We start from the raw sequence: 56,144 nt of genomic DNA, 5'->3' as shown, positions 1-56,144 counted from the left end.
CCGGGAGCGGGCCAGTGAGCTCAGTCAAGAAATCGGTACTCGGCCTGTTCGTCGCAACGCTCTGCTCCGTGCTGGCCTACGTGCTCATCGTCAACGGCATCCGCAACCCGATCGCGGGTGACACCGCGCAGTACACAGCGACATTCGACGACGTTTCCGGCCTTCGGCCGGGCTCGGACGTCCGCAGGTACGGCGTTCAAGTGGGCAAGGTGAAAACCATCAAGGTCGTCCGGTCGGGTGACACCAATCTCGCTCACGTTGAACTCGAGCTGGCCAAGAGCGAGAAGGTGACCACGGCGACCCACCTCGCGGTGAAATTCCAGAACCTGGCCGGCGTCCGATTCATCGACATCAGCGACGAGAACACGTCGAACCCCGAACCCATCTCCCGGATCCCGGTGGGGCAGACAACGGGATCGTTTGACATCACGGTGATCTTCCAGGGGCTGGCCCCGGTGTTCCGAACGCTTGATCCCGCCGACGTGAACGATCTGACCGACAAGCTGACCGTGTTTCTCAACGGGGATGGCACGGGCACCGCCGATCTCATGAGCAGCCTCACCGCCATCGCCGACAAGGCCGCGAACAAGCAGGGAGTCCTCAAGGCGCTGGTACAGAACTTGTCGGTCACCGCCCAAAAAGCACAAGGCAAGACGGAGAAGCTCTTTCAAGTCCTGACAAACATCAGCAACATGGTGGTGAGCCTGAGCTCGATACAGGACAAGTTCATCGAACTCGCCCAGTACGGACCCAATTTCGCCATTGCGGCCAACCGGATGACATCGCTGTTCCGCGGGGACGAGAAGACCGACTTCAACGCCAAATTCGATGTACTGCACGCCAACCTGTATCGGGTGCCGGAGTTCTTCGAGCGCCTCCCCGGTTTCTACAACGGGCTCAAGCCCACCATGGATGACCCCGGCAGCGATTTCGGCTGCCTCAACGGCACCATGGCGGTTCCTCCGATGCTCAAGGTATTCATGAGTGGTCAGCAGGTGACGCTATGCCGGCGGTAAGAGCACGGATCGGACGTCTCTTCGCCGGGCAGGATCGACGCCACAAGATCATCGGAGTGTTGGTCTGTCTACTGATCGCCGCGGTGGTGGTGGTGTTGGGGGCGAACCATGTATGGCAACTCGGACACCGCGCGGTCACCTTCGCCATCACCGACGGTGCCGCGATCAAGCCCGGAGACGAGGTGAAGGTGGCCGGATGGCCCGTGGGCACAATTGATTCCGTACGGTTGGTCAACGACAACGTCACTGTTCAGGCGTCGGTCGACAACGACGTCTACCTCGGTGATCAAACATCGGTCGAAGTTCGCATGATCACGGCAGCCGGTGGCTACTACGTCGACCTCATCTCGGCCGGCAACAAGGCATTGGGAGACAACGAGATACCCGCCTCGCGTACCCGCCCGCCGTATCGCCTGCCCGAGCTCCTCGGTTCCGGAACCGACAAGGTCAAGGACATCGACGTCAGCCAGTTGGGTCCGAGTCTGGACCGGTTGTCCACCATGATGGACGCCAGCCCGAATGGCATCACGACCATGGTCGACGCGATGAAAAAGGTGTCCGACATCGTCACGCACCAGAAGAGTCAACTGCAAACAATGTTGGACGTCGGCCAGGAACTCACCCGCACTGCCGCCAAGAATCAGGAACACATGAACGAGGTGCTGCACAAGGCGGCGATCCTCATCACCATCGTCGACAATGTGAAAGTCCAGCTTCAGCAGGCATTGCCGCCGCTACTCAAGGCGGTCAAGACGGTGATGGGCGTGGCGAACTTCTACGATTCGCACCGCGACTGGCTGCTCGACATCTTGCAACGGACCACCAATGCGCTAAATGTGGTCAACACCGACTTTCCTCGAATGATTTGGAACTTAGGTAATTTCGTGAACGACATTCGCAGTATGATCTCCCCCAAGGGGCCTCAGCCCATCGAGGATCATCTGCTCGCATCAGATTTCTGTGTCCCGATGCCGGGTCGCTCATGCTGACCCCGATCACGGCGCGACGTGTCGCCAGAACGGCACTCGTGATGGTGCTCTCCGCCACGCTACTTGCGACCTCGTCTGCCTGCGGACTGCTCGACCGATCAGCGAAGACCACGGGGTTCTGCGCCGTACTCTCCGACGCGAGCGGCTTGTACCGGGGTAACGCCGTCACCCGAAAGGGCGTGCGCATCGGGAAGATTGACGGAGTCGTGTCCGACACCATGTCGGTGCGAGTCAACTTCTCGATCGACTCGGATGCCGCTGTCCCGGAAATGGTCACCGCGGTCAGCCGCGCGCCGTCCATCCTCGCCGACCGCAGCCTCGAGCTGATCAACGGTGACCCGGTCGCGGGCCGGCTCGCGCCCGGAACATGCATCCCCTTGGAGCGAACGGCGGTGGCCAAGACCATCTCCGAGAACGCGTCAGCGATGACGGGACTGCTGGGCCAGCTCACCAGCGAGGGGCGCGGCGAGAACCTGAACCGCGCTCTCGGATCGTTGAGCACCCAGTTGAAGGGCAACGGAGCCGTCATTCGCGACAGTATGACGAACATCGTCGGCGCGATGGATGCCCAACCCCCTTCCCTGGATTACCTGCTCAAAAACGCCTCGGATTCCCTCTCGACACTCAACGCCAATTCCGATGACATGAACACGGTGCTCGAGCACGCGGTGTCAGCGATGTCGCTGTCCGCCCGGACACTCATGCCCACGTTGTACGGAATCCTTGGGCCACAGGTCAATACGCTTACACGGATGGCGTACGACATGGCGACCGAGTACCGCGGCGAGCTGTGGGCCTCAATGGATACCGCCGCCTACACGGTCCGGCTGCTTTCCGAACATACCGGCGTTTTCACGACATACGCCGGAACGCTGCCCAATATCGCGGACGGCGTCCGCGGGTTCTACTACCGGCTGCGGGCGCGCCCGGAACCGGTGAAGTCCAACCGGGTCAACGCGGGCCCGCAAGACAACGGCATGGTGTGCTCGCGCATCGCCCCCGTCGGCGAGGACCGTTGCGGGTACTTCTACGGGGTGCCCGAGGAGATCAACACCATCGACGTCCTCGTCAAAGTACTCAAGGAAGGTAACCCGCCGTGAGAAGGCCCATCGCCACGTTGACGATCCTTGCCGCCGTGACACTTTCGGGTTGCTCGATAAATCCGGCAAGAATCAGGATGCCGGACACCTCGACAGACAGTTTCTCGGCAACCATCCAGTTCGCAAACGCCCTCAACCTGCCGACCGGCGCCAAGGTCACGTTCGAAGGCGTAGACGTCGGCACGGTTCGTGATATCGGGCTGGGCAACGGTGTCGCGAACGTAAGGGTCAGACTGAAATCCGACGCCCAGGTGCCCGACAACGCGAACGCGGCCATCATCCAAGAGACCGTGCTCGGGGATCCGTACATTCGGCTCACCCGCGCACGCGAAACCAGCGACACCGCTCCCCCACTCGCCGATGGTGGGTTGATCACCGCCGACCACACACTGCCCGCGACATCTGTGGAAGACATGCTGACCACGGTGTCCTCGTTCATCGGCGGCGGATCAATCCAACAGGTACAGGGGTCCCTGGAGCGCATCAAGGAAACCCTCCCGAAGTCGGTGGAAGAGTCCCGCAGGGCGGCCTCGATCCTGACATCCAATCTCAAGGGTGTGGCCGCCAACAGCGATCAGATCGACCGCAGCCTGGACAGCTTGAGCCAGGTGGGCGAAATAGCCCGGAACCATGAGGAAGACATCCAGACCGTGCTGACCGAAGAGGGTGTCACGTACTGGGAACGTATCGACAAATCCGCGGACCTGATCATCCGCATCATCCCCGGCATGGGCGATATCGTGAAAAACGGATACTGGCTGATCCCGGTGATGGATTCCGCGTCGAACGCGTTGGAGCAGTTCGGTGCGTCCGGTGTCGATCCGGTCCAATTCGGCTGGCAAGTCAACGGATTCACCAACCAGGCATTACTTCCGTTCATGGCCGATCCCAGGGTCGATATCACCGGGGTGACGAAGCCCGACGGCACGACCGCGGAGACCCAATACGCACGAAAGGCGCTGGGATTAGGCCAATGAGACGCACCGTTATCTCCCTCACGGCTCTTCTTGCCATCCTCGTGGGATCCCTTGCGGCCTACTGGCAGCAGGGAATCACCGTATTCAGCACCACCCGGAATCGCACGGAGGCAACACTCGTCGTCCGCGACGCGAACGGACTGGTACCTCGCTCCCGCGTACTACTGCGTGGAGTTCCGATCGGCGAGGTGGCCGCCGTGCAGGCCGCCGCGAACAGCGTGTCCGTGCGATTCTGGTATCCGGATACCATCCGGATACCACTCGACAGTGCATTCCAGATCGACAGCCTGTCCGTACTCGGCGAGGCATATCTGTCCATCAAGCCAAAGAGTGACAGCGGCCCGGCACTTGCCGACAACCAACAGATCATCGCCGACGACAAGACGGTCGCCGGCACATTCGGTGAGCAGATCGTCGCGGCGACAAGGCTATTGACAGATCTTGAGCCCACGCGGATCAATAGTGTGATCGAGGAGCTGAACACCGCGTTGTCGGATGCCTCGGTAGTCCCGCTCATCGCCAACGCGAGCACCAAGTTGCGCGATGACATCGCGAATAACAAAGACGCACTGCGCAATATCCTCAGCCAAACCCAGGCGCTGCTACACAACACCGGGACCGTCGAGGCGGTGCTGCCGACCATGGCGGCGCCGACATTTGATTTGGGGCAGCAGATTCAGATCATGGTAGAGACCATCATCGCGCTGTTGTACGCCGGCGACTATCCGGAGTACATCGCGAACGGCACCAAGCCGCTGATCAACCGGCTGATCAAATTCTCCGACGACACCAACCTCAACATGTACAACTTCACCAACCCGCTGCTGCCGCCGATGCAGGCGACGGCGAGTGCCTTTGCCACCCTCGATGTGAGCCGACTCCTCGACGCGTCGATGTCGACCGCCGAGGCTCCCGGCGCATTCACGGTTCATGTGACTCCGGCGCCGTAAGAAGAAAGTCCGAAAACCGAGAGCGCCGAAAAGCCTTAGCCGCGGAATGTGTAGGACGGAACGAGTCCCCACAGGACGATTGTGATGAGCATATCGAGCAGAATAATTACCACGAGACTGGCCCGCACTGCCCGGCCGCTCGCAACACCTATGCCCGAAGGACCACCGTCGGAGAAGAAACCGTAATAGCAATGAATAATCGTGACTACCGCGGTGAATATCAGCACCTTGATGGTGGCGAAAACAATATCTCGGGGATCGACGAACTGAATGAAATAGTGGTTGTAGGTGCCGACGGACTGCCCCTTGGCCACCGTGACGAGCACCCGGCTGACGATGAAGCTCAGCAACAATGTCACCAAGAAGGCCGGAACAACGCAGAGCATTCCGCCGATCAGCCGTGTTCCCACCACAAACGGAATCGAACGGATGCCAAGCGCCTCGAGCGCATCCAGCTCCTCCGATGACCGCATGGCACCGACCTCCGCCGTCATGCGGCAACCGGCTTGCGCCGCAAACGCCACCCCGGCGGCGATGGGCGCCATCTCGCGCACACTCGCCAGGCCGCCAACGGCACCGGTAAGCGCACCGAACCCCACGGTGTCCAGTCCGGCGTAGGTCTCGATCGCCATCACCGCACCGATCGCGAACCCCAGCAACAGCATGGTGGACACCACGCCACCGCGGACCAGCACACCACGCCCCCACGCCAAGTTGTGGAGCACGCTCAAGGTTTGCTTGCCATAGACCCGGAGCGTCGCGGGCAGGTACCACAACGACTGTCCGACGAAAATGACGAAGCGCCCCAGGTTGGTGAGCCAGTCTTCGATCGGCCGCACCACAGTCCGCTCCACGAACGACGGTGCGGGGTCCGGGGAATGAGCTGAGTCCGTGCCCACCACTGACGCCATCATGCCGAGGGTCCAGCGGCGAATATGTTCTGGACCTTTGTCAATGCCAAAACCGTGAACACACTTGCCACAATGCTCAGTACCACCGCCGCGTTCACCGACTCGGCCACTTCACGCGGGCCACCACGTGTCTCCATGCCCCGAAGACTGCTGATGATGACTACCAGCAACCCGCTCACCAACACCTTCACCAGCGCGAAGATCAAATCGGTGGTGGTCGCGTAGGTTCCGAACGACGACCAGAAACTGCCCGGGCTTACGTTGCCAAAGGTGACCGCGACCATGTACGCAGAGCCGATTCCGGCGAGGATGACGGTCGCCAGAATCATCGGCGCGACGATGAACATCGCGAGCAGTCGCGGGACCACCAGGCGCTGGACGGGGTCGATACCCAGCACACGCATCGCGTCAATTTCCTCACGCACCGACCGAGTGCCCAGATCGGATGCGATGGCCGACGCCGCGGCACCGCCCATCAGTAATGCGGCACAAATGGGTGCACCCTGGCGCAGGATGCCAATGCCGGCCGCGGCTCCTGTCATGGATTGCGCACCGACGTCGTTGAGCAGACCTCCGATTTGGAGATTGACGATCACACCAAAGGGGATCGCCATCAGCAGTGCCGGAAAGGCCGTAACCGTGTACAAGAACCACGCCTGCTGGATCACGTCGCGCGCCGGCAAACGCCACCGCACCACATCGGTGACGAGATGACGCAGCGCCGATGCCGCAAGCGTCGCCGTCCGCCCCAATGTTGAGAAACTCGATCCAAAGGTTCGTGTCGACTCATGATCGGTACTCGTGGAATCGGCTTTCACGGACCGACTCTAAGCTACCCGAACACATCGGACAACCTTGACGACCAGATTATTCCTATTCAAGTAATAAACAAAAGAAATACCAAAATTTGGGAGCCGAGGATGATTATTCAGTAGCTGGCAGTCGACGTAAGTGGCGGCTACAGTCATCACAAATGCGCGTCGCTTCGGAGGTCACCGTGAAAGCATCTGGACGTTTGGCGACCGGAATTGTCTGCGTAACCCTGATGACGACTGGCATCGCCTATGCGCCGGAGGCGCGTGCCTATGACTCCTGGTGCGATCTGATCGAGACACATGCTCCCGGCATCGCCGTAGCGTCAGAAAGGATGCGTGGCGCGTACACACCTCGCGACGTCGACAGACTGGTCGACTACTACGGGAAGGTGATCCCGCAGCTCAATACCGTTGGCTATGCGACATTCTGGTACCCCAACGTCTGGGGCAGTCCAGACATTCGTCCGCAGACCCGGGATCTGATGGCAGCGATGTTCGACCTCCAGAGCACGGTGATGGACGGCCGGCCGGCGGCGAGCCAGGTGCAGACAGTCGACGATTCGATCGCGGTGCTCCATGGCGAATGCGCAGGCAAACGCGGCCTTCCCCCACGCGATAGCTGAAATAAACCTTCCGCGTTCATAAAGAAGCCAGAGGAGCTGCTGTGGCACGTTCGATAGCAATGAGGCTGGGAGGAATCGGGATCGCCATTGCGATCCTTCTCCCCGCGCTGGCGGCCCGAGCTTGGGCCGACGAGGCCGAGCACACCGTCCGCTATGTGGTGACCGCCGATGGCGACCGCGAGGTCACCATTCATTACCGGATCGCTTCTCCTACAGAAAACTGGGCCGGGACGCACTACGAGAACTTCTGGATCGGTCCCGACAACCCCTGGGAGGCGACCACCACCCTGGACGACCCGTACGGGGACGCGGCCTATGTCTCGGTGCGAAACATCTGGTGGAATCCCAACTTTCGCTGCGAACTATGGGTCGACGGCAAGCTCGCCATGAAGGGCGAGGGGTATTGCAGTCTCAAGGGCAAGCAGCCCCGCGGATAGCCGCTCCCCCGACTCATCCCGGATTCCTGATGCTCTCGTAGATCCGCGGGAGCCCATCGGCGCGATATCCGGCGTCGATCTGCTGCTGAATCAGACTCTGCACCATGGCTATTGGTTGAGCACCGATATCCAACGCGGCCGTCGCCTCGATCATCTTGGCCAGGTCGGAGAACTCAAGACTCTGCTGCCCGGGCGCCGCGTAGTCGCCGCCATCCACCACCGCGGCATATTCGGCGAATCCGGCCGTCATCGCCGACAACCAGGCAGCGGATCTCTCCGCGAACTCGCGTGCAGACACCCCCGCAGTACTCACCATGGCGGCGCCCTGAAAGAAGCCAGCGAACATGACGTACATCCCAGCCAACAGCGCCAGGTCGTACAGGGACGCCAGACCCGCGTCGGGACCGAAATATGAACTGGTTCCCCAGGTATCGAAGATCTCGCGGTAACGCTCAAAGGCTTCGCGCGAGCCGCTGTACAGGATTTCAGATCCCGGGCCGCCGATCATGGCCGGCACGGCCATGATTCCGCCGTCTAGGTACTCGATGCCCGCGGCCGCCGCCCACTGCCCCAACTCACGGGCCTCGTCTTGGTTGGTGGTGGTGAGGTTGACCACCGCACGGCCTCGCAGCTGGGACACCACGGGGTCCAGGGTTTGGTGGACGGACGCGTGATCGAAGAGGCACACCACGATGACCGGTGACGCCGCCACGGCTTCCTCGACGGTGTTGGCGACGGTTGCGCCCGCCAGTTCACCCGTCCTGCCCGGCGTACGGTTCCACACGGTGACCGAAGTGCTCGTCTTCGCGACGGCGGCGGCAAGCGTCCGCCCCATCTCGCCGAGGCCGAGGAACGTCACTGATGTTGTCAAGGTCATCGGCCCATCGTGGGCGCGAGGCCGCGCGCCGGCAAGTACGCACCTTCACGTGCCCTACGCACTCCGAGGTAAGCATCCTGGTAGACCGAACGGTTCGAGAGTCGTTGTGACACAGATCTACTGGCGCGTGTAGGTCGGCCCCTCCGGCAACAGTTGCTTATCGACGAGCTTGTGCCAGCGCCGTTGCCGATAACGAAAGATCGCCGCCGCACCTCTGACGGCCAGCGCGGTCAGGGGCCCCGCGTCGATGTCGATCGAATCGCTGTAGCGACTATGCCCCTGCCCGGCCGGTTCCACGTGCAGGGTGTGATTCCAGGTGCGCAGGATTCCGCCGCGCTCATTGGTGCGCACGGTGCGGGTGTCCTCGTTGACCTCAATCACGTGAATGGTGTGGCGGTACAACGGAATCAGATGGAGCCCCCACAGCCACGCGGTACCGTGCTCGCCCACCCGCATGGGCTCGGTGCGCCCTGACAGCGCGGGAATGCCGAACAGGCCGCGACACAGGTACAGGAAGGTGCCGGCATATTGCATGGCACTCCACACCCGCTCGGCGTCGGTGGGTAGTTCAGTTTCCAGGTAGACGGTTTTCATCCACACTCCCTTCCATATTGCCTGGTCAACCACTATTATGAGTAATTACTCGCATTATCGGTACTCGCTTTTGAGGAAGGCGCCAGCATCATGTCCAGCACCCGGCTACAGCCACGCAAGCAGCCGCGACAGGACCGCGCGGAAGCGACCCGGCGAAGCATCCTGGATGCCGCTGCTCACGTTTTTGCGGACTTCGGTTATGCCGCCGGGACCACCAATCGCATCGCCGAGCAGGCAGGCATTTCGATCGGGTCGCTGTATCAGTACTTCCCCAACAAGGATTCGATCCTCGTCGAGCTCATGAACGCGCACACCAGGGAAGGATTTGCGGTCATTCAGCGGCATCTCGCCGCGGGGCTACCGGATTCGATCGAAGACACCCTGCGCATCTTCGTCAGAGCCGTCATCGACAACCACCGTGACAACCCCAGGCTGCACAGAGTGCTGTTCGAGGAGGCGCCACGCCCACCGGAGTTCCTGGCGATGCTGCACCAGTCGGAGAATGCCGTTGTGGCGGCGGCCGAAGCGCTGCTGGCCACGCACCCCGATGTCCGGGTAGCCGAAACAGCCACGGCGGCAAGGATGGTCGTCGCGACCATCGAGTCATTGGTACACCGCCTGATCGCAGGTCCGCGTCCCATCGACCCGCGATCGTTCGAAGACGAGCTGGTCGGCATGCTGACGCGATACCTGACCGGGTGAGGATCAGTGCAGATGGTCGGCGATCTGCCCCTGCTCGCCGAACAAGACGGTGTTCCACTTCTCGACGAGCGCGGTGTTATCTACCTCGTCAGGATGAAAATCCTTGCGGCTGTAAGACAGTAGTCGACGAAAGACCTCACCCGAGAAGAAGGGCGATCGGAACAATCGGGCAACGCTCCGGAAGAAGATCCTGGGGTTGTAGAAATCCGGGTCCCGGACCAACGACATGAACGACGCGCACGCGGCAAGGCTGAAGAACCCGAATGTGGTGAACAACATTACGAGTACCCGCATGCGATCGGTGCCGCCAACAGCCGTGTAGACATCGAACGCCACCGCCCGATGCTCGGATTCCTCCAAGGCATGCCATAGGAGCATGGACCGCACCTCGCCCTGCCCCAGCATCTGTTGAGCACCTTCGTCGGACAGGAGCGTCTCGGCGAGGATGGCGGTGTAATGCTCAAGCGCCGCGGTCATCGCAAGGCAGTACTTGGCCGACGAGTAGCGGGTGCGCGCTTCCAGTCCCCGACGGGTCGCTCGATCGATGAACGCGGCCGGATAACCCATCTCTTGCAGGCGCTCGTTGAGCTCGCGATGCTCACGACTGTGCGTGGCCTCCTGGCCGATGAAGCCGGCGACCTGCTTTTTGAGCTCCGGATCGGTGATCTGGTCGGCGACCGCACGCACCGATCGGATCATGAACGCCTCCCCCTCGGGGAACGCCGCCGACAGCACCGACACCACGTGACTCATAGCCAAGTCGTCCTGCACATAGTGGCGCCCCATGGAACCGGCCGGATAGCGAAATGTGATCCGTCTGGTCCTGATGTCCCGTTCCACCATCACTCACCTAGTGCAGATGGCCGGTCAGCTGTCCGTTCTCCCCGAAGAGCTCGGCATGCCATTTTTCGATGAGTTCGGTGTTGTCGGAATCGTTGGGGTGGAATCCCGGGCGGTTGTATTCACCGATACGGCGCCGCACCTCGCGGCTCAGGAACGGCAAGTGCCGCAACGCCACAATGCTTTTCACCAACCGGACGGGGTTGTAGGCGGCCCTGTCACGCAACAGTGAGATCAACGTCTCGAAGAATGTGGTGTAGATGAACGCGATGGTTGTGCGTCGCATCACCCAGATACGCAACCGCTCGCTGCCGCCGACGGCGCGGTAGACGTCGAACGTGACGCAGCGATGCTCGGCCTCCTCGAAGGCGTGCCAGAGCAGCATGGACCGCACCTCGCTCTCACCGAGCATGTCCAGGGCACGCTGATCGGTCAGCAGGGTCTCGGCGAGTACGGCGGTGTAATGCTCCAGTGCGGCGGTGACGGCCAGCGTGTAGATCGGCGGATAGTTCCGGGTCTGGAAGTTGAAGATCCGGCGAGCGAGGCGCTCGACGAAGGCGGTGGGATAACCCATCTCCTGTAGGCGCTCGTTGAGTTCACGATGCTCACGCCCGTGGGTCATCTCCTGGCCGATAAAGCCGGCGACCTGCTTCTTCAGCTCGGGATCGGTGATCTGGTCGGAATAGCGCCGGACCGAGCGGATGAAGAATTCTTCACCCTCAGGGAACACCGCCGACAGCATCGCCATCATGTGGCTTGATACCAGGTCACCCTGCACGAAATGACGTTCCAGCGAACCCGGCTGATAGCGAAACTTGATACGGCGGGTCTTGATAGGCCTGTCCATACTCAGCTTCCCACTACCCCGCAATGACTGATCTCGGTTGGCCTTCCACTGAACACTGCCAACGTGGCTCAGGGTACCGCAAGCCGGTGGCGTCCCGATGACTCATGGCTTGACATATACCTATATAGGTATATGTTCTGTTCATGGCCCGCACCCCCACGACAGCAGACGCATTCAATGCGATCGCCGAGGCGAGCCGACGTGACCTCCTCAGCGCCATCGGCACCGGCGAGGTCACGGTGAACGACCTGGTGTCACAAACCCGAATGGGTCAACCCCAGGTGTCAAAACACCTGGGGGTGCTCCGCGCCGTCGACTTGGTACGGGTGCGCTCACACGGGCGAAATCGCTTCTATCGCGTGAACGGCGCGGCCCTGCGTCCCGTCCATGACTGGGTCGCCGCATTCGAACGCACCTGGAACGAGCGCCTCGACCGGCTCGACGCACTTCTCACCGAACTCAAGGAGGAACAACCATGAGCACCCGCTATGGCAGTGCCACAGTCGAATTACCCTCAGATACAACGATTCTCATCACCCGAGCATTCGACGCGCCCGCCGCGCTGATCTTTCGGACGCTCACCGAACCGGAGCTGGTCAAGCGCTGGTGGGGATTCGAAGACGCCCAGTGGCAGGTCTGCGAGATCGATCTGCGGGTCGGCGGGACCTGGCGGTACGTGGTGCGCCAGCCGTGTGAATCCGAGCCGGACATGGAAGTCGCCTTCCACGGCGAGTATCGCGAGATCGACGTGCCGTGCCTGCTGGTGAGCACCGAGGTGTTCGAGGGAATCCCCGACGCCGAGGCACTTGTCTCCACCACCCTGGACGAACGTGATGGCGTCACCACGATGCGCGTCCTGGTGCAGCACAGCTGCAAGGAACATCGCGACGGACACGTCGCCTCCGGTATGGAGGTCGGCATGCAGGTGAGCTACAACCGCATCGAAGACCTGCTGGGCGAGCTCACCTAGCCCACGGCGGTGAAATAGTGCGCCCGCGGTGCGCGTTGCAGCCACGGTGACCAACCAATTCACGTTCGAATACATCGCCAAGAACCCGCAATGGGTCGATGAGCAGATCGACGTCTACGAATCCAGCGGCGGTGTCGAGGGCACCACGTTGGAGGGCATCCCCGTGGTGATCCTCTACACGGTCGGCGCGAAGTCGGGACAGATCCGCAAGGCGCCGCTCATGCGCGTCGAACACGAGGGCATCTACCTGGCGGTCGGCTCGATCGGCGGCGCTCCGAAGAACCCCGCATGGGTCGCGAACCTGCGCGCCAACCCCGTCTTCGAGCTGCGCGACGGTGAAAACGTGCAGACCGTCCGCGCCCAGGAAATCGCGGACGACACCGAGCGTGCGACCTGGTGGGAACGTGCCGTGGCGGCCTTCCCGCCCTACGCGGAGTACACGACCCGCACCACACGGGTGTTCCCGCTGTTCACGCTCACTCCGGTGAGTTAGCGGCCGCCTTCTTGCGTTCGATATCGGCCAGCGCCTCGGCCAGCTGCGCACGCTGCGCGGCCGAGGCGTCCCAGGCCACCTTCCGGTTCTTGACGACCCTGGCCGGCGCGCCGACCGCGATCGAGTAGTCCGGGATGACGCCCTTCACCACGGCGTGCGCGCCGAGCACACAGCCGCGCCCCACGATGGTGTCGCGCAGGATCGTCACCTTGGTGGCGATCCAGGTGTCCGGCCCGATGCGCACCGGAGACTTGATGATGCCCTGGTCCTTGATCGGGTACGTGATGTCTTCCATCCGGTGGTCGAAGTCGCAGACATAGCACCAATCGGCCATCAGGGCCGAGTCGCCGAACTCGATGTCGATGTAGGCGTTGACGACGTTGTCCTTACCGAAGACCACCTTGTCACCCAGGCGCAAGGAACCCTCGTGGGCGCGCAGCGAGTTCCCGTCGCCGATATGCACCCAGCGGCCGATCTCCATCCGCGCCAACTCGGGCGTGCAATGGATCTCGACGTTCTTGCCGAGGAACAGCATGCCGCGCGTGACGATGTGCGGATTGGCGAGCTTGAACTTGAGCAGTCGCCAGTAACGCACCAGGTACCACGGTGTGTACGCCTTGTTCGCGATCACCCATCGCACCGAGGCCTTGGTGAGAAATTTGGCTTGCAACGGGTCCCGTAGGCGCTGTCCGCGCCACCGCTTGTGCAGGGGAGCGCCCCACATCGTCGTCATGGCCGCACAGCCTACGGGACGCGGCGGAGGGCACACGCTACCCTGCGATGGGCCGGACCGCCCCCTAAGGAAGGAGTGCCTCACCGTGCTTTCCCGGGCACGAGTACTCGCGAGCATTGCCCTCGCGGCGCTCCTCACCGTCAGCGGCTGTTCCGGCGACGATTCCTGGATCAACATCAAGGCGGCACCCGGATGGTCTGCCACCTACGCCGACGCGCACAACAGCAGCTACACACCCACCGAGGGCGCCCGCGAGCTGACCCTGGAGTGGAGCCGGAACACCAAGGGCCAGATACGCAGTGCCGCCGCGATCGGCATCGACAATTTCATCGCGGTCAGCGCCGACACCCCGTCCGGCTGCACGCTGATGGAGTGGGAGAACAACAGGGCCGCGCGCCAGCGCTGGTGTACCCGGATGATCACCGGGAGCCCATGGTCGGGCCCCCTCGCCGATGGCTACAACAACCTCTACATGGGCCAGCCCGGTGCCGTGGTCTCGTTCCCGCCCACCCAGTGGATCCGTTGGCGCAAACCCGTTATCGGCGCCCCCACCACGCCCAAGATCGTCGAGCCCGGCCGGCTACTGATCGTCACGCACCTCGGCCAGATACTGATCTTCGACGCCCAGCGCGGCGACGTCGTGGGTACGCCGATGGATCTGCTCGAAGGGGTCGACCCGGCCGATCCACGTCGCGGTCTCGAGGATTGCGAAGCGGCGCGGCCCAAGTGCCCGGTGTCGGCCTCCCCGGCCTACGACCCGGACACCGGCACCATCGTCACCTCTCTGTGGCAGCCGGACAAACCGGTGCCGGTGCTGTTGGGAATCACCTACGACGCCGACGGCAGAATCACCCTGAAACACAAGTGGGCCAGCAAGATCATCGACGAGGGCGTGATCGGCTCTCCCGTCATGTCCCATGACGGCGAAACGGTCTACATCAACGACCGCAAGGGCTCGCTACACGCGATGCACACCTTCGATGGCAGCCAGAAATGGTCGGTTCCCTTGGGATTCAACGCAACGACGCCCCCCTCGGTTGCTCCCGACGGAACCATCATCGCCGGAACCGGCGACAAGGCCACCCTGGTGGGCATCAAGGACTCGGGCAGCAAGGGCGAGATTGCCTGGCGTCGTGACGATCTCGTTCCGCTCTCGACGTCGAGTCAGGCAGCCGGAAACGTAGGCTATGCCGTGGTCAAGGACGGAGACAAGGGCTTGGCCCTGGTGGTGTTCAACACCCCGGACGGAGCCACCATCAATCGTTATCCACTGCCGGACGCCGCAGGCTTCCCGGTGGGGATTTCCATCGGACCGGACCAACGCGTCATCGTCACGCTGAGCGAGGGTCTGGTGTACGGATTCCGCCCGGGGACCTAGCCTCGCAAACGAAAGCTTTAGCGCCACTGTCCATTCGGGTAATGACGACCGACAACGCCACACGGCCACGCAACTTCAGCCTGGTACGCAGCACCGCCGGATCAACATCGATCCCGCGGACGGTGATCTCGACCGATCCGCAGTCCCGGGCGGCGAGCGCCTGGCGCAATCGCTTCTCGCTGTAAGGCAGCGAATCGAGCACCCGGTAGCCCTGCATACCGGGTGGTACCGAATTCCCCGACAGGTAGGCAATGTGGGAATCCAACTGCCACAAGCCATGTCGCGCGGCATAGTGCCGCACCAGACCGGCCCGCACCACCGCGCCATCGGGATCGATGATCCACTCCCCTACCTCGGCCACCGCGCAGTCATCGGGGTCCGCATCGGTCAGCTGGTAACCGTCGCCTGCTGTCAGGAGCACGGTGGCGCGACGGCGCACACGAGCCAACCCCGCCGACCACAGGCACGCCTCTCGCACGCCACCGTCGAGCGAGACGACCTCGATCTCGCCGTCAAAGCCCGTCTGTTCGCGCAACTCGACAAAGTCCAGTCCCGGAGCGCATTTGACCACCACGTCGCGATCGGCATAGGTTCGCAACACGGCGTCCAGGGGCGGTGAGTACGCAGACGGATCGAACCGGCGGCGTCCGCCGGAGCGGCGCCCAGGATCGGCGATCACCACCTGCGCGCGACTGGACGGCGCCAGCGCATCGGCCCGACACACCAGGACCCGTTCGCCAATGTTGTGACGCGCCATCGCCGTTCGCACCGGGTCGATGTCGCTGCCGATCACCACCGCGGCGACCCCATCGAGCGCGGCGAGTTCGGCCCCCACCGAACACGTGACATCGTGCACCACCAAGCCGGCCAGCCGCGCAGCCCGATGTCTGGCCACCGCGGCCGGGGTCGCCTGTTGCAGCGCATCGTCGGTGAACAGCCAGTGATCTACCGCGCCCAGCTTGGCTGCCGCCTTACGGCGCAGCTGCACCGTCTGCGCCAAGACCGCGGCCCGATCGCCGAACTCGGAGCGCAATGCCGCGGTGTCGGCCACCAGCGTGCCCGCAGAAAACGTGTACGCGGACGCAGACGCCAGATCCGCGGCGCCCGCCTCCGACGACAGATATGCGACGCCGGAAAGGTCGAACACCAGCGGTTATCGCGAGATTAAGACGGCTTGATCCCGGTGATCATCACGTTGTAGTACCAGCCCTTCGGCACCACGTGACGCCACACGTTCTCGTCCACCCAACTGAGCGCCTTCCAACCACCGAACGCGAACTTCGCCCAGCCCCAGCCCAACTTGCCCGGGGGCACCGTCGACTCGAACGTGCGCACCGGCCACCCCAACATGGCGGCGGTGAATTCCTCACTGGCGGTCCGTACCGCGACGGCGCCGGCATTGGCGGCCATCTTCTCCAGGTCGGCCGGATCGAAGGTGTGCAGGTCGACGACCCATTCCAGGGCCGCGGCACGCGAGTTCTCGTCGAGCTCCTCCTGCGGACGCCGCCAGCTCTCCAGTCCGGGCAGCTTCATCGCCTGGACCGTGGCCTTCCACGTCAGATTCGCGAGCGCGCGGGCGTACAAGTTCCCCACGGTGGTGGGCTCGCCGGCGAAGATGAACCGTCCACCCGGCTTGAGCACCCGCAGCACCTCACGCAGCGACAGCTCGACATCGGGAATGTGATGCAGCACGGCGTGGCCCACCACCAAATCGAAGGTGTTGTCGTCGTACGGAATCCGTTCGGCATCGGCGACCCGGCCGTCGACATCCAGGCCAAGCTCCTTGCCGGTGCGGGTCGCGACCTTGACCATGCCCGGCGACAGGTCGGTGACCGAACCACGGCGTGCGACGCCCGACTGCATCAGGTTCAGCAGAAAGAAGCCGGTGCCACAACCGAGCTCCAGGGCGCGGTCATAGGGCAGCTCGCGCTGATCCTCGACGGGCACGATGGCGTCGAACCGGCCGCGGGCGTAATCGATGCAGCGCTGGTCGTACGAGATGGACCACTTCTCGTCGTACGTCTCCGCTTCCCAGTCGTGATAGAGAATCTGGGCGAGTTTGTTGTCCTCAAAAGCGGCAGCGACCTGCTCGGCAGTCGCCTTGGTCGTCGGCTCGGAAATCTCCGTCATGGCCGTCAGCCTAACGCCTGGTTAGGCTCCCCTGAACCGGGCCGTCCCTGGGCCGATCTCCAGCTGAGCGGCCACCCCGTCCACACGGTCCTGTGTCGCGAACACCTGGCAAAACAGCTCGCGTTCCCTGCCCAGTCCCTCGGCCAGCGGACTGTCGAATCCATGGTCGATGGCCTGCTTGGCAGCGGCGAGCGCCACCGGCGGTCCATCAACGAAACGTCGCGCCCATGCCGCCGCCTCGGTGTACACATCGTCGGGTGCCACGATCTGATCCAGCAGGCCCAGCCGGTGCGCCTCTTTGGCGTCCACGAAGCGGCCGCTGAAAACCATCTCCTTGGCCCGGCTCAGACCCACCACCCGAGCTAATCGAACGGTCCCGCCCCCGCCGGGGATCATGCCGACGAGGATCTCCGGTGAACCCACCTTGGCGTTGTCGCCCGCGATCCGCCAGTCGGCCGCCAGCGCCAGTTCCAGGCCGCTGCCCAGCGCATATCCCGTGATCGCGGCGATTGTGGGCTTGGCCAGCTCCGCCACCGCGGTGAGTGCGGCCTGGCGGTCACCGGCACTGCGCGCCATCTCGTCGGCGGACAACTCCGAAAGCTCGGCCAAATCGTCACCGGCGCAAAAGATTTCATGTCCGCCGTAGACGATGACAACCCTGATGTCTGCACGCGCGTTCACTTCGGCGGCGGCCTGCGCGAGTTCGCGGTACATCTGCCGGGTGAACGCGTTGGTCGGCGGTCGCGACAGCGCGATGGTGCCGATGCCTGGATGCTCGGCCGCGGTGCGCACCGAGACGAATTCGGGCTCGGTCATGACAGCTCCGGTCCTGTCGCCTCGGGAACCTCGACCGCACCCTGCCGGGCCGCTTCGTACCGGTCCACGTCATCGAATTGAACGAACCACCGACCGTCCTGCTCGGTCAGCGTCGGCATGATCGGAGCAATGCTCCGCGCCACGCCCAGCACCTCGGTGACCGTCGCACCGGAGGAGGAGACGGCATCGAGCTGCGACCAGGTGGGCGGAAGCAGGAAGCTGCGCCGCTCGGTGAATGCCGCGATGGCGGCCTCCGGGGTTTGCCACCCCGAGGCGACGGCCTCGGTGTTGTCGCCGTCGGCGTCCTGCCCGGCGGGCAACGCCGCCACGAAAAAGAACGTGTCATAGCGGCGCGGCTCGGCCTCCGGGGTGATCCAGTTGGCCCACGGACGCAACAGGTCGGCCCGCAAAAGCAGGCCTTCGCGCTGCAGAAATTCGCCGAACGACAGCGTCTTGTCCGACAGGTCATGACGTGCCTGGCGGTAGGCCGCCGCGTCCCCCACGATCTCGGTCTCCGAGGTGCCCGCGAACAACACTCCGCACTCTTCGAAGGTCTCGCGAGCGGCGGCACACACCAACGCCGACGCCAGCTCGGGTGTGACGCCAAACTGCCCCGCCCACCAGTCGACGTCCGGGCCCACCCACGGCAGGTCGGCGCGCAGATCGCGGCCGTCCACGCCACCGCCCGGGAACACGGTCATCCCGCCGGCAAAGGCCATGGCGTTGTCGCGGCGCATCAGAAACGCCTCGACGCCAACGGCGCCGTCGCGAATCAATACGACGGTGGCCGCGGGTTTCGGCTCAGGTGGTGTCACTGCTGTCATGGGGAGACTTCCTTGCTGTGCGCGCTAGTGCGCACGGTGGGCGGCCCGGGCGCGGGCGCGTCGCGCGAAGTAACGTCCGTCGATCATCTCAACCACGATCGACTGACCGAACGCATGGGACAGATTCTCACTGGTCATGACGTCCGCCAGCAGACCCTGAGCGATGATTCCGCCCTCAGACAGCAACAACGCATGACTGAAACCGGGCGGGATCTCCTCCACGTGGTGGGTCACCAGAACCATGGCGGGTGCGTCCGGGTCGGCGGCAAGCTCGCCCAATCGTGCCACCAATTCCTCACGCCCACCCAGGTCCAAACCAGCGGCCGGTTCGTCGAGAAGCAGCAGCTCGGGGTCGGTCATCAGCGCACGCGCGATGAGTACCCGTTTGCGTTCACCCTCGGACAACGTCCCGTACGTACGTTCTGACAGATGCTCGGCGCCAAGGGTTTCGAGCATGTCCACCGCACGCGCCGTGTCCATCTCCTCGTATTCCTCGCGCCAACGCCCGAGCACCGCGTATCCGGCCGAGACCACCAGGTCGCGGACCACCTCGTTATCCGGGATCCGCTGGGCCAGCGCGGCAGAACTCAGGCCGATCCTCGCCTTGAGTTCCGAGACGTCGACCCGGCCCAGTCGCTCCCCGAGGATCGCCGCGTAACCAGACGTGGGGTGCTCCATGGCCGCAGCGATCCGCAGCAATGACGTCTTCCCGGCACCGTTGGGGCCGAGAACCACCCATCGTTCGTCGAGCTCGACCGACCAAGTGACCGGGCCGACCAGCACCTTGCGATCGCGGCGCAGCAGCACATCGCGGAAATCGAGCAGAAGGTCCGGATCAATTTCGGGGTCATGCTGTTCGCGCAAGCGCTCATCGGCCACTGGGCCATCGTGCCGCATCGCGCCCGGCGAGCGGTGAGCGGGAGCCATCTCGGGAGTCGTCTCCGACATGCGTCCAAACCCGTATCGCGTATCCTCAGTCCTACGTCAGCAATCTCGGAGGGGACTCTAGGCAACCACATGACAAACGATTTCGATCCGGATCCCTACCTGGACACGGTGCAGAGCATCGGGCTTGCTAACCATCGACTCATCGCTCAGCTCGATGCCGAGGCAACTAATATTCAGCAACGTGCATCTGATGGCGAAGATCGATCGTGGATATGGGATGACCTCAAGGTATGGCGTCGCCGAGTTGATGCGTTTCACTCCCAGTTGCGCCGCGATACCACAGCCCTGGGACGCTTGATCGATGCCAATCGGCGAATAAGAGGACTGGATCAAGACACCGATAGCAGCACTTCAAAACTTGATTTCTCGGTGGAGAGCAACCGCAATACGCTCCACCCCTTCAAGGATTCGCGATCCCAGGAGGAGTTCGTATCCAGGCTTAACCGGGTCTTCGCGGTACTGCACTCGCCCGGACGCGGGCCATATTCGAACAGCGAATTTCTAGTATTCATGCGAACCGGGGGCACCGTGGTCTCGGCGCCCTATCTGTCACAGTTGCGGAACGGGCAGCGCGGGCGGCCTTCGCTGCAGGCGCTGGAAAGCATCGCCCACGCCTTTCGGATCGATGTCCGTTACTTCATCGATAGTGGCTACGCCGACAAGCTTGAGGCAGATCTGGCGGCACTCGAACTGGCCCAGAACCCGGCGCTAGCCGAGCTGACATCAAAGCTGCTCGAGCTGCCGCCCACCATCAGCGATCAACTGCTCACCGAGGCGGAGTCGTTCGACCGGCGCAATCAGGCAGCGACGCCCTGAGGCGAATCCACCGACGCGGAGCGTGACTCGGCATCGCGCTGCGTACTCAACACCGAACCCCAGCCGCTGACGGCCAGCAGCCGCCGCGGCACCAACCGCAGTACGAGCTGGATGAGCGGCCCGATACCCAACGCGTAGAGCACGGTTCCCACGCCCACGTTCCCGCCGAGCAGCCACCCCGTCCCCACCGCAAGCACCTCGATGATGGTCCTGATCAGCCGCACGGATCGACCGGTGCGGTGCACCAGTCCAGTTGTCAGTCCATCGCGAGGCCCGGGACCAAGCCCTGCGCCGACGTAGAGCACGGTCGCGATGGCATTGAGCGCCACACCGCCGATCAGGAACGACACCCGGATCGCCATGGACGGCGACTCCGGTAGCCAAGCAAGGGTGCTGTCGACGGCGATCGCAATAACGATGATGTTGGCGATGGTTCCGATACCAGGCTTGTTGCGCAAGGGGATCCACATGAGAAGCACCACGACCCCGGTCACCGCCGAGGCGAGCCCGATGCTCATTCCGGTACGCATCGACAATCCCTGATGGAACACATCCCACGGATCCAAGCCCAGTCCGGCGCGCACCATGAGCGCCATCGACACCCCGTACAGATACAGACCCACCAGCAGCGCGGTGCCACGCGCACCCCAACCAATCCATTTTCCGGTCACGACACAATTTTCCCGGCCAACTGGCTTGTCATTCAATAGCCAGTTGAGCCACACTGGCTTTTATGCCCGATCGCGTGGTTACTGCCGAGACCCTGGCCCGTCACCTCGGCCAATGGCGCACCGCCGGCTCCGCAGGTCCCGCGTACGGAGCACTGGCGGACGCGATCAGGCTTCTCGTCATCGACGGGCGGCTGCCCTTAGGCGCCCGCATACCGAGCGAACGAGCACTATCGAGCGCCCTTCATGTCAGCCGCACCACCGTGACCACCGCCTACGCCGAACTGCGTGAGAACGGATACCTGCGCGGCCGCCAGGGTGCACGCAGCACCACCGCTCTCCCCGGTCCTGACCCGTCACATTCGGCCACAACGGGATTGATGGGCCCCATGGTTGATCTGCAAAATGCCGCCACCGCCGCGCCGGCCGCGGCGGTGCTTGACGCCTACCAGGTGGCGTTGACCAAACTGCCCGCGCACCTTCGAGGAATCGGTCATGAATTGGTGGGCATTCCGGAACTACGCCCCCGGATCGCTGAGCAGTTCACACGGCGCGGACTGCCCACGATCGAGGACCAGATCATGGTGACCTGCGGCGCCCAGCAGGCCATCGCACTACTTCTCGGCGCCTTCGTCGATCCCGGTGACAGAGTTCTGGTGGAGCAGCCGAGTTATCACGGCGCGCTGGACGCAATCACCCAACGCGGTGCACGTCCGGTTCCCGTACCGATGCATACGCACGAGCGTGAATCGGGCTGGGACATGGCGGGTATGGAGACCACCATCCGCCAGACGGCCCCAAATCTGGCCTACTTGGTGCTGGACAACCACAATCCCACCGGCCTGACGATGCCGCTGGCACAGCGAAAGGCTTTGGCCGACATCATCTCCCAGACCAGGACCCGCACGGTTGTGGACGAGTCCCTCGTCGGGGTCTGGCATGAGGCGCCGACGCCCGCGCCGATGGCCTCGCTGGTATCCCGTCCCGATCTGGTGGTCACCATCGGATCGATGTCAAAGTCCTTCTGGGGCGGCATGCGGGTCGGCTGGGTTCGCGCCGACCGCACCACCATCGCCCGGCTCGCCGCGGCACGTGCGGCCATGGACACCGGAACCCCGATCCTTGAACAGCTGGCCGCCGCCGAGCTCTTGGAACGTGCGGACGAGGTGGAGGCCCTACAGCGTGAAACTCTTCGCGCGCGCCGCACGCTAGTGGTGGCCGAGCTGCACCGTCGGCTCCCCGACTGGGAGCTACAGGAAGCCGAAGGCGGGCTGTGTATCTGGGCCCGGCTGCCGGCCCCGATGAGCACCGCGCTTGCCGCCGCGGCCGCACGCCTCGGCGTCCGTATCGCCGCCGGCCCACGGTTTGGGGTGGGTGGGTCGCTGGAACGCTTTGTGCGGGTGCCGTTCACACAGCACGACGATGAGTTACTGCGCGGTGTGGAGTTACTGGCTCAAGCCTGGCACACCGTCACCGGCGCTCTGCCGATTACCGATTCGACGATGGTGGGCTAACGGCCGCCCCGCTCGGCCGGGACGCTCAGTCGTCGGGGATGTTGACGCGGCGCACGCCACCGTCGACGGCATCGGCGGCCTCGATCTCGGCGCGGGTGATACCGAGGATGAACAGCACCACGTCCAGATATGGCTGGCTTACCGAGGCGTCGGCTACCTTCCGCAGTGCCGGTTTGGCATTGAAGGCCACACCGAGTCCCGCCGCGGAAAGCATGTCGATATCGTTCGCACCGTCTCCGACGGCGACAGTCTGCGCCAGCGGAACGCCGGCCTCATAGGCGAACTGGCGCAACGCCTTGGCCTTACCGGGACGATCCACGACCTCCCCGATCACCCGGCCGGTGAGCTTGCCGTCCACGATCTCCAGCACATTGGCAGCCACGAAGTCGAGAGCCAGCTCATGGGCCAGTGGATCGATCACCTGCCGGAACCCACCCGAGACCACACCGCACGAGTAGCCCAGCCGACGCAAGGTCCGGATGGTGGTGCGGGCACCTGGGGTGAGTACCAACTCATCGGCGACTTCATCGAGCACCGATTCGGGAAGCCCGGCCAAAGTGGCCACTCGCTGATGCAGCGATTCGGCGAAGTCCAGTTCTCCGCGCATGGCGGCCTCGGTGATGGCCGCGACCTGTTCACGTGCGCCGGCCCGATCGGCCAGCATCTCAATGACCTCACCCTGGATCAGCGTCGAGTCCACGTCGAACACGATGAGCCGCTTGGCGCGCCGGTCCAGGCTGCTGTGCTCGACCGCGATATCCACCGGCTCGTCAACCGCCACCTGGGCCATGGCGGTGTGCAGATCGACATCGGTGAGCTGGTCTTGCGGGACGGTAACTCGCAGTTCCAAGCCCGTCACCGGGTAGTCGGCGATGCCACGGATCAAGTCGATATTGATCCCCAGAGCGGCCAGCTCCCGAGCCACCGCGGCAAACGCGCGCGCCGTCACCGGCCGGCCCAGTACCACGATGGTGTGCGTCGAGGGGTCCTTGATCACCGAGCTGTCCCCGCCGAATTCGACGTCGACATTGAACCCGAGGGTGTGCATGGCCTCTTCGAGTTCGTCTTGCAGCGCTTCGACTGCCTCGCTGCGGCCCTGCGCCTTGACCAGCACCCCGAGCGTCAACTTGCCGCGGATGACGACCTGTTCGACATTCAGCAGCTCGACACCGTGGCGGGATAACACCGCCATGAGCACCGAGGTGACACCGGGCTTATCGGCTCCGGTGACGGTGACAAGAACCGTGACGCTAGGTATCGCCACCTGCTACTTGTGACCGCCACCCACGTGCGCCTCGGCACGCATGCGTTCGGACATGTGCGGGTAGTGCAGCTCGAACGCCGGGCGCTCCGAACGGATCCGGGGCAGCTCAGAGAAGTTGTGCCGCGGCGGCGGGCAGCTGGTGGCCCACTCCAGGGAGTTGCCGTAGCCCCACGGGTCATCGACCGTGACCACTTCGCCGTAGCGGTAGCTCTTGAAGACGTTCCACAGGAACGGCAGCGTCGAGGCTCCCAGGATGAAGGCACCGACCGTCGAGAACGAGTTCAGGAAGGTGAAGCCGTCGGTGGGCAGATAGTCGGCGTACCGGCGCGGCATGCCCTGGTTGCCCAGCCAGTGCTGCACCAGGAATGTGGAGTGGAAGCCGATGAAGGTGAGCCAGAAGTGGAACTTGCCGAGGCGCTCATCGAGCAGTCGGCCCGTCATCTTCGGGAACCAGAAGTAGATGCCGGCGTAGGTCGCGAACACGATGGTGCCGAAGAGCACGTAGTGGAAGTGCGCGATCACGAAGTACGAGTCGGTGACGTGGAAGTCGACCGGGGGCATCGCCAGCAGCACGCCGGTCAGACCACCGAAGAGGAAGGTGACCAGGAAGCCCACCGAGAAGATCATCGGGGTCTCGAAGGTCAACTGCCCCTTCCACATGGTGCCGATCCAGTTGAAGAACTTGATACCGGTCGGAACCGCGATCAGGAACGTCATGAAGGAGAAGAACGGCAGCAGCACGGCGCCGGTGGCGTACATGTGGTGCGCCCACACCGCGATGGACAGCGCCGCGATACCCAACGTCGCGTAGATCAGCGTGGTGTAACCGAAGATCGGCTTACGGCTGAACACCGGGAAGATCTCCGAGACGATGCCGAAGAACGGCAGCGCGATGATGTACACCTCGGGGTGTCCGAAGAACCAGAACAGGTGCTGCCACAGCAGAACACCACCGTTGGCGGGGTCGAAGACATGGGCGCCCAGGTGGCGGTCGGCAGCCAGACCGAACAGCGCGGCGGTCAGCAGCGGGAAGGCCAGCAGCACCAGCACGCTGGTCACCAGAATGTTCCAGGTGAAGATCGGCATCCGGAACATCGTCATGCCGGGGGCACGCATACACACGACCGTGGTGATCATGTTGACGGCGCCCAGGATGGTGCCCAGACCACCGACGGCCAGGCCCATGATCCACAGGTCGGCACCGGCACCCGGCGAGTGGATGGCATCGGTCAGCGGCGTGTAGGCGGTCCAGCCGAAGTCGGCGGCACCACCGGGGGTGATGAAGCCGGCGATACCGATCAGGGCGCCGAACAGGAAGAGCCAGAAGGAGAAAGCGTTCAAACGCGGGAAGGCGACGTCCGGGGCGCCGATCTGCAGCGGCAGCACCACGTTCGCGAACCCGAACACGATGGGCGTCGCGTAGAACAGCAGCATCACGGTGCCGTGCATGGTGAACAGCTGGTTGAACTGCTCGTTGGACAGGAACTGCAACCCGGGCACGGCGAGCTCGGCGCGCATGAACAGCGCCATCAAGCCACCGATGAGGAAGAACGCGAAGCACGCGACCAGGTACATGATGCCGATCAACTTGTGATCGGTGGTCGTGAGCAAGCGATAGATCAGCGTGCCCCGTGCGCCCATACGGGGCGGGAACGGGCGGCTGGCCTGCAATCCACCAATCGGGGGTGCTTCGGCGGTCACGGCTCCTCCGTTTCCTTGTAGCGCGCAGTCGATCTAGTGACTGCATGTCTGCCGTGAATCCTAGCCCGCGTCACCCCCGATCGCGGAGCGGGTCCTACACAGAGTCGTACTTGGGGTCGAATCTGAACCATCCGAACGTGGTCACCGGGCCCTTTCGCGGTCCTACCCGCGTGTTCGTGACCCCGCCCGGTAAGTTCAGACGGGTGCAGACAGTGAGGCTCAAGGGGGCCGCAGCCACGTTGGCAGCACTCCTTTCGGTGACGGTGGCGAGCTGTACCGAGAAACCCACCAATGAGACCCCGAGCCCCCTGGCCACCAGCACGACGAAGATCGCCGGCGCGGGAGTGCTGGGTAATGCACGCAAGCCCGACGAGTCCTGCGCGAAGGATGCCGCGGCCGTCGACCCGTCCGCACCGCGCGAGGTACGCCATGCCCAGGGCGAGACCGAAGTTCCCGAGGACGCCAAACGCATCGTGGTGCTGGATGCCGGAGCGATCGACACGCTGTGCGCGTTGGGATTGCAAGACCGGATCGTCGGCGTGGGGCTGGCGGACCGCGCCACCGCTCCCCCGTCCTACCTGGGCACCACGATCCACAACCTGCCCCCGATCGGCCCCATGACATCACCGGACCTGGCCAAGATCGGGGCCGCCAAGCCCGACCTGATCCTGAGTTCGGCCGGCGATCAGAATTCCTACCTCGACCTGAGCGCCATCGCACCCACCGTGATCGTGTCGGGACACGACCTCGCCGAGCACGTTCGCCTGGTGGGCAAGGCCACCAGGCGAACCGCCGACACCGACAAGTTGTGGGCCGGGTTCGTCGACGCCGCCAAAAAGGTGGGGCGCGAGAACGACGCCACCCATTTCCAGGCCTCGATTGTCCAGTTCACCGATCAGACGGTGCGGGTGTACGGCGCCAACAACTTCCCCGCTTCGGTGCTTGCCACCGTGGGACTGGATCGCCCTGCCACCCAACGGTTTACCGATACCCCGTTCGTCGAGATCAGCACCGAGGACTTCACAGCGGCCGACGGCGACATCGTCTACGTCTCCTTCACCAGCCCGTCGGCCAAGGATCGCGCCGCGCGGATTTTCGGCACCAAGCCCTGGATGGCGCTCGGCGCCACACACGACAACCGGGTGTTCGCGGTCAACAACGAGATCTGGCAGACCGGGGACGGAATCGTCGCGGCGCGCGGGATTCTCGACGACTTGCAGTGGGTCAACGCGCCCATCAACTAGCTCCCCCGGTCGCACCGCTCCGGCCCGATGCCCCAGGCGCTACGCTCCCGGCATGTACCACGTATTGCAGCTGACCTACACCCAACCGATCGATGTCGTGGACGGTGTCCGCCCCGCACATCTGGAGTGGCTCGACGGAGAGATCGCGGCCGGCACCTTGCTGATCAGCGGCCGCAACGAGGCCGGTACCGGCGGCATTCTGATCACCGGTGACATCAGCGCCGAGCAGGCCGAGGCCCTGATCGCCGCCGATCCCTACACCGCGGCCGGGGTTGCCGAGTACACCCGAACCGGCTTCAACGCGGGCCGCAAGGCGGAGATAATCCCATGAGCGACCTGGGTTTTCCCGAGAATCGTTGGGGCAACCCCGACAGCACGCTGTCCCGGATCGCCGCCAAGTTCGCGGCCACCAAGCCGGGTTCGTGGACCATTCGCAAGCTGACCCCGCTGGACCGGGCGGTGATGGAGCGCACAGGCAGCCGCTACACCGTGTTGGGCCCGCTGGGGTTGTCGACATTGCTGCTCACCACGACGGGTCGCAAATCGGGCCAGCCCCGGGTGTCGCCCCTGCTCTACCTCCATGATGGGGATCGAATCGCCCTGGTCGGCAGTAACTTCGGCCAGGAAAAGCACCCGGCATGGACCACGAACCTGTTGGCCAATCCCCGCGCCAAGGTGACGCTGGCCGGCCAAACCATCGACGTGGTCGCAACCCTCCTTGAGGGCCCCGAGCGCGACGACTACTACCGGCGTTTCGAGGCGATGCTGGAGGTGTACTCGGCATACAAGGGCCGCACCGGACGGGAGATCAGGGTTTTCGCCCTGGAGCGCGCCGCTTAAAGCTATCCGTTACGGACAGTATCCGTACCCCTGGTACCAGTCTTTAACAGGTACTTTGTGGCAAAAGTTGCATAAGTGCCTCAATTCTTCCGCTTCTGGGCTAACATTCCCCGCAGCCCGCGGAAGGATGGAACGTGATCCAGGAACGCATCGACATCGCCGTCGCCGCACGGCCGGAGACCGTCCTCGAGGTACTCAAGGACGTCGAATCCGTCGACGGTTGGCTTCGCCCGCATCTACCGGCATGGCCGCCAGTCACCAGCACCATGACCGTCATCGAGTCGTTTGACGACGGCTCCCCACGGCTGGTGCGAACAGTGAGTTCCACACTCGGGATCGCGGACGACTCCCTGACCGAGTACCAGTGGTTTCCCGACGGGTGCCGACTAACGCTGGTGGAAAGCAGAACACTGCGCCACAACGTCAGCCGATTCACCGTCGTATCCGATGAGCCACAATCCCGGCTGACCGCGGATATCTCCCTCGATCTCAAGATCCGACTACCGGGACTGCTTGAGCGACAGCTCAAGAAGACACAGGTGGGATTTGTCCGGAGCTTCCAGCGGGCCCTCGCCGCGGAATCGGCTCGGCGCGAATTACATTCGTAGCGAGTCGGGTTCAGCGCTGGCGCGAGCCGAGGGCCTGGCGCTTCACCGAGCGCAAGATGTGGTTGGTCGCCAACACGTGTCCGCGCGTGCCGATCACCAGCGCACGATAGAGCCGACCACGCAGCCCCGGAAAGTCCGCATAGGTCTGCGCACGCAGCTGGGTACCGCCATCACGGGTTTCACCAAGCTCGAACACCAGCTCATATCGCGAAAAGTGATGTTGTCCGGCCAAACTCAGCCGATGTTCGGGCTCCACACCGTCGACTGCAAACCCCGCGCGCGGATGCGCACCCAACAATCCGCCGAGCGCACTGTGCTCAGCAGATCTCAAAAACGCGTCGACGTAGCCCTGCAGGCCCTCCCACACTCGGCCCCGCGGCGCGTCGATGCGGATCGCATGCTCGTCAATATAGGATAGATGTTCCATATCTTATGGTCTACCAGAACTAGGACGAATATTCCAGATGGCGCCCGAACGAAAACACACCAGCGATGCCATTCTCGACGCGGCGCGGTCGCTGCTGCTCGATGGCGGCCCTCGCGCCGCAACCATCGCAGCCATCGCCGGAGCCTCTGGCGCACCGCCCGGAACACTGAACCACCGTTTCGGTAATCGCGAGGCGATCATGTCGGCAACATGGCTACGCGCGGTCGAACGTTTTCACGAGCACGCCAATCGCGCACTACATTCCGGCGAAGACTCTATTGAAATCGCCGTGGCACTGGCGCTTTCGGTGCCCGCGTTCGCGCGCGCCTATCCCGATGACGCCCGATTGCTGCTCTCCCTGCGCAGCGCCGACGTCCTTGGCGCCGAAGCGAGTTCTACCCTCGACGAGCTGAACGCACCGTTGTTCACCGCCATGCGGGATCTGACGCGAACCATCTACCGCCGCGGTGACGCGCGATCGCGCGACCGGCTCATGCGCGCCGTGGTCGACTTGCCGTATGCCGCAGTACGTCGCCATATGCCCGCGCTACCCGGATGGCTCGAAGAAGATCTGGCAGAGGCGGTCCGTGCGCTGTTGGCATCACGATGACTGAACGCGGTCGCCACCGGCTCCTCGCACCCGCGCTCATGCTCATCAGCGGAACATCGATGTACATCGGCGCGGCCGCCGGAGTCAGCATGTTCCGATGGCTCGACCCCGCAAGCGTGGCCTGGCTGCGGATATGCGGTGCGGCACTGGTTTTCCTCGCCATCGCCCGTCCGCGGCGCGCGGCCTGGCGGGGCCGTGCCCTGTGGTGGGCGGGCGGCTTCGGGGTGGTCACCGCGCTGATGAACATGTCGTTCTATCTGGCCATCGATCGACTGCCGCTCGGCACTGCGGTTGCCGTCGAGTTCCTGGGGCCCATCGCGGTCGCGGCGATCGGTTCTCGCTCTGTCCGAGAAGCGTTCTCGGTGCTCGCGGCGCTCATCGGTGTGCTCCTGATCGCCGATGTGCAGCTCGCCGCCAAACCCGCGGGAATGGCATTCGCATTGCTCGCCGCGCTGTTCTGGGCCGGGTACATAGTTCTGGGAAAACGCGTTGCTTTACAAGGCAATCCGGCCGAATCTCTGGCGGTCGGTTTCACCGTCGGCATGATCGTGACCGCACCGGTCCTGGCCTATGGAATCGCCGGCGCGCGTGCGGACATCCCGATCGCCCACATCCTCGTACTCGGATTACTCATGGGCGTGCTGTCCAATGTCATCCCGTACGGGCTCGACCAGGTGATCTTGCGACGTGCGGGCCGAAGCTACTTCGCAGTGTTGCTGGCGCTCCTACCGCTCTCGGCAACCGCGATCGGCGTACTCGTCATGCACCAGATTCCCAGCACACCAGAGCTACTCGGCATCCTCGCGATCGTGGTGGCCGTCGCCGTGCGCCGGGACTCACCGCCGAGCGTGACCGGCACCGCCTGATTCTCGTCGTACGCACCTTTCCGTTCAGCCCCGGCGAACGTCGTGATAATTTGGCCATATGACTAACTTGGCCGATCGACCAATATCGGCACGGGGTGATCGTCGCCGTGAGCAGTTGGTCCATGCCGGTATCGAGCTGCTCGGCGAGGGCGGCTGGCCAGCGATCACCACCCGCGCCGTGGCAACCCGGGCAGGGACCAACCCGGGCCTGATCCACTACCACTTCGGGGGCCTTCCTGGACTGCATGCCGCGGTGACCCGGCACGCATGCGAGCTGGTCATCAGCCCGCTGGTAACCACCTTCCTGGACTCACCCGATACCCGTACCGCCCTGGACGCGATGCGCGACGCACTCCCCCAAACCGCCGGTGACGAGAACGCGATGCGGCTGGCGGTGGAACTCATCGCCGGCGCCACCCGCGAGCCCGCTTTGGGTGCCGTGCTCGGCGCAAAACTCAGAGAGCTACGCGCCGAGATCGCCGACCACATCCGGCTGCGGCACCCCGACTGGTCACGCCGCCGAGCCACCGGAATGGCGACACTGATCATCGCGTTCATGGACGGCCTCGTACTACACCACTCCGTTGATCCCCATATCGAGACCGCCGAGGCATTTTCGCTACTCAAAAGCCTTCTAGACGAGGAGGTAACTCATGAAGAAGCTCCAAAAGCCTAATCCGACAACGGGATTCCAGCGCCTGCTGTGGCGCCTGCCCATCAGGCTCTTCCGGGCCCACCTCGGATTTCTGGTGGGCAAGCGGATCATGCTGCTGACGCATATCGGCCGGGCTTCCGGTCAGCGCCGTCAGGCCGCGCTTGAGGTGGTCGAACACCGTGACGACGGCAGCATCATCGCGGCATCGGGCTTCGGCGCGGCGGCCGACTGGTACAAGAATGTTCGCAAGACACCCGAGGTCACCGTGCAAGTCGGCACCCGGGTCCACCGGGCACGGGCGATCACGCTATCCACCGAAGAGGGCGGTGAGCTCATGGCGCACTACGCGATGAAACACCCGCGTTCGGCACGGCAACTAAGCCGCCTGATGGGTTTTGAGGTCGACGGCTCCGCGGAGGACTTTCGCGAGGTCGGCCAGGCCATTCCCTTCGTAAGGTTCGTACCCGTCGCCTAGCGGGGCTCTTCCCGCTTGCCAGGACGTGCTCAGTCTGTGCCCGTACACTCCGCGAACAACTAGATAGTGACGGATGCGGAGGACATTGATCGATGAAGACAGCGACCGACTGGGGAACCGAGCTATGGCGATCGCTGGTATGGATCGGTTGGGTCTGGCCGCTCACCGCGGCGGTCTTCGTGATCATCGCCTTCTTGATCATTCAGTTCACCCAGTGGGGACGCCAATTCTGGCGCATCACGGGCCAGTACTTCACCACCCGTGCGGGGCGGGGCGGCTTGGTTCTGTTGGGGCTCGTGCTGCTCTCCGTCGTGGTGAACGTCCGCCTGTCAGTGGTATTCACCTATTACTACAACGACATGTCAGCGTCGATTCAGTACATCGTCCAGGCGCTGGCGCGCGATGGCCAGGGTATGCCGGACGCCAAGGCATTCTTCTGGCTCAATATCCGGCGGTTCTGCCTTTTGGCAGGGATCAACATCGCGGTCGTTGTAACTGACCTCTATCTGTTGCAGGCGTTCATCATTCGGTGGCGCGTGTGGCTCACCGACCGTATCTCCGTGGATTGGCTGTCGAAGCGGGCGTTCTACCGATCGCGATTCATCGACAACACCATCGACAACCCGGATCAGCGAATTCAGGCTGATATCAACAACTTTGTCGCCATGTCGAGCGCGCCGGAGGCTTTGCAAAGCTCGTCGCTGCATCTCGCATTCGGCGCCGTCAACGCCTGCATCTCACTGCCGTCGTTCACCATCATCCTGTGGGATCTGTCGGGTCCGCTGAATATCTTCGGATTTGAAATGCCCAGAGCGCTGGTGTTTCTTACCTATATCTACGTCATCGTGACCACGCTGATCGCCTTCCGGATCGGACGTCCGCTGATCCGCAGGTACTTCCTCAACGAACGCCTCAACGCCATGTTCCGCTACGCACTGGTACGCCTGCGCGACACCTCGGAGGCCGTCGCCTTCTACCGCGGCGAAAAGGCCGAGTCCAAGCAGCTCAAGGGACGTTTCGACGCGATCATAGGCAACTTCTGGCAGCTGGTGTACCGGAGCATGGGTTTCACCGGCTGGAACTTCGCGGTGTCACAAACCGCGGCGGTTTTCAACTCCGTGTTGCAGGTGCCACGACTGATCGCGGGGCAGATCACCTACGGTGACGTGAGCCAGAGCGCCAGTGCATCCGCCCAACTGCAAACTTCTCTGTCGTTCTTCCGAAATGCCTATGACAACTTCGCCGCGTATCGCGCTACCGTCATGCGCCTGGATGGCCTACTACAAGCCGACGCACAATCGCGCGAGCTGCCGATGCTGGAGCCCAGCGACCAGGAAGACGGCGTCACACTGCACAACATCTACGTCCGTAAGCCTAACGGCGACAGTCTGATCGACGACCTCAACCTCAGTCTGGCCGCGGGCGACGCACTGCTGATCAAGGGCCCGTCGGGCGGCGGCAAGACCACCCTGCTGCGCTCACTGGCCGGGCTGTGGCCGTACACCGACGGCGACTGGACCCGTCCCGGCGGCGAATACGAGACGCTGTTCTTATCGCAGATGCCCTACCTGCCGTTGGGCGATCTGCGTGCCGTGGTGAGCTACCCGGCGCCGTCCGGGACGTTCTCCGACGAGGAATTGCGCACCACTCTTGACAAGGTGGCTCTCGGCCATTTAGTCGACCGGCTCGACGAGGAATCCGACTGGATCAAGGTGCTGTCTCCCGGCGAGCAGCAGCGTGTCGCCTTCGCGCGCATCCTGCTCATCAAGCCCAAGGCGGTCTTCATGGACGAATCGACATCCTCACTGGACGAGGGCCTGGAATTCTCGCTCTATCGCCTCCTGCGCAGCGAGGTGCCCCACTGCACACTCATCAGCGTCGGCCACCGCAGCACCATCGATCAGCACCACAATCAGAAACTTCAGCTGGAATCCGAGGGGCGTTGGGAGCTATCACCGATCGGGGCGGGAATAAGCGGGGCCGAGTAGGCTTTCAATCGGTAGCTTCGTTAACTATCGCAAAAGGATGCATATATGGTCACCGTGTCGGCGTATGCCGCGACATCCGGTAAGGACCCCCTGGTCCCCACCACAATCGAGCGTCGTGAGGTCGGTCCGCACGATGTCTTCATCGACATCAAGTTCGCCGGTATCTGTCACTCCGATATCCACACAGTCCGCGACGAATGGGGCCGCGCCAACTACCCCATCGTCCCTGGTCACGAGATCGCCGGTGTTGTCACCGAGGTCGGCTCCGAGGTAACCAAATTCAAGCCGGGCGATCACGCCGGCGTCGGCTGCTTCGTCAATTCCTGCCGTGAGTGTCCGAGCTGCCTCGCCGGACTGGAACAGTTTTGCGAGCGCGGCATGGTGGGCACCTACGGCGCCAAGGATCGTGACGGCACCCAGACGCAGGGCGGGTACAGCCAGGCGGTCGTCGTCGACGAGAACTACGTGCTGCGTATCCCCGACAGCCTCCCCCTGGACGCAGCGGCCCCGCTGCTGTGCGCCGGTATCACCACCTTCTCGCCCCTGCGGCACTGGAACGCGGGCCCGGGCAAGCGCGTTGCCGTCGTCGGACTCGGCGGCCTCGGCCACATGGCCGTAAAGCTGGGCAAGGCAATGGGCGCCGAGGTAACGGTGCTGAGCCAGTCGCTCAAGAAGATGGAAGACGGTCTGCGCCTGGGCGCCAGTCACTACTACGCGACTGCCGACCCGGACACCTTCAAGTCGCTGCGCAACAGCTTTGACCTGATCCTGAACACCGTGTCCTCGAACTTGGACATGGGCAAGTACCTGGGGCTGCTGGGTGTCGACGGCACCCTGGTGGAGCTGGGCCTGCCTGAGCACCCCATCGAGGTCCCCGGCTTCCCGTTGCTGACCAACAGGCGCAGCATCTCGGGTTCGTTGATCGGCGGTATCCCGGAAACCCAAGAGATGCTTGACTTCTGCGCCAAGCATGGCATCGGTTCGGAGATCGAGGTCATCGATGCCTCATACATCAACGAGGCCTACGAGCGTGTGGTGGCCAGCGATGTGCGGTACCGCTTCGTAATCGACACCGCCACTTTGTAAGTTTCATCCCGAGTACAACCGGTGACTGATGTCGTCGGGGTGCCGATGCTGAGGGGATGACACGCGTCATCCGTTTCAACGCGTTCGACATGAATTGCGTTGCACACCAATCCCCCGGCTTATGGCGGCACCCCGATGACCAGTCCTGGCGGTATAAGGATCTGTCCTATTGGACGAACCTGGCCAAGCTGCTCGAACGCGGCCGTTTCGACGGATTGTTCATCGCCGACGTTCTCGGCACCTACGACATCTACGACGCCAGCGATGAGGCGGCCATCCGACAGGCCGCGCAGATCCCGGTCGCCGATCCCCTGCTCTTGGTCTCGGCGATGGCGCTGGTCACCGAACACCTCGGCTTCGGCGTCACCACGGGTACCGGATTCGAGCATCCATATCCGTTCGCGCGCAGGCTATCCACCCTCGACCACCTCACCGGCGGGCGGGTCGGATGGAACGTGGTCACCGGGTACCTGCCCGCCGCGGCCCGCAACATGGGTCAAACCGACCAGCCCGCGCACGATGCGCGATACGACCACGCCGATGAATACCTCGAGGTGCTCTACAAGCTATGGGAAGGCTCGTGGGAGGACGACGCGGTCGTCCGCGATGCCGCGCGTGGTGTCTTCACCGATCCCGAGAAGGTGCACCACATCGGCCACGAGGGAACGCATTTCACCGTTCCCGGGGTGCATCTGGTGGAACCGTCACCGCAACGCACTCCGGTGATCTATCAGGCCGGCTCCTCCCCGCGCGGGGTGCGTTTCGCCGCGGAGAATGCCGAGGCGGTGTTCACCGCGGCCCCCACCAAGGAGCTGTTGCGCCAGACGGTCAGCACGATCCGTCGCGAACTGGAGCTTGCCGGACGAGATCCCTACTCCGCCAAGATATTCAACCTCACGACGGTGGTCACCGCAGAGAATTCCGAAGCGGCACATGCCAAGCACCGCGAGCTGTTGAGTTACGGCAGCGCCGAGGGCGCGCTGGTGTTCATGTCCGGCTGGATGGGCGTGGACCTGGCCCGCTACGGCCTCGATGAACCGATCGGAAACGTGGACTCCAACGCCATCCTGTCGGCGGTCGCGGCATTCCAGGCCGCCACCGCCGACGGCCGGGAATGGAAGGTGCGAGATATCGCCGAGTGGGGCGAGATCGGCGGGATGGGACCACGTGTCGTCGGCTCCGGCACCGAGGTGGCAGACACCCTGCAGGAGTGGGTGGAGGAAACCGATGTCGACGGCTTCAACCTGGCCTACGCGATTACACCCGGTACCTTCGAGGACTTCATCGAGTACGTGGTACCGGTGCTGACCGCACGTGGCGCCTATCAAAATTCTTATACGCCAGGAACATTGCGGCACAAGCTGCTGGGCAACGGCGATCGCCTACCGAAGGAACATCGGGGCGCCCAGTACCGTATCGGTGGCCCGCTCTCGACGATCATCGATCGGCCATCCACCGTGCCGTCGTCATCGGGGTCCACGGCGCCGGCGCCTACGTCCGGGCGATAGAACTCCTGTACCGGTCACTGCCCGCAGAGGTAGATTTCCGTGTATGCCGAAGGGGGCGCAGCGCCTGCTCATCGCTTGCGCGGCGATGCTGTGCCTGATGCCCACGAGCCCCTCGCCCGCTGCGGCCCAACCACCACCGAGCTTCCCTGACCTCAGCGGTCTGCCTGCCGTTGACGCAGACCAGCACCGCAGTTACACCGGACACTCATTCATCACACCCGATGGACTGGTCTGTTTCGGGCGCGGCCGATACCCCTACTACAGCGTGGGATGCGCTGGGACAACGGTCGGCTCGAATCGTGCGATCCTCGATATGAGCACCTACGCACGCAGAGACGATCTACCGGCGACGATCTACGCCAGCCCGGTCGCCGAGAGTCCCACTGGCGTACGGCAACTGCCTACCAATCACACCATCCAGATGACGGCAGATGTCGTCTGCGCCGTTGTGGAACCGGCGACTACGGCGTGTGTCCTCAATTCATCGTCCCAGACACACGGATTCGTGATGAGCCCAGAACGCAACTGGGCGTTCTAGTTACGCGTTGAGTGCGGTGGCGTCCACACCCGCGAGCGGCCAGCCGCCGGCTGCCAGGCGCGAGGCGACACGCGAAATGTCTTGAGTGGTCGGCTCATCCTTGGTCACATCCGAGATGAACTTCTCGATCTCGTCCTTGCTCACCACACCATCGACCTGAGCGGCCGACTGGGGGTCGGTCAGCTTGGCGACAACTTCCTTGACCTGCTCCTCGGTCAGCGTGCGGCGCAGCAGCGCCAACAGCGGAAACCGATCGGTCGGGGGAACGCCCTCCGGGTATCCCGCAGACAGCCAGGAAACAATCGAACCAATAATCGATGTGCTCGTCACGGTAATAGTGTCCCCGCAGCAGGTTCACAGCGCGAGGTGACATGAGCACAGTTCACCGGTCGTTCATTTGTGCCCGGTGAACAGACACTTAGTGCACGCCTGACCTGCGATTTGCGCGCACTAAGCGCCTGTTGAGCAGATACGGACGTCAGAAGTTCCAGTCCTCGTCTTCGGTGTTCACGGCCTTGCCGATGACGTACGAGGAACCCGACCCGGAGAAGAAGTCGTGGTTCTCGTCGGCGTTCGGTGACAGCGCCGACAGGATCGCCGGGTTCACGTCGGTCTCCTCGCGCGGGAACAGCGCCTCATAACCCAGGTTCATCAGGGCCTTGTTGGCGTTGTAGCGCAGGAACTTCTTGACGTCCTCGGTGAGCCCGACCTCGTCGTAAAGGTCTTCGGTGTAATCGGTCTCGTTCTCGTACAGCTCGTAGAGCAGGTCGTACGTGTATTCCTTGATCTCTGCACGCTTGGCCTCATCGACGCGCTCCAGACCACGCTGGAACTTGTAGCCGATGTAGTACCCGTGCACGGCCTCATCGCGGATGATGAGCCGAATCATGTCGGCGGTGTTGGTGAGCTTGGCGCGACTGGACCAGTACATCGGAAGGTAGAAGCCGGAGTAGAACAGGAAGCTCTCCAGCAAGGTCGAGGCAACCTTGCGCTTGAGTGGCTCGTCACCCCGGTAGTACTCCATGACGATCTCGGCCTTGCGTTGCAGGTTCGGGTTCTCCTCCGACCACCGGAACGCGTCGTCGATGTCCCGCGTGGAGCACAGCGTCGAGAAGATCGAGCTGTAGCTCTTGGCGTGCACCGACTCCATGAACGCGATGTTGGTGTACACCGCTTCTTCGTGTGGAGTGATCGCATCGGGGATCAGGCTGACCGCGCCGACGGTGCCCTGAATGGTGTCCAGCAGCGTCAGGCCCGTGAAAACCCGCATTGTCAACTGCTTTTCGTGATCGGTGAGGGTGTTCCACGACGGGATGTCATTGGATACCGGCACCTTTTCGGGCAGCCAGAAGTTACCGGTGAGCCTGTCCCAGACCTCGGCATCCTTCTCATCGGGAACCCGGTTCCAGTTGATCGCCGAGACCCGGCTGACCAGCTTAAGTTTTTCACTCACGAGACCACTCCTGGAGAACGTCAAACAGATTCGCGGGATTCGCTGACTGTGGAACAGACACTACCCCTGGGGGCCGACATCATGGCGCAACACAACGTGTTGTGGTTAAGCGTGTCGAGCCGAATCCCGAGAATCCCTAGTGACGCAAACTTGACACATGTAAAGTCCGTGGTCATGGACAAAATCACGGGCAAGAACATCGCCATTACCGGTGCCGCGCGCGGTATCGGCTACGCCACCGCCACCGCACTGCTGCGCCGGGGCGCGCGGGTGGTCATCGGCGACCGTGATGTCGAGGCGCTCGCAGCCGCCGTCGAGGGCCTCAAAGAAGAAGGAAACGTCGACGCCCATCCGGTAGATGTCACCGATCCGGCCTCATTCAAGCGATTCCTGGAGGCCGCCGGCGCCGGCGGCTCGGTCGACGTTCTCATCAACAATGCAGGCGTCATGCCGATCGGCCCGTTCCTGGCCACGAGCGACGGCGCGATCCGCTCGATGCTGGAGGTCAATCTCTACGGCGTCATCAACGGGTGTCGCCTGGCGCTTCCCGAGATGGTGGCACGCCGTGGCGGCCAGATCGTCAACATCGCATCCGTGGCCGGCCTCATGGCGGCACCCGGCATGGCGGTATACAACGCGTCCAAGTTCGGCGTCGTCGGCCTGTCCCGCGCGCTGAGCGACGAGTTCGCACCGCAAGGAGTCCAGGTCAGCGCCGTACTGCCGACCTTTACCAACACCGAACTCATCGCGGGCACTGATTCGACCGGTGCGCAGAAACCCGTCGAACCCGAAGACATCGCCGCGGCCGTGGTGCGGATCATCGAGAAACCGCGTGTCCAGGTCACGGTCCCGAAGCCGCTCGGCGCGGTGACCACGATCGTCAATTCGCTGCCCACCACGGTGCGCCGATTCATGAGTAAGAAGGCCGGAACCGACCGCGTGTTCCTCGATATCGATACCAACGCACGCAGCGCGTACGAGAACCGTGCCGGGTCGAGCCTGGGTGTGACCAAACCCGACGGCGAATAGACCCGCTCGCGGCCCTTACTATTTGATATGTGAGCGAGAAGCACTACGACATTGCGGTAGTCGGCGGGGGCCCGGCCGGGTCATCTGCGGCCTGGCAGGCCGCCCGTACGGGCGCCAGCGTGGTGCTCGTCGACAAGGCCGAGTTCCCGCGGGATAAGCCATGCGGCGACGGGTTGACCGCCCGCGCGGTGAGCTACCTGCAGAAGATGGGTCTGGCCAATGAGGTCGCCCAGTTCCATCGCGTCGACGGTGTGCGCGTCGACAGCGGCAGCGTGTGGGAACTCACCTTCCCCAAGCGTCCCGGCATGCCCAATCACGGGCATGTGGTGCGCCGCCCCGAGCTGGACACCCTGCTGCTCAAGCACGCCGAGTCCGCGGGCGTCGAAGTGCGCCAGTCCACCGAGGCAGTCGGTCCGATCGGCGATGGCGATCTGGTCAAGGGCATTGAGGTCAAGACCGCCAATGGATCGCGTGAGACCATCTCGGCCGACGCGGTGATCGTCGCCGACGGTGCCTACTCCCCCGTCAAGCGCGCGATGAACATCGACTCGGAGGTCAAGGGATACACCGCGATTGCGATCCGCGCCGAGATGGAGGCCAACCGTGAAGACTCCAACATGCTCGACATCGACCTGCGGTTGCACCACAAGCATGACGCGTTGATCGGATACGGCTGGGTCTTCCCACTCGGCGGCGGACGAATCAATATCGGCATCGGGTACGTCAACAGCTACAAGAAGTGGCAGGACGTCAACGCCGCACAGGTTCTCGACACCTACATGAAGAAGCTGCCACGCGAGTGGGAGCTGCCCGATCTTGCCGAACTGCGCAAGAACAAGGGTGTGCGCGCCTGGCGCCTGCCCATGGGATTCACCGCGTGGCCACCCTGGCGGCCCGGTGTGCTGTTCGCCGGTGACGCGCTGGGCGCGGGTAAGCCGGTCAGTGGTGCCGGTATCTCCAAGGCGCTCGAATCCGGCTTGGCCGCAGGCGAATGCGCGGTGGCGGCATTGCAGAATGCCGGTCCGCAAGACTTCACCAACTACCAGCAGCGGATGAACGACGCCTGGGGCCGGGAATACCGGCGCGGCCGCATCATGCACCGGGTCCTGGGCAATCCGTGGCTATGCGACAAGGGCATCAAGCTGATGGACAACGCGACTTTCCGCGACAACATGCTCAAGACCTTGTACAAGCGGGCTCAGGGCCCCGGCCACAAGCACTGATCTGTCGTGTGGTCAATCCGTCGGCGGGAGATGGTGCTCGCCACCGGATTGTCCACTGTCGCAGGCTTTCTGGACGCGATCGGCTTTGTGCATCTGGGTGGGTACTTCCTGTCCTTCATGAGCGGTAACACGACCCGAATGGCCGCGTCCACGGCCACCCAACAGTGGGAATCCGCGTATAAGGCAGCCGGTTTGATCGGCATGTTCTTCATCGGCGTGATGGTCGGCGCGATCGCCTCACGCGTCAGCGGTGAACACGAGCGAGTGGCCGTGCTGGCCGTCGCCTCGACAACTGTTGCCGCAGCCGCGATCACCCAGGAACTGGGGGCCGGTGTGGCGGCACTACTTGTCACCGCGTTGGCGATGGGCGCCATGAACTCGGTCTTCCAGCGCTCCGGTGAGGTCCAGGTTGGCCTTACCTACATCACCGGCACGGTGGTGAAGGCCGGACAACGGCTGGTCGACGCGTTCTTCGGCGGCCCTCGCTGGGTGTGGCTGCGTTACGTCACGCTGTGGGCCGGGCTGACGATCGGCGCCGTGTTAGGCGCCGCGACATATCACCGCATCGGGCTGGACGCCCTGTGGATTGGCTTGGTGCTCTTGGCTATCGCCACGTTCACCACGTGGCTGGTGCAGCGGTCGATCCCTGCGGTTTTAGATCCGGACTAGATCCAGCACCCGCTCCACCTGAGCGCTTCCGCCTTCGACCGTCAAGCGTGACAACGGAACTCGGTGCCATAGTGCCAGCAGCAGATCGGAGGTGGATGCCGTAATCGTGGCGTCCACTGTGGCGTCGTCGTCCACGATACCGATGCTGCCCGTGTCGGCACGCAACAGCCACGACCCGCCGCCGTCATTGGCCCGCAGGAGTATCCGCGCTCCCTGAAGATCTTGCGGCGTGCCGCCGCCACGCCCGAGGAGCCTGGGCGTGAAGAGCTCTGACCACTCTGCGATGCCGTCCGCGGCCAGCGCCGTATCGATCGGGTCAGCATCCCAGCCGCGATAGGCGTGCTCGATGTCCCAGCGGTGCACGGCCACTTCCTGCGCCTGCCGGCGATACCAGAACCGCACCGGCCGCTCACCGAACAGTGATTTCGTTGACGTATCGATGTCCTTCGACGTCAATGCAGCGCCAAGTTTGTCGGCACGCTCGGAGTACCAACCGAGGATCTGCTCCCCCGCCGGGGCATCCGGGTCGACGTCTGCATATGGAACCTTTTGCCCGACAAGGACTCCCACAGCCCAGCGGTGTACTCCCCCAAGATGAGCCACTACGTCGCGCGCCGTCCAACCCGGGCAAGACGGTACGTCACGGTCCAGGTACTCGGGCGGGGTCGCAGCCACGGCCGCCGCCCCTTTGCGTAGTGCTTCGAGCCACTGATCAGGCGTCACCGACTAGTCATACCACCGCCGGGCCTGAATCTCGCGACGGTTTCGGGCCGAAGAGAGTCGTGAGATTTGCACTCGGCGTTCAACAAAACAGCGTGGTCAGCGGGGTGATTACCCGGCGATCCCTAGTCCGAAAATACCACTTGTCAATCGATTTACTTCTAGTAAGTTCAGTCTGTCTTTTTACTGTGAGCCTCCAGGGGGAGTCCTATGAACATCCGCCGTGCCCGCTGTGCGCGCCTTCTACTCGGGCTAGGAATGGTCTTCAGCGCTGCCGCTATCCAGGCGCCCGCCGCCAACGCCGATAATCCGCCCAACTGCGAGCAGGTCCCCTGGGGCTTCCTGGGCTCGCTGAAGCGCGAGATCTGCGACCAGCCAATCCGAAAAGATGGGTCCTGGACGCGGCGCAAGGTCATCGGCATTCCTGCCCACTATCGCAACCCAAGCAGCAGCTGCTACAGCAGCGGCTATTGGGGCACCACCGACTGCACCTACTACCCAGGCGGCCAGGTGCCGGACAGAGTCGACAGTGATGAAACCTACGATCTGCGCGCAGACACCGTGCCCACCGACGAGCCAGGGCACATGCCTGACCCCGCACCGGCTCCGCCAGCGCCCAAGGAACCCACACCTGCGCCTGCCCCACCGGAGCCGGTTTCGGAAGACGCCTAGCTGATTACGCGGCCATAGGCGTCAGCGTCGACCGCGCTCGGTCCGTCCCGGCTTGCGGGCGACCTTGCCCGCGGCGGCACGGGCCGCCTGCTTGGCGAGGGTCTTTTCCCGCGCCGTACGTTTCGGTGCAGGCTCGGTCTGCCCTCGCGATGAATCGGCCTTGCGACCCCGCACAATTCCGATGAACTCCTCGACCAGGGCTGGCTGCTGCCCTTCCAGGAAGGCAAGTGCGACAGGGCATGTGGGTGCGTCAGTGATTGGACGGTACGTGAGGTCCTTGCGGTGATGCAGCCGTGCCAGCGACTGCGGAACGATAAGCGCACCCAGCCCTGCGGCGACGAGTTCTATTGCGTCCTCGGTGGTCTCGGGCCGGTGATCGACCGGAATGCCGGGAGCGCCCACCCAGAAGAGGACGTTGTCGAGTGGGAGCAGTACCGGTTCGCCGTCGATGTCTGCGGCGGTGATCGTGTCGACGGCACTGAGCAGGTGATCGGTGGGCACCACTGCCACCGTTATCTCTTCGTAGAGAGGGATGACGGCAAGTCCAGATGTGTCGGCCGGCAGCCGGAGCAACGCGACGTCCACGGTGCCGTCCCGCAGCGCGTCGGCCGCATCTGCCGCCGCGACGGCGCGCAACCGCAGTGGGGCCTTGGGATGACGCTCGGCCCAGATTCGTGCCCACTTCGCAGGAGTTCCACCCGGGACGTACCCGAGGGTGAGTGAGGGCGAGGTCACCGCCTCAGGCTACCGATAAGCTGAACCCATGAGCAGGCCCAACGCGCAGTCCATGAAACCCGCCACCGCGGCGAAAAAGCTGGACGTGTACCTGCAAGCGACACCCACAGAGTTCCAGGAGAACCCGATCACCCGCGCCGAGCTCGCGGCGCTGCAGGCTGACCCACCGCAGTGGCTCAAGGACCTCCGCAAGGACGGGCCGCACCCGAAGAACCTCGTGGCAGCCAAGCTTGGTGTTTCGATCTCCGGTCTCGCGCGCGGCGGCGTCGATGGTCCGCTCACCACCGAGCAGATCAACGAGTTGCTCGAGGAGAAGCCCGAGTGGCTGGTCGCGGAACGCGAGAGCTATCAGAACGTGCTCCGTGAGGAGCGACGCGTGAAGGCGCTGCGGGCGGACAAGGCCCGTTGATCCGTTAGAGATCAACTGCTGCCCGTCGGCTACTGGTTCAGCGGCAGTTTCGCGATGATCGGGCCCGTCGGCGAGGCCGAACCCTGGCCTTTCTCGACGGTGAATGCCAGTGCGGTGGAGTCGTTGAGTCGGGGTATGACCGCTGTCGTCGACGGTGCCACGGCCTGAGCATCCATGGTTCCCGCTGACTCCGGCCCGCTGTCGCCGATCAGCCACATTTGGTAAACAGTGCCGGGTTGTGGTGGCGCCACATTGTTCATCACCAACACCGCCGTGTTCTTCTGCCGCGAATAGACAACAGTTGCCGTACCGCCGGTGGGGATGTCACCGGTGACGGTCCGCACGTCGGTTGCGGTGAAGACCTGCTGCGCGGTCGGAGGCGGAGGCCGCAGAATAGTGCCGATCCCAGCTGCCGCCAGCCCGATAGCGGTGGCGGCCGCCACCGCGATCAGAGGCGCTCTCCAGCGGTTGACATCTATTGCCCCGGAATCTCTTTGGATGTCCCGGGCCACGATCTTGAGCAGTCGCGGGCGAAGCCGGGCCGGAGGTTCAACCGCGGTGCTTGCCGCCAGGGCCGCCATCGTTTCCCGTGTAGCGCGCACTTCCTGGGTAAAGGAGAGGGTTTGTTCGGCGGCGCCGACTGACAGCCACCTGTCGATCTGGTCTCGTTCATCGTCGGGCAGCGCATGCAGTGCGTATGGGGTGGCGGCGGTGATGAGGTCGTTGGGTTCGGTCATGGTGTCCCCAGGCATCGGCGCAGCGCTTTGATCGCGTCACGCATCCGAGATTTTATGGTTGCCAGATTCGCGGCAAGCCGTTGCGAGACTTGGTTATAAGTCAAACCGTCGTAGTACGCCAGATGCAGGCATTGGCGCTGCGTATCAGTGAGTGTTTCGAGGCATTCGGTGACTTGCCGCTGCTCTTCGTTACGGATCACCGATTCAGTGACCTGGTCGGCGGCACGCTCGACAGTGGTGGCGCCGTAGCGCGACTCGCGGTCGGCCGCAGATTGCTCCGAGCGCACGCGGTCGATGGCGCGGCGATGAGCCAACGTCATGATCCAAGCCAGAGGCGATCCGGCGGTCGGGTCATAGCTTTGGGCTGAACGCCAGATCTGTAGGTAGATCTCTTGCGTTGTCTCTTCGCTATAGCCAGGATCCCGTAATACCCGCAGCACCAGCCCGTACACGCGCGAGCGGGTGTGATCGTAGAGCGCGGCGAATGCCGCGGTATCGCGGTCGGCGACATTGCGCAACAGGGCATCCAGGTCGCCAGGCACGCCCGTGAGCCTAAACGCATCGCGGAGATTGTTCATGACGATTCGCGTTTCGGGGGACGTGGCAGGATAAATGAAACCCGGCGTTGGTAGTCAGCGAATCCGGGCCGCCCGGCCATTGCCTTCTCGGTGCGGCGACCCCCAGTGGCGTAAACGAGGAAGTAGGTCATCAGCACCGGATAAGGCACCGTTGCGAACGATTGCCAACCGGTGATCGTGATCAACCAGAGCCCCCACCACACGCAGGCATCGCCAAAATAATTCGGGTGCCGAGTCCAGGCCCACAGTCCCTGCTCCATGATCTTGCCCTTGTTGGCTGGATCCTGTTTGAAACGGCGCAGCTGAAAATCACCCACTGCTTCGAAAAGCATTCCAAGCAGCCATAACCCGATACCGACGGCTACCACGGGACGCAGCGACTCGGGGGTTGGTCCTTCAACGGCTGAGCGTTGGATGGGTAGGGATACCAACCACGTAGCGCCCGCCTGGATGACGAAGATCTTGCGCAACACATGCGGCACCGAGAAATCGCCACCCAGCAGATCACGGTACCGCGGATCTTCGCCTTTCCCAGCCGATTTCACCAACATGTGCCATGAGAGCCGGGCACCCCATATACCGACCAGCGCGAGCAGCAGAAGCTGGCGCTGCCGGTCACCGCCACCGAATACGGTGCACACCGCGGCCACCGCGATGAACCCAAGGCCCCACGCGACGTCGACCACGTTGTAGCGCCCGATGCGGTGGCCGATCAGGAAAGTGACACTGTGCACGGCCACCACAGCGCACAGCGAACACGCCATCACGGTGAAGAAGTTCATTGTCGACCTCGCTGGAAAATCCATTGGTGGACATCGAGATACCCGGATCGAAACCCGGCCTCCGAGTACGCCAGATACAGCTGCCACATTCGATAGAACGCGTCGTCGAATCCCAGCGCCAACACGCTCTCACGCCGAGCCGCCAGCTGCTGACTCCATAACCGCAGTGTCTCGGCATAGTGCGGCCGCAGGGACATTGTCTCAATGGTCCGCAAATGCGTTCTATCAGTGGTCGTTTCGGTGATTGCCCGCACCGAGGGAAGTAGGCCGCCAGGGAAAATGTACTTCTGTATCCAGGTGTGGGTGTTGCGACTGGCCACCATCCGCTCGTGGGGCATGGTGATGGTTTGAAGGGCCAGCCGGCCGCCCGGTCTAAGCAATCGGTCGATGGTTTGGAAGTACGTTGTCCAGAAATCGAACCCGACCGCTTCGAGCATCTCTACCGACACGATCGCGTCGTATTGGCCTTGAACGTCTCGATAATCGCACAGCTCTATCCGCACTCGGTCGGACAGCCCGGCGGCTCGCACCCGCTGCTGTGCCAGTTTCTGTTGCTCGCTCGACAAAGTGACCGACCGAACGTGCGCCCCGCGCGCGGCGGCCGATAAGCACAATTGCCCCCAACCTGTACCGATCTCGAGAACTCGGGTGTCGGGGCCTACTTGTGCGTGGTCCAGCAAGCGGTCGATCTTGCGGTGTTGGGCATCCAACAGCCTCTCTGCTGAGCCCGGGATGTGGTCGAACAGAGCACACGAGTAAGTCAGCGTCTCGTCCAGGAACAGGGAGAAAAAGTCGTTCGACAAGTCATAGTGATGCGCAACATTGCGCTGGGCTTGTGGTGGCTCGTTGCGCTGAGCTTGCGGGACGCGCGGCACGGCAAGATGCCGGAAGCGTTGCAAGATAGGGGGAATCAACTCCCCCATCGATGCTGCCCACGGGGTGAGAAAGCCTGCCAGATCGTCGCAATCCCAGTCTCCGTCCATGTAGGCCTCACCGAATCCAATCAAGCCGGAGCGACCTAGACGTCGTGCCAGTGCCGTCGGCCGCCGAACTCTCATGGTGGGCAGGGACCTATCTGCTGCCCCCACAACAGACCCGTCCGGGTACAACACCCGCACCGGGAGCCGCGCGGCCGCACGGCGCAGCAGCTTATCAGCCACTACCGCTCGTGCCGCTGCAAGCGGCCCGGAAGGAACCGGCGCGATATGCAACCGGCGATGCGATCTGATATCGCGCACATCGGCAGTGGCGCCGTCGAGATGACCGTTCACGCTCTCCTTTCCCTCTCGTGTGCAGATGTGCGCTCTACCACCGGTAGCCCTTTCAACCACAGCCTGATCCCTTCTTTACGGATGGCCAGCGCACCCATGAGTGGCGCCAGGGGCGCGACGGCCTGCAACCACAACAGTTCACCGACTCGGGCCCGGCGCCGGGTGCCGCGCACCGCGGCGAAGAACGGCCGCTGGCCGCTGCGCTGCAGCGAGATACTGATGTTCAACGTCTTGCCGGGGCGGGCAGCACGAACTCGGTATCGCCCGTCGACGCCGTTGAATGGCGATACGTAAAGCTGTTTGTCCACTGTGGAATTGGCGGTCGGGGGCAGCAGGTATGCGTGCCGTCCGCCGTAGGTGTTGTGGACCTCGGCAATGATGTGGGCGAGGTCGCCCTGGCGGTCGTGGCACCAGTACAGGCTCAGCGGGTTGAAGACGTACCCCAACACCCGCGCCTGCAGCAGTGCGGTGACCGTACCGCCGCCCAGTCCTACCCCGTGCGAGGCCAAGAACCGGTCCACGCGTTGGCGCAGCGTGTCGTCGACATCTCCCTGGAGATGGTCCCGTGCTTGGAAATTGGCGAAGGTGCGCAGACCGAAGGGCAGGCGCGGCGGTTTGTCGATATCGATGTACCAGCAGTAGCCACGATAGGCGAACCGGTGTGTCACCGGCGAACGCCGCACATGGATGATCCGGGTGCGGTATAGGCAGGGAACCATCGTCGCCGAATTCATCGTGCTCCCACGCGATGCTCGCACCGACCGGCCGCATCAACCGGCCAGTCCCGGCCCAGTGCTTGTGCGGCGCGTAGGCCCGAGGCGGCACCGTCCTCGTGGAAACCCCATCCGTGGTACGCACCGGCGAACGTGATGCGGCCATCGTTGAGGCGTGGCAGTATGCGTTGGGCGGCAACGGATTGCGACGTATAGACCGGGTGCTGGTAAGTCATTTCGGCAAGTACCGTCCCGGGGGCTACCAGATGCTCGCCGCCGAGAGTGACCAGAAACCGGCGCGGGCCGGGCAATCTCATCAACCGGGTGATGTCATACGTCACCACGACGCCTTGGGCGCCGCCGCTGCACAGATAGTTCCACGACGCGCGGGCGTGTGGATATCGCGGCAACAGCGACTCGTCGGTGTGTAGTTGCGCGGAATTGCTCACGTAGCCAATGGCTCCCAGCACCGCACGCTCGGCAGCGGTGGGCTGTGCCAGCAGAGCCAGCGCCTGATCGGGATGCGTCGCGATCACGGCGGCATCGAACACCTTCGGCGGGTGCCCCGCGGCCGTCACCACAACGCCCTCGGGAATCCTTCTGACCTGGGCGACAGGGGAACCGGTGAACGCCTCGTGCAGGCCGCGCACCACGGCATCGACATATGTGCGCGAACCCCCGGTGACTGTTTTCCACTGCGGCGACCCGAATACCGACAGCATGCCGTGATGGTCCAGGAATCTGAACAGGTATTGCGCCGGGTACGCCATGGCCTGCCCGGGCGGGCACGACCACACGGCGGCCACAAGTGGTGTCAGGAAGCGGCCGCGGAAGAACTGTGAGAAACCCAGCCGCCGAACAAAATCCCCGAGACTCAGAGCCTTGTCGTCTGCCTCTGGGGCAGCCAGCAATCGGCGGGCGTGGCGATGAAACCGCTTGATCTCTGCCAGCATCCACAGATAGCGAGGATTCGCCGTCGCGGGCGACGCAAAGAGGCCGCGCACGCCCCTGGCGCCGGCGTATTCCAGCCCAGTGCTGTCATCGCGCACCGACATCGACATATCCGTCTCGGCGGTGGCAATGCCGAGTTCGTCGAACAATCGGCACAGTGTGGGATAGGTCCGGTCGTTGTGCACCAGGAATGCGGTGTCGACCGCAGTGGGCGCACCGTGGCCGGCGTCGACGAACTGAGTGTGAGCGTGGCCCCCGAAACGCCCATCGGCCTCGTACAACGAGACCCGGTCGTGGGCAGAGAGCACGTGAGCTGCGGTTAATCCGGCCACACCACTGCCGATGACGGCGACCGACCGTGCCCCGCCGGGGCCAGATATCTCACTCACACCCCGTATTCGGAGTAAACCGGCCCGCGGATGGGTATTGCCTCTCTCGGACGGCGCCTCGGCGCGGGCTCGGCCTTTTACGCAGCCGACCCATCCGGAGGACTTTCGGCTCCGAATTAGTACAGAGCCGCACACATGCCCCCCCCGAAGTGCGGCTATTCCAGTGCGCCCGCAGAAGGAGGGCCGGCAGATAGACGTTCCCCGCACCGCCCACGAAAGGTTCTGCCCAGATGTCAGAAAAACCGCGGCTTCGCCCACATTTCGCCGATGTTCAGGCCCATTACGACCTGTCGGATGACTTTTTCCGCCTTTTTCTTGACCCGACCCAGACATACAGCTGCGCCTACTTCGAGCGCGACGATATGACTCTCGAGGAAGCCCAACTGGCCAAGATCGACTTGGCGTTGGGCAAGCTGCACCTGGAGCCTGGGATGACGCTGCTGGATGTGGGGTGTGGTTGGGGCGCCACGCTCAATCGTGCATTGGAAAAGTACGACGTGAACGTCATCGGGTTGACTCTGAGTAAGAATCAGAAGGCACACGTCGAAAAGCTTTTGGCGGCATCAGCGAGCACTCGGTCAAAGATCGTCCAGCTGCACGGGTGGGAGGAGTTCGACGGCAAGGTCGATCGGATCGTGTCGATCGGCGCGTTCGAACATTTCGGCTTTGACCGCTACGACGACTTTTTTAGGTTCGCCTACAACGCACTACCGGATGACGGCGTAATGCTGCTGCACACCATCACCGGACTGCATCTCAACGACATCACCGCCAAGGGCCTGCCGCTGAGCTTCGAGCTGGCGCGCTTCATCAAATTCATGATCACCGAAATCTTCCCCGGCGGGCGGCTACCCACCATCGAGATGGCGCGAGAGCATGCCGAGCGGGCGGGCTTCAGCTGCACACGAATACACCAACTGCAACCGCACTACGCCAAGACCCTGGACCTGTGGGCGGCGGCACTCGAGGAACACAAGGACGAGGCCATCGCCATCCAGGACGAGGTTGTGTACGAGCGTTACATGAAGTACCTCACCGGATGTGCGAACTACTTCCGCATCGGCTACATCGACGTCGCCCAATTCACCCTTCCCAAGTTGCACCTCCCGTATCTGAAGAACTAGCGATTGCCGAAAGGAGCTGGACATTGAGTGCCATCGTGCCGCTGTGGACCCTGGGGGCTGAACTGCTCAAAGCCGCGGGCAACATCTTCGGAGTCCGTTCGGGCACCGAAGAACCGCAATACTCGTCACGGTCTCTGACCGCTTCGGTGCAGATCAGGCAGTACAACAGCCGAGTCGCGGCAGAAACCACCGTCTTGGCCGATGACGACCGAGCCCGCAGCGAGGGTTTTCGCCGCCTTGCGGGCTACATTTTCGGCAAGAACCACCGGCAGGCCAAGATCGCCATGACCGCACCCGTAGCGCAACAAAACGACACCATTGCCATGACGGCCCCGGTGGGCCAATTGTCAAGTGCTACTGGCGGTTCAATAATCCGGTTTTATATGCCGGCGAAATGGACGCTAGCAACCCTGCCCACTCCCGGCGATGAGAGCATCCGGCTCACCGAAGTGCCCGCCGAGACACTCGCGGTGCTGCGCTTCAGCGGTGACCGATCGGCGGCCACCGTCGCCAGGCGAACCGACGAGTTGCTTAATACCCTGCACGAAAACAACATAAAGACATCGGGCGATCCCCAAGCCTGGTTCTACGACCCGCCGTGGACACTCTCGTGCGCTCGACGCAACGAGATTGCAGTTCCCATCAACGCACGGGGTGACGACGCCTTCTGAGCGACCACGCAGAGGACGCCGGAACTAGACTTCCCGACGATCGGAGACTTATGGGTATCAGTGGTTCGGTGATTGTCGACGCGCCCGTCGAGGACGTGTTCGCCTGGTACTCCAGGCCGGGCGCGTTCAATCGCTTGGCGGCGCCGTGGGCGCCCGTCGAGTTGCGTACCGAAGCCGCCTCGCTGCGCGACGGGGCCGCTGTACTGGATTTACCGGGAGGCTTACGCTGGGTCGCCCAGCACGATCAAGAGGCGTTCCTGCCCGGCCGACGATTCGTCGACGAAGGGGTCGCGACGGGACTGCGGTCGGCGGTCAGTGGTGTGTTGCCCTGGCGGCATATTCACGACTTCGAGCCCGTCGGCGATAACAGCACTCGGGTACGCGACACGATCGAAACTCCTATCCCGGGGCTGCTTCTCACCGAACTCATCGCCTATCGACACCGGCAACTCACCGGGGATCTGGCCGCGCACCGCAGAGCGGCCGACCATGGAATGAATGCCTCGACAGTGGCAATCACCGGGGCATCGGGCCTAGTGGGTACCGCTCTTGCCGCGTTCCTGAGCACGGGTGGGCACCGCGTAATCCGCCTGGTCCGCGGAGAACCCAAGAACCGCACCGACCGCAACTGGGAACCCGATGATCCGGACCCGGCCGCACTGGAGGGCGTCGATGCCGTAATCCATCTGGCGGGTGCCACCATCGCCGGACGCTTCACCCCACGGCACAAAGAACTCATCGCATCGAGCAGAATCGAGCCCACTCGCCTCCTTTCCCGAGCCGCCGCATCCGCAGGTGTCGGCACCTTCGTCAGCGCCTCAGCGGTCGGGTACTACGGGAAGAACCGAGACGATGAAACGCTCACTGAGACAAGCCCTCCCCCGCCGACAGCAGACTTCCTTTCCAACGTGGTCGCTCGTTGGGAGCAGGCAGCGTTAACAGGCGAGAGCGCCGGGACCCGTGTCGTCACCGTCCGCACCGGCATCGTTCAGTCACCACGCGGCGGAACGCTCAAGCTCCTGCTCCCACTTTTCCGGGCCGGCCTGGGCGGACGCCTGGGCTCCGGCACCCAGTGGTTGCCCTGGATCGGCATCGACGACTTGGTAGACATCTATCACCGATGCCTGTGGGACCTTTCACTATCAGGCCCGGTTAACGCCGTGGCCCCCGGCGTGGTTCGCAACATCGACTACACACGTGCACTGGCCCAGGCAGTCCATCGCCCAGCGCTCCTACCCGTGCCAGCCTTCGGCCCGGCGCTGCTACTCGGACGCGAGGGTGCCGAAGAACTCGCGATGGCAAGTCAGCGTGTCTCTCCCGCAACACTATTGGACCGCCAGCATGTTTTCCGGACTCCGAGTATCGGTCCCGCCTTGGGGCATCTCTTGGGAAGTCAGATCAGCTCGTGACCGTTATCTGGTGGGCCCGCCGCGACTTGCGGTTGGCCGACAATCCCGCGCTCCAGGCTGCTGCCGCGAGCGGTGATGTACTTGCCGTCTTTGTCCTGGACCCGCAGTTGCTTCGCAGCGCAGACCGCCCGCGAGATGCGTGGCTTGCCGCCAACGTTCTTGACCTTGACCAACAACTCGATGGACGGCTCTGCCTCTGTTCCGGTGCGCCGGAACAGGTCCTGTTAGAGCTGGCTGAACGTGTCGGTGCCACTGAAGTGCACGTGGCCCGGGAGACGACCCCTTTCGGCAGGCGCCGGGACAGGTTGGTATCGACTGCGCTGGCCAAGATTGGTGTGGACTGGATCGAGACGGGCTCACCCTACGCAGTGACGCCGGGCCGAATCACCAAATCAGACGGGACTGCGTATCGGGTGTTCGCCGCATTCGAACGCGCCTGGCGTGAGCACCACTGGCCGCGCCCCGCCCAGCTGAAATCCAGCCCTTCCTGGACGAAGCCTCCCCGGTCCGCACGATCAGGCCCCGCCAGGTCGTTACTTGCCGAACTCACCCAAAGCTGCAGCATCACTTTGCCTCCCGCGGGTGAGGGTGCGGCCCGCATGCGGTGGGAACACTTCCTCACGCACGACCTCACTGGGTACGCCGTAGGTCGTGACCGCGCCGACGTCGACGCCACATCCAGGGTCTCGCCCTACCTCAAAGTCGGGGCGATCCACCCCCGCACACTGCTCGCCGACCTAGCATCCATCGCGGGCCAAGACGCCGCCAAGTTCGCCTCGGAGCTAGCCTGGCGAGATTTCTATGCCGACGTGCTCTACCACCAACCACACTCCGCGCACGCCGACCTGACCGATGCACTAGCGCATTTGACCTATACCGAGCCCGGCGAGGGCTTCACGGCCTGGCAACGCGGAGAAACCGGATACCCGTTGGTTGACGCCGGCATGCGGCAACTACTTGCCGAAGGTTGGATGCATAACCGAGTACGAATGGTCACCGCGAGCTTCCTTACCAAGGATCTCCACATCTGGTGGCCGCACGGAGCCAAGCACTTCATGAACCACCTCATCGATGCCGACAGCGCATCCAATACCCACGGCTGGCAATGGGTTGCAGGAACGGGCACCGATGCTGCGCCGTACTTCCGAGTCTTTAACCCCACGGCTCAGGCACAGAAGTTCGACCCGAACGGCGCATACATCCGCAAGTACATCCCGGAACTACAGCACCTGCCCGGGGCCTCGGCTATCACACCCTGGAAGCACCCCGACGGCCATGCGCGCGGGTACCCGCCACCCATCCTCGATCACGCAGAGGAGAGGAACATCGCACTGCACCGGTACCGCTCCAGGCAAGACCACTAGCTATTCAGCTGCCACACCGAGAAATTCAGCACCGCCGCGAACGTCGACCATGCTAAGTAGGGAAGCAACAAGGTGGCGGCCCAACGGCTTCGGTGCCAGAACAGCATCACCGTTGCGGCAATGAATCCCCACAGCACGAGAATCTCGATGAATGCCACTCCCCGCCATCCAAGCCCAAAGAACAGCGGCGTCCACGCCATGTTCAGGACAAGCTGCACCCCGTACACGATTAGCGGCACACGATTTTCCCGTGACGGCTCTGATCGCCATACCAACCACGCCGATATCGCCATCGCTACGTACAGCACTGTCCACATGGGGCCAAATAGTGAAGCCGGTGGGGCCCAGCCGGGTTGTTGCAGACGGCCGTAGCTTTCCGCAGCGCTCGACGCAGCAGCACCACCGACTCCCGCGGCGATCGTCACCGCTATGACAGAGACGGCAAGCCCAGCCCATTCCCTGGGCCACCGGCGCGAAACCCCTTGAGTCATAACGCTATAGTAAACAGAATTTCGCACGTCGGCGACGCTCCACCCACATCTCTGTTCACTACGCGAATGTCCCGTCTGGGACACACCGAACGAGAGTGAAAGCGAGGACTTCCAAACGCAGCGATCGCAACCCACACGCTGACCGTTGAGATCATCGCGCCCTTTCAGCTCCGCCGCTTTGGCTTCGACGAGTTGCGCCCATTCGTCCGGAAATCCGGCCACGAGCCTGACGGTCGGCGCAGGCGGACTCTCGGACTCGCTGATGTTCGGATCAGCGCCGTGCTCAAACAGTAGTTTGATCATCGAACCGTCAGGACAGTTCCTGCGTTTTCTGATAGATATCCACAACGATGTGTTGCCCCACACGTTGATCGGGTCGATGTTCGCACCGGCATCCAGTAGCTCCTTGGCGATCTCGATATTCCGCGATCAGCAGCTATATGTAGCGGCGTCGTATCCTCTGGTCCAGGCAGATTGATGTCCACTCCAGAGGCGACCTCCGTGCGGAAAGCCGCAGCATCGTTGTTCATGATTGCCACGTGGATCGGCCTGAGCAGGCCACCAGCTGGCGGCGTGTTTCTCATCATGATCTCGTTAGTCCCTCTGGCGCGCAGTAACGTCAGGCATACGACAGTTAGCGGTCCGTGTAATAGCGGATCGGACTGAGGTCTGCGGCGGCAAGCGCCCACGGATCACCGAACAGGCTGGCCGTGCCACCAGACCACCAGTCGCACAGTTCGCCGCCGCCGATGCTCAACAGCACGGCCGACGCCGGATCGTCCACGGCAGCATAGTTTCCCGTACCTCGAACATCTCGCTGGATGAACCTGGGGTGGCCGCCAACGTGGTCATCGGACCAGAAGGCACCCTCATCGCAGAGTCTGTAGTAGACGTGCTGCCCCCAGGCAATCGACAGTCCGTAATACGGAGGCGGCTCACTCAGCAGATCCTCGTCACCGGCCAGTCCTGCGTCTTGGAGTGCAGTCCAAAAGGTTTGACGCTGCTGCTCGGTAAACCGGTCTACATCGCCCGGAAGAGTCCTCACCCGTTCGAACACAATGCGATACGGCAGCGGGTTTAGTTCTTGAAAGCTGTACGGTGCGTCATAGCCCGGGCAACGGCCGACCTCACCGAAAAGCTCTTGGCCGCAGTCGCCGTACGGCCGCGTCGGGTAGGAGACATAGCGCGTCGACGGAGCGCTCAGGTCGGTGATCCACCTGACTTCAAACCCTTTCGTGCCCTGGGTGTCATCGAACGTCATACCCGCCACGTCGTCGCTCCCGACGAACCACTGCAGCAGTCCGTCAGCGGGGAATCCCGGTAAGCGCGGAACGTCCGCAAAATTAATCTGGCACACGAACGACATCGGCTCGCCGCGGTAGTCCGGCCACTGGCTGCCTTCTGGCCAATACGGATGCCCGCCCAGGTACGACGACCGAATATCAGGGTCTCCCGGCTCAGGTTTCAAACTGACAGCATCGGCACCCAGTTCGCTAAGCAACCCATCCAACCCCGCAAAAATCCCCATAACCACGAACTATAGCGAAGTTCAGCAACCTACCGAAGGCTAGGTGCGCTTGCACTCGAAGACTCTCGAAGGGCCCACGAGCCAGTGCGGCGCAAACGGCTCTGCTACTGCGCAATTCGCTTCAGAAGACGAGATGATCATATATGTCGCCGATGCCGAACCCATGCCGAGACTGACCCAGAACACACGCTGCGTGGCAAGCGACGAAACAACAACGCCGCCACCGTCAGCCGGTACGACGGCTCCCTGATTATCAACCAATGGCATGCCCTCTACGTGGTGCGCGCCCAGCAGACGGGCAACTACATCGTCAGCTACGCCGGCTATTTAGACCTCCCTGCGGACTTGAGCTATCCGCCGGAACCCGCGCCATCACAGCCACTTTCGCAGGGCCCTACCACCGGTCTCACGCTTGTACGCGCTGGAATCATCGTGCTCATCATCACCG

At 63.2% G+C, this 56,144-nt stretch carries 64 protein-coding genes (1 of these 64 cut by a window edge); 36 read left to right on the top strand and 28 right to left on the bottom strand.

The annotated features are described in order from the left end of the window. The 6 genes in view from BKG76_RS18630 to BKG76_RS18605 are tightly spaced (each overlapping or abutting the next) and all read left to right on the top strand, a layout consistent with a single transcriptional unit that may run on beyond the window. Positions 1–18, top strand: the 3' end of a protein-coding gene (locus tag BKG76_RS18630; RefSeq protein WP_070938906.1) for an MlaD family protein. It extends 1,155 nt beyond the left edge of the window; only the last 18 of its 1,173 coding nucleotides appear in the window; the start codon falls outside the window, past its left edge; the stop codon is at positions 16–18. Next, the gene (locus BKG76_RS18625; RefSeq protein WP_070938905.1) at positions 15–1,016 is read left to right on the top strand and encodes an MlaD family protein; all 1,002 of its coding nucleotides are present in this window, start codon (positions 15–17) and stop codon (positions 1,014–1,016) included. The genes BKG76_RS18630 and BKG76_RS18625 overlap by 4 nt, the downstream gene beginning before the upstream one ends. Continuing rightward, entirely contained in the window at positions 1,004–2,005 is a 1,002-nt protein-coding gene (locus BKG76_RS18620) for an MlaD family protein (protein WP_070938904.1), read from the top strand. The genes BKG76_RS18625 and BKG76_RS18620 overlap by 13 nt, the downstream gene beginning before the upstream one ends. Then, positions 1,999–3,105 carry an MlaD family protein gene (locus tag BKG76_RS18615; protein WP_070938903.1) on the top strand — a complete coding sequence of 369 codons (1,107 nt, stop codon included), beginning with the start codon at positions 1,999–2,001 and terminating at the stop codon, positions 3,103–3,105. The genes BKG76_RS18620 and BKG76_RS18615 overlap by 7 nt, the downstream gene beginning before the upstream one ends. Continuing rightward, positions 3,102–4,082: an MlaD family protein gene (locus tag BKG76_RS18610; RefSeq protein WP_131815828.1), complete on the top strand. Its 981-nt coding sequence runs from the start codon at positions 3,102–3,104 to the stop codon at positions 4,080–4,082. Before BKG76_RS18615 ends, BKG76_RS18610 begins: the two co-directional genes overlap by 4 nt. After that, entirely contained in the window at positions 4,079–5,032 is a 954-nt protein-coding gene (locus tag BKG76_RS18605) for an MlaD family protein (RefSeq protein WP_083338090.1), read from the top strand. Before BKG76_RS18610 ends, BKG76_RS18605 begins: the two co-directional genes overlap by 4 nt. A gap of 35 nt (positions 5,033–5,067) precedes the next feature. On the opposite strand, the gene BKG76_RS18600 is transcribed toward BKG76_RS18605, so the two are convergent. After that, entirely contained in the window at positions 5,068–5,943 is an 876-nt protein-coding gene (locus BKG76_RS18600) for an MlaE family ABC transporter permease (protein ID WP_083338089.1), read from the bottom strand. Beyond that, positions 5,943–6,761 (bottom strand): MlaE family ABC transporter permease, encoded by an 819-nt coding sequence (locus tag BKG76_RS18595; RefSeq protein ID WP_070938900.1) that lies wholly within the window; start codon positions 6,759–6,761, stop codon positions 5,943–5,945. The genes BKG76_RS18600 and BKG76_RS18595 overlap by 1 nt, the downstream gene beginning before the upstream one ends. A 155-nt stretch (positions 6,762–6,916) precedes the next feature. On the opposite strand from BKG76_RS18595, the gene BKG76_RS18590 reads away from it, so the two are divergent. Then, complete coding sequence (locus BKG76_RS18590) at positions 6,917–7,381, top strand: hypothetical protein (RefSeq protein ID WP_070938899.1); 465 nt, start codon at positions 6,917–6,919, stop codon at positions 7,379–7,381. Between the two features lie 41 nt (positions 7,382–7,422). After that, on the top strand, positions 7,423–7,818 hold the full coding sequence (locus tag BKG76_RS18585) for a hypothetical protein (protein ID WP_131815827.1): 396 nt from the start codon (positions 7,423–7,425) through the stop codon (positions 7,816–7,818). Positions 7,819–7,831: 13 nt separating this feature from the next. Here the strand turns inward: BKG76_RS18585 and BKG76_RS18580 are convergent, their stop codons facing one another. Together BKG76_RS18580 and BKG76_RS18575 are read right to left on the bottom strand one after the other, a co-directional pair. Beyond that, on the bottom strand, positions 7,832–8,695 hold the full coding sequence (locus tag BKG76_RS18580; protein ID WP_070938897.1) for an NAD(P)-dependent oxidoreductase: 864 nt from the start codon (positions 8,693–8,695) through the stop codon (positions 7,832–7,834). Positions 8,696–8,812: 117 nt separating this feature from the next. Beyond that, complete coding sequence (locus tag BKG76_RS18575) at positions 8,813–9,289, bottom strand: hypothetical protein (protein WP_070938896.1); 477 nt, start codon at positions 9,287–9,289, stop codon at positions 8,813–8,815. Between the two features lie 90 nt (positions 9,290–9,379). On the opposite strand from BKG76_RS18575, the gene BKG76_RS18570 reads away from it, so the two are divergent. Then, positions 9,380–9,991 (top strand): TetR/AcrR family transcriptional regulator, encoded by a 612-nt coding sequence (locus BKG76_RS18570; RefSeq protein ID WP_070938895.1) that lies wholly within the window; start codon positions 9,380–9,382, stop codon positions 9,989–9,991. A gap of 3 nt (positions 9,992–9,994) precedes the next feature. Here BKG76_RS18570 and BKG76_RS18565 read toward each other — a convergent pair whose 3' ends face one another. Beyond that, positions 9,995–10,831: a metal-dependent hydrolase gene (locus BKG76_RS18565; RefSeq protein ID WP_070939359.1), complete on the bottom strand. Its 837-nt coding sequence runs from the start codon at positions 10,829–10,831 to the stop codon at positions 9,995–9,997. Between the two features lie 10 nt (positions 10,832–10,841). Next, positions 10,842–11,678 carry a metal-dependent hydrolase gene (locus tag BKG76_RS18560; protein ID WP_070938894.1) on the bottom strand — a complete coding sequence of 279 codons (837 nt, stop codon included), beginning with the start codon at positions 11,676–11,678 and terminating at the stop codon, positions 10,842–10,844. 143 nt (positions 11,679–11,821) lie between these two features. Here BKG76_RS18560 and BKG76_RS18555 point away from each other — a divergent pair, with 143 nt between their 5' ends. Genes BKG76_RS18555 through BKG76_RS18545 form a run of 3 tightly spaced genes read left to right on the top strand, consistent with a single transcriptional unit; the run spans position 11,822 to position 13,141 of the window. After that, positions 11,822–12,157, top strand: a complete 336-nt coding sequence (locus BKG76_RS18555) for an ArsR/SmtB family transcription factor (protein WP_070938893.1) — start codon at positions 11,822–11,824, stop codon at positions 12,155–12,157. Next, a complete protein-coding gene (locus BKG76_RS18550; protein WP_070938892.1) occupies positions 12,154–12,648 on the top strand; it encodes an SRPBCC family protein in 495 nt (164 codons plus the stop codon). The genes BKG76_RS18555 and BKG76_RS18550 overlap by 4 nt, the downstream gene beginning before the upstream one ends. A 46-nt stretch (positions 12,649–12,694) precedes the next feature. Continuing rightward, positions 12,695–13,141: a nitroreductase family deazaflavin-dependent oxidoreductase gene (locus BKG76_RS18545; protein ID WP_070938891.1), complete on the top strand. Its 447-nt coding sequence runs from the start codon at positions 12,695–12,697 to the stop codon at positions 13,139–13,141. On the opposite strand, the gene BKG76_RS18540 is transcribed toward BKG76_RS18545, so the two are convergent. Next, positions 13,125–13,874, bottom strand: a complete 750-nt coding sequence (locus tag BKG76_RS18540) for an acyltransferase (RefSeq protein WP_070938890.1) — start codon at positions 13,872–13,874, stop codon at positions 13,125–13,127. The two genes, BKG76_RS18545 and BKG76_RS18540, sit on opposite strands and share 17 nt — an antisense overlap. Before the next feature lie 85 nt (positions 13,875–13,959). On the opposite strand from BKG76_RS18540, the gene BKG76_RS18535 reads away from it, so the two are divergent. Then, positions 13,960–15,252 (top strand): outer membrane protein assembly factor BamB family protein, encoded by a 1,293-nt coding sequence (locus BKG76_RS18535; RefSeq protein WP_070938889.1) that lies wholly within the window; start codon positions 13,960–13,962, stop codon positions 15,250–15,252. Here BKG76_RS18535 and BKG76_RS18530 read toward each other — a convergent pair. Genes BKG76_RS18530 through BKG76_RS18510 form a run of 5 tightly spaced genes read right to left on the bottom strand, consistent with a single transcriptional unit; the run spans position 15,206 to position 19,919 of the window. After that, positions 15,206–16,399, bottom strand: coding sequence for a THUMP-like domain-containing protein (locus tag BKG76_RS18530; RefSeq protein WP_083338088.1), 1,194 nt, complete (start codon positions 16,397–16,399; stop codon positions 15,206–15,208). The two genes, BKG76_RS18535 and BKG76_RS18530, sit on opposite strands and share 47 nt — an antisense overlap. Before the next feature lie 17 nt (positions 16,400–16,416). Further along, positions 16,417–17,382 (bottom strand): class I SAM-dependent methyltransferase, encoded by a 966-nt coding sequence (locus BKG76_RS18525; protein WP_070938887.1) that lies wholly within the window; start codon positions 17,380–17,382, stop codon positions 16,417–16,419. Between the two features lie 21 nt (positions 17,383–17,403). Beyond that, the gene (locus tag BKG76_RS18520) at positions 17,404–18,198 is read right to left on the bottom strand and encodes an enoyl-CoA hydratase (protein ID WP_070938886.1); all 795 of its coding nucleotides are present in this window, start codon (positions 18,196–18,198) and stop codon (positions 17,404–17,406) included. After that, positions 18,195–19,022 (bottom strand): NUDIX hydrolase, encoded by an 828-nt coding sequence (locus BKG76_RS18515; RefSeq protein ID WP_070938885.1) that lies wholly within the window; start codon positions 19,020–19,022, stop codon positions 18,195–18,197. The genes BKG76_RS18520 and BKG76_RS18515 overlap by 4 nt, the downstream gene beginning before the upstream one ends. 24 nt (positions 19,023–19,046) lie before the next feature. Then, positions 19,047–19,919, bottom strand: coding sequence for an ABC transporter ATP-binding protein (locus BKG76_RS18510; protein WP_070939358.1), 873 nt, complete (start codon positions 19,917–19,919; stop codon positions 19,047–19,049). A gap of 120 nt (positions 19,920–20,039) precedes the next feature. Here BKG76_RS18510 and BKG76_RS18505 point away from each other — a divergent pair, with 120 nt between their 5' ends. Continuing rightward, on the top strand, positions 20,040–20,786 hold the full coding sequence (locus BKG76_RS18505; RefSeq protein WP_070938884.1) for a helix-turn-helix domain-containing protein: 747 nt from the start codon (positions 20,040–20,042) through the stop codon (positions 20,784–20,786). Here BKG76_RS18505 and yczE read toward each other — a convergent pair. Next, positions 20,768–21,457: a membrane protein YczE gene (gene yczE / locus BKG76_RS18500; protein ID WP_070938883.1), complete on the bottom strand. Its 690-nt coding sequence runs from the start codon at positions 21,455–21,457 to the stop codon at positions 20,768–20,770. The two genes, BKG76_RS18505 and yczE, sit on opposite strands and share 19 nt — an antisense overlap. A gap of 62 nt (positions 21,458–21,519) precedes the next feature. Between yczE and yczR the strand changes: the two genes are divergently transcribed. Beyond that, entirely contained in the window at positions 21,520–22,968 is a 1,449-nt protein-coding gene (gene yczR, locus BKG76_RS18495; RefSeq protein ID WP_070938882.1) for a MocR-like transcription factor YczR, read from the top strand. Positions 22,969–22,993: 25 nt separating this feature from the next. On the opposite strand, the gene serB is transcribed toward yczR, so the two are convergent. Continuing rightward, on the bottom strand, positions 22,994–24,226 hold the full coding sequence (gene serB / locus BKG76_RS18490; protein ID WP_070939357.1) for a phosphoserine phosphatase SerB: 1,233 nt from the start codon (positions 24,224–24,226) through the stop codon (positions 22,994–22,996). A 9-nt stretch (positions 24,227–24,235) separates the two neighbouring features. Beyond that, positions 24,236–25,933, bottom strand: coding sequence for an aa3-type cytochrome oxidase subunit I (gene ctaD, locus BKG76_RS18485; protein WP_070938881.1), 1,698 nt, complete (start codon positions 25,931–25,933; stop codon positions 24,236–24,238). 170 nt (positions 25,934–26,103) lie between these two features. On the opposite strand from ctaD, the gene BKG76_RS18480 reads away from it, so the two are divergent. From BKG76_RS18480 to BKG76_RS18465, 4 genes are all read left to right on the top strand, one after another. Beyond that, complete coding sequence (locus tag BKG76_RS18480; protein WP_070939356.1) at positions 26,104–27,177, top strand: ABC transporter substrate-binding protein; 1,074 nt, start codon at positions 26,104–26,106, stop codon at positions 27,175–27,177. A gap of 52 nt (positions 27,178–27,229) precedes the next feature. Continuing rightward, positions 27,230–27,508, top strand: coding sequence for a YciI family protein (locus BKG76_RS18475; RefSeq protein WP_070938880.1), 279 nt, complete (start codon positions 27,230–27,232; stop codon positions 27,506–27,508). Next, positions 27,505–28,017, top strand: a complete 513-nt coding sequence (locus tag BKG76_RS18470) for a nitroreductase/quinone reductase family protein (protein WP_070938879.1) — start codon at positions 27,505–27,507, stop codon at positions 28,015–28,017. Before BKG76_RS18475 ends, BKG76_RS18470 begins: the two co-directional genes overlap by 4 nt. A gap of 134 nt (positions 28,018–28,151) precedes the next feature. Continuing rightward, positions 28,152–28,625, top strand: coding sequence for an SRPBCC family protein (locus tag BKG76_RS18465; RefSeq protein ID WP_070938878.1), 474 nt, complete (start codon positions 28,152–28,154; stop codon positions 28,623–28,625). 10 nt (positions 28,626–28,635) lie between these two features. Here the strand turns inward: BKG76_RS18465 and BKG76_RS18460 are convergent, their stop codons facing one another. Next, positions 28,636–29,052, bottom strand: coding sequence for a hypothetical protein (locus BKG76_RS18460; RefSeq protein WP_070938877.1), 417 nt, complete (start codon positions 29,050–29,052; stop codon positions 28,636–28,638). Between the two features lie 37 nt (positions 29,053–29,089). On the opposite strand from BKG76_RS18460, the gene BKG76_RS18455 reads away from it, so the two are divergent. The 8 genes from BKG76_RS18455 to BKG76_RS18420 all read left to right on the top strand — a co-directional run bounded on the left by BKG76_RS18455 (position 29,090) and on the right by BKG76_RS18420 (position 36,778). Beyond that, positions 29,090–29,662, top strand: a complete 573-nt coding sequence (locus tag BKG76_RS18455; RefSeq protein WP_070938876.1) for a TetR family transcriptional regulator — start codon at positions 29,090–29,092, stop codon at positions 29,660–29,662. Then, complete coding sequence (locus tag BKG76_RS18450) at positions 29,659–30,528, top strand: EamA family transporter (protein ID WP_070938875.1); 870 nt, start codon at positions 29,659–29,661, stop codon at positions 30,526–30,528. Before BKG76_RS18455 ends, BKG76_RS18450 begins: the two co-directional genes overlap by 4 nt. A 58-nt stretch (positions 30,529–30,586) precedes the next feature. Beyond that, positions 30,587–31,204 carry a TetR/AcrR family transcriptional regulator gene (locus tag BKG76_RS18445; protein ID WP_070938874.1) on the top strand — a complete coding sequence of 206 codons (618 nt, stop codon included), beginning with the start codon at positions 30,587–30,589 and terminating at the stop codon, positions 31,202–31,204. Beyond that, entirely contained in the window at positions 31,182–31,658 is a 477-nt protein-coding gene (locus tag BKG76_RS18440) for a nitroreductase family deazaflavin-dependent oxidoreductase (RefSeq protein ID WP_070938873.1), read from the top strand. The genes BKG76_RS18445 and BKG76_RS18440 overlap by 23 nt, the downstream gene beginning before the upstream one ends. Before the next feature lie 92 nt (positions 31,659–31,750). Continuing rightward, positions 31,751–33,646, top strand: coding sequence for an ABC transporter ATP-binding protein/permease (locus tag BKG76_RS18435; protein WP_070938872.1), 1,896 nt, complete (start codon positions 31,751–31,753; stop codon positions 33,644–33,646). A 45-nt stretch (positions 33,647–33,691) separates the two neighbouring features. Then, positions 33,692–34,732, top strand: a complete 1,041-nt coding sequence (locus BKG76_RS18430; RefSeq protein WP_070938871.1) for an NAD(P)-dependent alcohol dehydrogenase — start codon at positions 33,692–33,694, stop codon at positions 34,730–34,732. 56 nt (positions 34,733–34,788) lie between these two features. After that, a complete protein-coding gene (locus BKG76_RS18425) occupies positions 34,789–36,240 on the top strand; it encodes an LLM class flavin-dependent oxidoreductase (RefSeq protein ID WP_070938870.1) in 1,452 nt (483 codons plus the stop codon). A gap of 43 nt (positions 36,241–36,283) precedes the next feature. Next, positions 36,284–36,778: a hypothetical protein gene (locus BKG76_RS18420; RefSeq protein ID WP_070938869.1), complete on the top strand. Its 495-nt coding sequence runs from the start codon at positions 36,284–36,286 to the stop codon at positions 36,776–36,778. On the opposite strand, the gene BKG76_RS18415 is transcribed toward BKG76_RS18420, so the two are convergent. Together BKG76_RS18415 and nrdF are read right to left on the bottom strand one after the other, a co-directional pair. After that, a complete protein-coding gene (locus BKG76_RS18415) occupies positions 36,779–37,108 on the bottom strand; it encodes a DUF3349 domain-containing protein (RefSeq protein WP_070938868.1) in 330 nt (109 codons plus the stop codon). A gap of 148 nt (positions 37,109–37,256) precedes the next feature. Beyond that, complete coding sequence (nrdF, locus tag BKG76_RS18410) at positions 37,257–38,231, bottom strand: class 1b ribonucleoside-diphosphate reductase subunit beta (protein WP_070938867.1); 975 nt, start codon at positions 38,229–38,231, stop codon at positions 37,257–37,259. A 174-nt stretch (positions 38,232–38,405) separates the two neighbouring features. Between nrdF and BKG76_RS18405 the strand changes: the two genes are divergently transcribed. From BKG76_RS18405 to BKG76_RS18395, 3 genes are read left to right on the top strand one after another with little or no spacing between them, the layout of a single operon-like run. Then, positions 38,406–39,260, top strand: a complete 855-nt coding sequence (locus tag BKG76_RS18405) for an SDR family oxidoreductase (RefSeq protein ID WP_070938866.1) — start codon at positions 38,406–38,408, stop codon at positions 39,258–39,260. 29 nt (positions 39,261–39,289) lie between these two features. Further along, entirely contained in the window at positions 39,290–40,483 is a 1,194-nt protein-coding gene (locus BKG76_RS18400; protein WP_070938865.1) for an NAD(P)/FAD-dependent oxidoreductase, read from the top strand. A gap of 30 nt (positions 40,484–40,513) precedes the next feature. Beyond that, positions 40,514–41,152 carry a YoaK family protein gene (locus BKG76_RS18395; RefSeq protein WP_070938864.1) on the top strand — a complete coding sequence of 213 codons (639 nt, stop codon included), beginning with the start codon at positions 40,514–40,516 and terminating at the stop codon, positions 41,150–41,152. Here the strand turns inward: BKG76_RS18395 and BKG76_RS18390 are convergent. Further along, a complete protein-coding gene (locus tag BKG76_RS18390; RefSeq protein ID WP_070938863.1) occupies positions 41,138–41,875 on the bottom strand; it encodes a maleylpyruvate isomerase family mycothiol-dependent enzyme in 738 nt (245 codons plus the stop codon). The genes BKG76_RS18395 and BKG76_RS18390 overlap by 15 nt on opposite strands. 207 nt (positions 41,876–42,082) lie before the next feature. Between BKG76_RS18390 and BKG76_RS18385 the strand changes: the two genes are divergently transcribed. Beyond that, on the top strand, positions 42,083–42,544 hold the full coding sequence (locus BKG76_RS18385) for a CDGP domain-containing protein (RefSeq protein WP_131815826.1): 462 nt from the start codon (positions 42,083–42,085) through the stop codon (positions 42,542–42,544). Between the two features lie 21 nt (positions 42,545–42,565). Here BKG76_RS18385 and BKG76_RS18380 read toward each other — a convergent pair whose 3' ends face one another. Then, a complete protein-coding gene (locus BKG76_RS18380) occupies positions 42,566–43,279 on the bottom strand; it encodes a LysR family transcriptional regulator substrate-binding protein (RefSeq protein ID WP_070938861.1) in 714 nt (237 codons plus the stop codon). Positions 43,280–43,307: 28 nt separating this feature from the next. Here BKG76_RS18380 and BKG76_RS18375 point away from each other — a divergent pair, with 28 nt between their 5' ends. After that, a complete protein-coding gene (locus BKG76_RS18375; RefSeq protein ID WP_070938860.1) occupies positions 43,308–43,688 on the top strand; it encodes a DUF5997 family protein in 381 nt (126 codons plus the stop codon). Positions 43,689–43,717: 29 nt separating this feature from the next. Here the strand turns inward: BKG76_RS18375 and BKG76_RS18370 are convergent, their stop codons facing one another. The 6 genes from BKG76_RS18370 to BKG76_RS18345 are packed head-to-tail and all read right to left on the bottom strand — an operon-like array spanning position 43,718 to position 49,109. Further along, positions 43,718–44,425: an anti-sigma factor gene (locus BKG76_RS18370; protein ID WP_070938859.1), complete on the bottom strand. Its 708-nt coding sequence runs from the start codon at positions 44,423–44,425 to the stop codon at positions 43,718–43,720. Next, on the bottom strand, positions 44,422–44,967 hold the full coding sequence (locus BKG76_RS18365; RefSeq protein ID WP_070939355.1) for a sigma-70 family RNA polymerase sigma factor: 546 nt from the start codon (positions 44,965–44,967) through the stop codon (positions 44,422–44,424). Before BKG76_RS18365 ends, BKG76_RS18370 begins: the two co-directional genes overlap by 4 nt. Positions 44,968–44,999: 32 nt before the next feature. Beyond that, entirely contained in the window at positions 45,000–45,785 is a 786-nt protein-coding gene (locus BKG76_RS18360; protein WP_070938858.1) for a DUF1295 domain-containing protein, read from the bottom strand. After that, entirely contained in the window at positions 45,782–47,056 is a 1,275-nt protein-coding gene (locus BKG76_RS18355; protein ID WP_070938857.1) for a class I SAM-dependent methyltransferase, read from the bottom strand. The genes BKG76_RS18360 and BKG76_RS18355 overlap by 4 nt, the downstream gene beginning before the upstream one ends. Beyond that, positions 47,053–47,790: a DUF1365 domain-containing protein gene (locus tag BKG76_RS18350; protein ID WP_070938856.1), complete on the bottom strand. Its 738-nt coding sequence runs from the start codon at positions 47,788–47,790 to the stop codon at positions 47,053–47,055. Before BKG76_RS18350 ends, BKG76_RS18355 begins: the two co-directional genes overlap by 4 nt. Then, positions 47,787–49,109, bottom strand: a complete 1,323-nt coding sequence (locus BKG76_RS18345; RefSeq protein WP_070938855.1) for an NAD(P)/FAD-dependent oxidoreductase — start codon at positions 49,107–49,109, stop codon at positions 47,787–47,789. Before BKG76_RS18345 ends, BKG76_RS18350 begins: the two co-directional genes overlap by 4 nt. Positions 49,110–49,339: 230 nt before the next feature. Between BKG76_RS18345 and BKG76_RS18340 the strand changes: the two genes are divergently transcribed. Genes BKG76_RS18340 through BKG76_RS18325 form a run of 4 tightly spaced genes read left to right on the top strand, consistent with a single transcriptional unit; the run spans position 49,340 to position 53,677 of the window. After that, positions 49,340–50,233 (top strand): cyclopropane mycolic acid synthase family methyltransferase, encoded by an 894-nt coding sequence (locus BKG76_RS18340; protein WP_070938854.1) that lies wholly within the window; start codon positions 49,340–49,342, stop codon positions 50,231–50,233. 23 nt (positions 50,234–50,256) lie between these two features. After that, positions 50,257–50,904 carry an SOUL family heme-binding protein gene (locus BKG76_RS18335; protein ID WP_070938853.1) on the top strand — a complete coding sequence of 216 codons (648 nt, stop codon included), beginning with the start codon at positions 50,257–50,259 and terminating at the stop codon, positions 50,902–50,904. A 50-nt stretch (positions 50,905–50,954) separates the two neighbouring features. After that, complete coding sequence (locus BKG76_RS18330; RefSeq protein ID WP_070938852.1) at positions 50,955–52,313, top strand: TIGR01777 family oxidoreductase; 1,359 nt, start codon at positions 50,955–50,957, stop codon at positions 52,311–52,313. Next, positions 52,310–53,677, top strand: coding sequence for a cryptochrome/photolyase family protein (locus tag BKG76_RS18325; protein WP_070938851.1), 1,368 nt, complete (start codon positions 52,310–52,312; stop codon positions 53,675–53,677). The genes BKG76_RS18330 and BKG76_RS18325 overlap by 4 nt, the downstream gene beginning before the upstream one ends. Here BKG76_RS18325 and BKG76_RS18320 read toward each other — a convergent pair. Next, complete coding sequence (locus tag BKG76_RS18320) at positions 53,674–54,168, bottom strand: TspO/MBR family protein (RefSeq protein WP_070939354.1); 495 nt, start codon at positions 54,166–54,168, stop codon at positions 53,674–53,676. The genes BKG76_RS18325 and BKG76_RS18320 overlap by 4 nt on opposite strands. 634 nt (positions 54,169–54,802) lie before the next feature. Next, positions 54,803–55,696 (bottom strand): YwqG family protein, encoded by an 894-nt coding sequence (locus BKG76_RS18310; RefSeq protein WP_070938849.1) that lies wholly within the window; start codon positions 55,694–55,696, stop codon positions 54,803–54,805. Positions 55,697–56,144 lie beyond the last annotated feature (448 nt).

Origin of the sequence: Mycobacteroides franklinii (genome assembly GCF_001853795.1) — a bacterium.
Classification (GTDB): Bacteria; Actinomycetota; Actinomycetes; order Mycobacteriales; family Mycobacteriaceae; genus Mycobacterium; species Mycobacterium franklinii.
The sequence above is the reverse complement of the archived record's forward strand: the minus strand, read 5'-3'. Positions and strand labels throughout refer to the sequence as shown.

Coding starts and splice junctions, on each gene's coding strand:
- BKG76_RS18620 (WP_070938904.1), top strand. CDS start 1,004: ATGCCGGCGGTAAGAGCACGGATCGGACGTCTCTTCGCCGGGCAGGAT.
- BKG76_RS18615 (WP_070938903.1), top strand. CDS start 1,999: ATGCTGACCCCGATCACGGCGCGACGTGTCGCCAGAACGGCACTCGTG.
- BKG76_RS18605 (WP_083338090.1), top strand. CDS start 4,079: ATGAGACGCACCGTTATCTCCCTCACGGCTCTTCTTGCCATCCTCGTG.
- BKG76_RS18600 (WP_083338089.1), bottom strand. CDS start 5,943: ATGGCGTCAGTGGTGGGCACGGACTCAGCTCATTCCCCGGACCCCGCA.
- BKG76_RS18590 (WP_070938899.1), top strand. CDS start 6,917: ATGCGCGTCGCTTCGGAGGTCACCGTGAAAGCATCTGGACGTTTGGCG.
- BKG76_RS18580 (WP_070938897.1), bottom strand. CDS start 8,695: ATGACCTTGACAACATCAGTGACGTTCCTCGGCCTCGGCGAGATGGGG.
- BKG76_RS18575 (WP_070938896.1), bottom strand. CDS start 9,289: ATGAAAACCGTCTACCTGGAAACTGAACTACCCACCGACGCCGAGCGG.
- BKG76_RS18570 (WP_070938895.1), top strand. CDS start 9,380: ATGTCCAGCACCCGGCTACAGCCACGCAAGCAGCCGCGACAGGACCGC.
- BKG76_RS18560 (WP_070938894.1), bottom strand. CDS start 11,678: ATGGACAGGCCTATCAAGACCCGCCGTATCAAGTTTCGCTATCAGCCG.
- BKG76_RS18555 (WP_070938893.1), top strand. CDS start 11,822: ATGGCCCGCACCCCCACGACAGCAGACGCATTCAATGCGATCGCCGAG.
- BKG76_RS18550 (WP_070938892.1), top strand. CDS start 12,154: ATGAGCACCCGCTATGGCAGTGCCACAGTCGAATTACCCTCAGATACA.
- BKG76_RS18540 (WP_070938890.1), bottom strand. CDS start 13,874: ATGACGACGATGTGGGGCGCTCCCCTGCACAAGCGGTGGCGCGGACAG.
- BKG76_RS18525 (WP_070938887.1), bottom strand. CDS start 17,382: ATGACGGAGATTTCCGAGCCGACGACCAAGGCGACTGCCGAGCAGGTC.
- BKG76_RS18520 (WP_070938886.1), bottom strand. CDS start 18,198: ATGACCGAGCCCGAATTCGTCTCGGTGCGCACCGCGGCCGAGCATCCA.
- BKG76_RS18515 (WP_070938885.1), bottom strand. CDS start 19,022: ATGACAGCAGTGACACCACCTGAGCCGAAACCCGCGGCCACCGTCGTA.
- BKG76_RS18510 (WP_070939358.1), bottom strand. CDS start 19,919: ATGCGGCACGATGGCCCAGTGGCCGATGAGCGCTTGCGCGAACAGCAT.
- BKG76_RS18505 (WP_070938884.1), top strand. CDS start 20,040: ATGACAAACGATTTCGATCCGGATCCCTACCTGGACACGGTGCAGAGC.
- yczR (WP_070938882.1), top strand. CDS start 21,520: ATGCCCGATCGCGTGGTTACTGCCGAGACCCTGGCCCGTCACCTCGGC.
- BKG76_RS18475 (WP_070938880.1), top strand. CDS start 27,230: ATGTACCACGTATTGCAGCTGACCTACACCCAACCGATCGATGTCGTG.
- BKG76_RS18470 (WP_070938879.1), top strand. CDS start 27,505: ATGAGCGACCTGGGTTTTCCCGAGAATCGTTGGGGCAACCCCGACAGC.
- BKG76_RS18460 (WP_070938877.1), bottom strand. CDS start 29,052: ATGGAACATCTATCCTATATTGACGAGCATGCGATCCGCATCGACGCG.
- BKG76_RS18455 (WP_070938876.1), top strand. CDS start 29,090: ATGGCGCCCGAACGAAAACACACCAGCGATGCCATTCTCGACGCGGCG.
- BKG76_RS18450 (WP_070938875.1), top strand. CDS start 29,659: ATGACTGAACGCGGTCGCCACCGGCTCCTCGCACCCGCGCTCATGCTC.
- BKG76_RS18445 (WP_070938874.1), top strand. CDS start 30,587: ATGACTAACTTGGCCGATCGACCAATATCGGCACGGGGTGATCGTCGC.
- BKG76_RS18440 (WP_070938873.1), top strand. CDS start 31,182: ATGAAGAAGCTCCAAAAGCCTAATCCGACAACGGGATTCCAGCGCCTG.
- BKG76_RS18435 (WP_070938872.1), top strand. CDS start 31,751: ATGAAGACAGCGACCGACTGGGGAACCGAGCTATGGCGATCGCTGGTA.
- BKG76_RS18430 (WP_070938871.1), top strand. CDS start 33,692: ATGGTCACCGTGTCGGCGTATGCCGCGACATCCGGTAAGGACCCCCTG.
- BKG76_RS18425 (WP_070938870.1), top strand. CDS start 34,789: ATGACACGCGTCATCCGTTTCAACGCGTTCGACATGAATTGCGTTGCA.
- BKG76_RS18420 (WP_070938869.1), top strand. CDS start 36,284: ATGCCGAAGGGGGCGCAGCGCCTGCTCATCGCTTGCGCGGCGATGCTG.
- BKG76_RS18405 (WP_070938866.1), top strand. CDS start 38,406: ATGGACAAAATCACGGGCAAGAACATCGCCATTACCGGTGCCGCGCGC.
- BKG76_RS18395 (WP_070938864.1), top strand. CDS start 40,514: ATGGTGCTCGCCACCGGATTGTCCACTGTCGCAGGCTTTCTGGACGCG.
- BKG76_RS18385 (WP_131815826.1), top strand. CDS start 42,083: ATGAACATCCGCCGTGCCCGCTGTGCGCGCCTTCTACTCGGGCTAGGA.
- BKG76_RS18375 (WP_070938860.1), top strand. CDS start 43,308: ATGAGCAGGCCCAACGCGCAGTCCATGAAACCCGCCACCGCGGCGAAA.
- BKG76_RS18370 (WP_070938859.1), bottom strand. CDS start 44,425: ATGACCGAACCCAACGACCTCATCACCGCCGCCACCCCATACGCACTG.
- BKG76_RS18360 (WP_070938858.1), bottom strand. CDS start 45,785: ATGAACTTCTTCACCGTGATGGCGTGTTCGCTGTGCGCTGTGGTGGCC.
- BKG76_RS18350 (WP_070938856.1), bottom strand. CDS start 47,790: ATGAATTCGGCGACGATGGTTCCCTGCCTATACCGCACCCGGATCATC.
- BKG76_RS18340 (WP_070938854.1), top strand. CDS start 49,340: ATGTCAGAAAAACCGCGGCTTCGCCCACATTTCGCCGATGTTCAGGCC.
- BKG76_RS18330 (WP_070938852.1), top strand. CDS start 50,955: ATGGGTATCAGTGGTTCGGTGATTGTCGACGCGCCCGTCGAGGACGTG.
- BKG76_RS18320 (WP_070939354.1), bottom strand. CDS start 54,168: ATGACTCAAGGGGTTTCGCGCCGGTGGCCCAGGGAATGGGCTGGGCTT.
- BKG76_RS18310 (WP_070938849.1), bottom strand. CDS start 55,696: ATGGGGATTTTTGCGGGGTTGGATGGGTTGCTTAGCGAACTGGGTGCC.